Origin of the sequence: Thalassobacillus devorans, from assembly GCF_011761345.1 — a bacterium.
GTDB lineage: Bacteria > Bacillota > Bacilli > Bacillales > Halobacillaceae > Thalassobacillus > Thalassobacillus devorans.
The window spans coordinates 1-40789 of the sequence record NZ_JAASRY010000011.1; the positions used below are offsets into that span (position 1 = coordinate 1).

The 40789-nt window shown below is 41.4% G+C and carries 43 protein-coding genes and 1 riboswitch; of the genes, 13 read left to right on the top strand and 30 right to left on the bottom strand.

Going from position 1 to position 40789, the window contains the following annotated elements; translation table 11 throughout:
- The coding region (locus FHS45_RS19625; RefSeq protein ID WP_243847217.1) for a transposase at positions 1 to 259 on the top strand (259 nt) is incomplete at its 5' end.
- A gap of 26 nt (positions 260 to 285) precedes the next feature.
- On the opposite strand, the gene FHS45_RS19630 is transcribed toward FHS45_RS19625, so the two are convergent.
- The 6 genes from FHS45_RS19630 to FHS45_RS19655 all read right to left on the bottom strand — a co-directional run bounded on the left by FHS45_RS19630 (position 286) and on the right by FHS45_RS19655 (position 5743).
- Complete coding sequence (locus FHS45_RS19630) at positions 286 to 1287, bottom strand: metal ABC transporter solute-binding protein, Zn/Mn family (RefSeq protein WP_062439525.1); 1002 nt, start codon at positions 1285 to 1287, stop codon at positions 286 to 288.
- A gap of 127 nt (positions 1288 to 1414) precedes the next feature.
- A complete protein-coding gene (locus FHS45_RS19635) occupies positions 1415 to 1828 on the bottom strand; it encodes a Fur family transcriptional regulator (protein WP_062439527.1) in 414 nt (137 codons plus the stop codon).
- On the bottom strand, positions 1825 to 2700 hold the full coding sequence (locus FHS45_RS19640; RefSeq protein ID WP_181949515.1) for a metal ABC transporter permease: 876 nt from the start codon (positions 2698 to 2700) through the stop codon (positions 1825 to 1827). Before FHS45_RS19640 ends, FHS45_RS19635 begins: the two co-directional genes overlap by 4 nt.
- On the bottom strand, positions 2675 to 3454 hold the full coding sequence (locus tag FHS45_RS19645) for a metal ABC transporter ATP-binding protein (protein ID WP_062439533.1): 780 nt from the start codon (positions 3452 to 3454) through the stop codon (positions 2675 to 2677). Before FHS45_RS19645 ends, FHS45_RS19640 begins: the two co-directional genes overlap by 26 nt.
- Before the next feature lie 737 nt (positions 3455 to 4191).
- Positions 4192 to 4884, bottom strand: a complete 693-nt coding sequence (locus FHS45_RS19650) for an amino acid ABC transporter permease (protein ID WP_166761443.1) — start codon at positions 4882 to 4884, stop codon at positions 4192 to 4194.
- Between the two features lie 10 nt (positions 4885 to 4894).
- On the bottom strand, positions 4895 to 5743 hold the full coding sequence (locus tag FHS45_RS19655) for a transporter substrate-binding domain-containing protein (RefSeq protein WP_062439541.1): 849 nt from the start codon (positions 5741 to 5743) through the stop codon (positions 4895 to 4897).
- A gap of 272 nt (positions 5744 to 6015) precedes the next feature.
- Between FHS45_RS19655 and FHS45_RS19660 the strand changes: the two genes are divergently transcribed.
- Positions 6016 to 7953: a heavy metal translocating P-type ATPase gene (locus FHS45_RS19660; protein ID WP_062439544.1), complete on the top strand. Its 1938-nt coding sequence runs from the start codon at positions 6016 to 6018 to the stop codon at positions 7951 to 7953.
- 238 nt (positions 7954 to 8191) lie between these two features.
- Here the strand turns inward: FHS45_RS19660 and FHS45_RS19665 are convergent, their stop codons facing one another.
- The 3 genes from FHS45_RS19665 to FHS45_RS19675 are packed head-to-tail and all read right to left on the bottom strand — an operon-like array spanning position 8192 to position 9868.
- On the bottom strand, positions 8192 to 9022 hold the full coding sequence (locus tag FHS45_RS19665) for a YihY/virulence factor BrkB family protein (RefSeq protein WP_062439547.1): 831 nt from the start codon (positions 9020 to 9022) through the stop codon (positions 8192 to 8194).
- A 30-nt stretch (positions 9023 to 9052) separates the two neighbouring features.
- Entirely contained in the window at positions 9053 to 9382 is a 330-nt protein-coding gene (locus FHS45_RS19670; RefSeq protein WP_062439550.1) for a hypothetical protein, read from the bottom strand.
- 6 nt (positions 9383 to 9388) lie between these two features.
- Positions 9389 to 9868, bottom strand: coding sequence for a low molecular weight protein-tyrosine-phosphatase (locus FHS45_RS19675; protein WP_062439553.1), 480 nt, complete (start codon positions 9866 to 9868; stop codon positions 9389 to 9391).
- Between the two features lie 181 nt (positions 9869 to 10049).
- Here FHS45_RS19675 and FHS45_RS19680 point away from each other — a divergent pair, with 181 nt between their 5' ends.
- The gene (locus tag FHS45_RS19680; protein ID WP_062439556.1) at positions 10050 to 11420 is read left to right on the top strand and encodes an alanine/glycine:cation symporter family protein; all 1371 of its coding nucleotides are present in this window, start codon (positions 10050 to 10052) and stop codon (positions 11418 to 11420) included.
- Positions 11421 to 11470: 50 nt separating this feature from the next.
- Here the strand turns inward: FHS45_RS19680 and FHS45_RS19685 are convergent, their stop codons facing one another.
- The 14 genes from FHS45_RS19685 to FHS45_RS19750 all read right to left on the bottom strand — a co-directional run bounded on the left by FHS45_RS19685 (position 11471) and on the right by FHS45_RS19750 (position 27565).
- Complete coding sequence (locus FHS45_RS19685; protein WP_062439559.1) at positions 11471 to 13348, bottom strand: sensor domain-containing protein; 1878 nt, start codon at positions 13346 to 13348, stop codon at positions 11471 to 11473.
- Positions 13349 to 13574: 226 nt separating this feature from the next.
- A complete protein-coding gene (locus tag FHS45_RS19690) occupies positions 13575 to 15386 on the bottom strand; it encodes an IucA/IucC family protein (RefSeq protein ID WP_062439561.1) in 1812 nt (603 codons plus the stop codon).
- Positions 15387 to 15414: 28 nt separating this feature from the next.
- Positions 15415 to 16755, bottom strand: coding sequence for a lysine N(6)-hydroxylase/L-ornithine N(5)-oxygenase family protein (locus tag FHS45_RS19695; RefSeq protein WP_062439564.1), 1341 nt, complete (start codon positions 16753 to 16755; stop codon positions 15415 to 15417).
- Positions 16730 to 17314, bottom strand: a complete 585-nt coding sequence (locus FHS45_RS19700) for a GNAT family N-acetyltransferase (RefSeq protein ID WP_062439569.1) — start codon at positions 17312 to 17314, stop codon at positions 16730 to 16732. The genes FHS45_RS19695 and FHS45_RS19700 overlap by 26 nt, the downstream gene beginning before the upstream one ends.
- On the bottom strand, positions 17304 to 19049 hold the full coding sequence (locus FHS45_RS19705; protein ID WP_082411896.1) for an IucA/IucC family protein: 1746 nt from the start codon (positions 19047 to 19049) through the stop codon (positions 17304 to 17306). Before FHS45_RS19705 ends, FHS45_RS19700 begins: the two co-directional genes overlap by 11 nt.
- Positions 19046 to 20590 (bottom strand): pyridoxal phosphate-dependent decarboxylase family protein, encoded by a 1545-nt coding sequence (locus tag FHS45_RS19710; protein ID WP_208416569.1) that lies wholly within the window; start codon positions 20588 to 20590, stop codon positions 19046 to 19048. Before FHS45_RS19710 ends, FHS45_RS19705 begins: the two co-directional genes overlap by 4 nt.
- A 286-nt stretch (positions 20591 to 20876) precedes the next feature.
- Positions 20877 to 21542, bottom strand: coding sequence for an SOS response-associated peptidase (locus FHS45_RS19715; RefSeq protein ID WP_062439574.1), 666 nt, complete (start codon positions 21540 to 21542; stop codon positions 20877 to 20879).
- Between the two features lie 18 nt (positions 21543 to 21560).
- A complete protein-coding gene (locus tag FHS45_RS19720; RefSeq protein ID WP_062439577.1) occupies positions 21561 to 22232 on the bottom strand; it encodes a TetR/AcrR family transcriptional regulator in 672 nt (223 codons plus the stop codon).
- 26 nt (positions 22233 to 22258) lie between these two features.
- Positions 22259 to 23281 carry an ABC transporter permease gene (locus tag FHS45_RS19725; RefSeq protein ID WP_062439582.1) on the bottom strand — a complete coding sequence of 341 codons (1023 nt, stop codon included), beginning with the start codon at positions 23279 to 23281 and terminating at the stop codon, positions 22259 to 22261.
- Positions 23278 to 24000 carry an ABC transporter ATP-binding protein gene (locus tag FHS45_RS19730; protein WP_062439584.1) on the bottom strand — a complete coding sequence of 241 codons (723 nt, stop codon included), beginning with the start codon at positions 23998 to 24000 and terminating at the stop codon, positions 23278 to 23280. Before FHS45_RS19730 ends, FHS45_RS19725 begins: the two co-directional genes overlap by 4 nt.
- A 197-nt stretch (positions 24001 to 24197) precedes the next feature.
- Entirely contained in the window at positions 24198 to 24569 is a 372-nt protein-coding gene (locus FHS45_RS19735) for a DnaJ family domain-containing protein (protein ID WP_062439587.1), read from the bottom strand.
- A 546-nt stretch (positions 24570 to 25115) separates the two neighbouring features.
- On the bottom strand, positions 25116 to 25937 hold the full coding sequence (locus tag FHS45_RS19740; protein WP_062439591.1) for a CAP domain-containing protein: 822 nt from the start codon (positions 25935 to 25937) through the stop codon (positions 25116 to 25118).
- Between the two features lie 256 nt (positions 25938 to 26193).
- The gene (locus tag FHS45_RS19745) at positions 26194 to 26832 is read right to left on the bottom strand and encodes an MOSC domain-containing protein (RefSeq protein WP_062439596.1); all 639 of its coding nucleotides are present in this window, start codon (positions 26830 to 26832) and stop codon (positions 26194 to 26196) included.
- Positions 26819 to 27565, bottom strand: a complete 747-nt coding sequence (locus tag FHS45_RS19750; RefSeq protein WP_062439599.1) for a YkgJ family cysteine cluster protein — start codon at positions 27563 to 27565, stop codon at positions 26819 to 26821. Before FHS45_RS19750 ends, FHS45_RS19745 begins: the two co-directional genes overlap by 14 nt.
- A 186-nt stretch (positions 27566 to 27751) precedes the next feature.
- Here FHS45_RS19750 and FHS45_RS19755 point away from each other — a divergent pair, with 186 nt between their 5' ends.
- The 4 genes from FHS45_RS19755 (at position 27752) to FHS45_RS19770 (ending at position 30611) form a co-directional block, all read left to right on the top strand.
- A complete protein-coding gene (locus FHS45_RS19755; protein ID WP_082411897.1) occupies positions 27752 to 27883 on the top strand; it encodes a YflJ family protein in 132 nt (43 codons plus the stop codon).
- Positions 27884 to 28032: 149 nt separating this feature from the next.
- Positions 28033 to 29040 carry a rod-share determining protein MreBH gene (gene mreBH, locus FHS45_RS19760; RefSeq protein WP_062439602.1) on the top strand — a complete coding sequence of 336 codons (1008 nt, stop codon included), beginning with the start codon at positions 28033 to 28035 and terminating at the stop codon, positions 29038 to 29040.
- A 139-nt stretch (positions 29041 to 29179) separates the two neighbouring features.
- The gene (locus FHS45_RS19765; protein WP_062439606.1) at positions 29180 to 29485 is read left to right on the top strand and encodes a hypothetical protein; all 306 of its coding nucleotides are present in this window, start codon (positions 29180 to 29182) and stop codon (positions 29483 to 29485) included.
- A gap of 211 nt (positions 29486 to 29696) precedes the next feature.
- Positions 29697 to 30611, top strand: coding sequence for a ketopantoate reductase family protein (locus FHS45_RS19770; RefSeq protein WP_062439609.1), 915 nt, complete (start codon positions 29697 to 29699; stop codon positions 30609 to 30611).
- 40 nt (positions 30612 to 30651) lie between these two features.
- Here the strand turns inward: FHS45_RS19770 and FHS45_RS19775 are convergent, their stop codons facing one another.
- Positions 30652 to 31170, bottom strand: a complete 519-nt coding sequence (locus FHS45_RS19775) for a GNAT family N-acetyltransferase (protein WP_062439612.1) — start codon at positions 31168 to 31170, stop codon at positions 30652 to 30654.
- Between the two features lie 131 nt (positions 31171 to 31301).
- On the opposite strand from FHS45_RS19775, the gene FHS45_RS19780 reads away from it, so the two are divergent.
- The 3 genes from FHS45_RS19780 (at position 31302) to FHS45_RS19790 (ending at position 33023) form a co-directional block, all read left to right on the top strand.
- The gene (locus tag FHS45_RS19780) at positions 31302 to 31940 is read left to right on the top strand and encodes a hypothetical protein (protein WP_062439616.1); all 639 of its coding nucleotides are present in this window, start codon (positions 31302 to 31304) and stop codon (positions 31938 to 31940) included.
- A 64-nt stretch (positions 31941 to 32004) separates the two neighbouring features.
- Positions 32005 to 32235: a hypothetical protein gene (locus tag FHS45_RS19785; RefSeq protein ID WP_062439619.1), complete on the top strand. Its 231-nt coding sequence runs from the start codon at positions 32005 to 32007 to the stop codon at positions 32233 to 32235.
- Between the two features lie 539 nt (positions 32236 to 32774).
- Entirely contained in the window at positions 32775 to 33023 is a 249-nt protein-coding gene (locus FHS45_RS19790) for a hypothetical protein (RefSeq protein ID WP_148349974.1), read from the top strand.
- 159 nt (positions 33024 to 33182) lie between these two features.
- Here the strand turns inward: FHS45_RS19790 and FHS45_RS19795 are convergent, their stop codons facing one another.
- The 4 genes from FHS45_RS19795 to hypD all read right to left on the bottom strand — a co-directional run bounded on the left by FHS45_RS19795 (position 33183) and on the right by hypD (position 35453).
- On the bottom strand, positions 33183 to 33380 hold the full coding sequence (locus tag FHS45_RS19795; protein ID WP_062439627.1) for a YwbE family protein: 198 nt from the start codon (positions 33378 to 33380) through the stop codon (positions 33183 to 33185).
- 196 nt (positions 33381 to 33576) lie between these two features.
- Positions 33577 to 34026 carry a ferritin family protein gene (locus FHS45_RS19800; RefSeq protein ID WP_062439629.1) on the bottom strand — a complete coding sequence of 150 codons (450 nt, stop codon included), beginning with the start codon at positions 34024 to 34026 and terminating at the stop codon, positions 33577 to 33579.
- 74 nt (positions 34027 to 34100) lie between these two features.
- Positions 34101 to 34322 carry a hypothetical protein gene (locus tag FHS45_RS19805; RefSeq protein ID WP_062439631.1) on the bottom strand — a complete coding sequence of 74 codons (222 nt, stop codon included), beginning with the start codon at positions 34320 to 34322 and terminating at the stop codon, positions 34101 to 34103.
- 33 nt (positions 34323 to 34355) lie between these two features.
- The gene (gene hypD / locus FHS45_RS19810; RefSeq protein WP_229717968.1) at positions 34356 to 35453 is read right to left on the bottom strand and encodes a hydrogenase formation protein HypD; all 1098 of its coding nucleotides are present in this window, start codon (positions 35451 to 35453) and stop codon (positions 34356 to 34358) included.
- A gap of 305 nt (positions 35454 to 35758) precedes the next feature.
- Between hypD and FHS45_RS19815 the strand changes: the two genes are divergently transcribed.
- Complete coding sequence (locus FHS45_RS19815; protein ID WP_062439638.1) at positions 35759 to 36748, top strand: acrylyl-CoA reductase family protein; 990 nt, start codon at positions 35759 to 35761, stop codon at positions 36746 to 36748.
- Positions 36749 to 36794: 46 nt separating this feature from the next.
- Here FHS45_RS19815 and FHS45_RS19820 read toward each other — a convergent pair whose 3' ends face one another.
- Positions 36795 to 37838 carry a M14 family metallopeptidase gene (locus FHS45_RS19820; protein WP_062439641.1) on the bottom strand — a complete coding sequence of 348 codons (1044 nt, stop codon included), beginning with the start codon at positions 37836 to 37838 and terminating at the stop codon, positions 36795 to 36797.
- 240 nt (positions 37839 to 38078) lie between these two features.
- Positions 38079 to 38549: a DUF2188 domain-containing protein gene (locus FHS45_RS19825; RefSeq protein WP_062439645.1), complete on the bottom strand. Its 471-nt coding sequence runs from the start codon at positions 38547 to 38549 to the stop codon at positions 38079 to 38081.
- 142 nt (positions 38550 to 38691) lie between these two features.
- Here FHS45_RS19825 and FHS45_RS19830 point away from each other — a divergent pair, with 142 nt between their 5' ends.
- Both FHS45_RS19830 and FHS45_RS19835 read left to right on the top strand, forming a co-directional pair.
- Entirely contained in the window at positions 38692 to 39204 is a 513-nt protein-coding gene (locus FHS45_RS19830; RefSeq protein WP_062439649.1) for a DUF3231 family protein, read from the top strand.
- A gap of 174 nt (positions 39205 to 39378) precedes the next feature.
- Positions 39379 to 39487: riboswitch (SAM riboswitch) on the top strand.
- A 78-nt stretch (positions 39488 to 39565) separates the two neighbouring features.
- Entirely contained in the window at positions 39566 to 40678 is a 1113-nt protein-coding gene (locus FHS45_RS19835; RefSeq protein ID WP_062439651.1) for a methionine biosynthesis PLP-dependent protein, read from the top strand.
- The last annotated feature ends 111 nt before the right edge of the window (positions 40679 to 40789 follow it).

The following is a 40789-nucleotide window of genomic DNA, read 5'->3' on the forward strand; positions in this document are numbered from 1 at the left end:
GTGTGACGAAGGAGCACAAATCTACGCCAAACGAAAAGTTGAGGTGGAAAGTGTGTTCGGTCATATCAAAGGCAATCGGTCGTTCCGGAGATTTTTTCTCCGGGGCCTCGATAAAGTAAATATAGAGTTTGGGCTGGTCGCCATCGCCCACAACTTCCTGAAACAGGCGGAGTGGAACCGCCTGTTTCACCGGGGAAATAAGCTCACAACGAAAAAACCACGAAGAAAAATCAATTTCTTCGTGGTTTTTCCATTTTAAAGAGGACTTATGGGACAGCCCCATTTTTATTGTAGTGCTTTCTTCAAGACCTCGAGATTCCGATACATTAAGCTGAAGTAATCTTCATCATCTTCGATATCATTATCTGTCAAAACTGATAAATTATGAATTCTTAATGCTTCTCCATTAATTTCTTTTTGAACGACTTCGGATACTTTAGGAGTAACATTTTGTTCGAACAATACATACTTTAAGTCATTGTCTTCCGCTACTTTGATGATTTTTTCTAACTGTTTTTGTGATGGCTCTTCCGTTGGACTTAATCCACTGACTGCAATCTGTTCAAGACCATAGGCATGTTCCCAATAACCATAAGCCGCATGGGACACAATGATTTTATTTTTGGATTGTGCTTTTATTTCGTTAGCAAACGAATGATCCAGCTCCTCCAAGTCTGTTTTCAGATTGTTGAAGTTCTCTTCAAAGGTTTCTTCCTCTTCCGGTTTTAATTCAACAAGAAGGTCTTTGATATTAGCTGCCAGCTGGATGGATAGGACAGGATCAAGCCATACGTGAGGGTCTTTGTCGTTATCACCATGACCATGACCATCATCTTCTTCTCCGGCATGACTTTCCTCATCGTCATGCTCATCATGGCCGCCATCTTCTTCATTCTGTTGGTGTTCATGATTCTCCAAATCGATACCTTCACTCGCCTCCAGGATTTTCACGTCCTCTGCTTCAACAGCATTGGAGATCTTTTCTGCATAAGCTTCCAGTCCGGCTCCGCTATAAATGAAACCATCTGCTTCTGCTACTTCTATCATTTGTTTTGTATCGGGTTCAAATGTATGCGAATCCGCACCAGGAGGAAGGATTGACTCCACTTCTACATGATCTCCGCCAATTTTTTCAACAAAATCCATCAACGGATAGACCGTTGTATAAAGTTTAAGTGTTTCTTTAACTTCCTCATCTGAAGCGTCGTTTTGACTCGCTTGCTCTCCACAAGCTCCCAGGAAAACAGTCAATAATAATGATAATAAAAATAAATACCTCTTTTTCATCGCTTACTCTCCCCCTCCGTTACTGAAACGAATTATAGCGTAATCATTACGCTTTGTAAATAGTAATCACTACCATTTAGTTCAAACCTGAATAAAAGCGTACCGTCTCGTACGATACGCTCCGTTGTTAAAGACACCCTGGGCACTTTCCGTAAATCTCGAACTTATGATCATCAACAGCATAACCATCCAGGCTTTGGGCTATTTTATCCATGGGACAAAACTCTACCGCCTTTGTTTTGCCACAACCGGTACATATGAAATGATGATGATGGCCATGCGTGTCACAATGGAAACGGAAATGTTTCTCCCCATCCAGTTCAGTCGATTCAAGCACCTGTTCTTCTGCCAGCAAGTATAAGTTACGGTAGATGGTATCATAGCTTACCCCGGGAAAGTCCTTTTGAATTTCCTTTAAAATCGTCTTGGCAGGAATATATCCTTGATCCTGCTCCGAGAATATCTCAAGTATCCGCTCTCGCTGTTTCGTACGCTTATATCCCTTTTCTTTTAATTTATTAATTGCTTTTTCTATATTCATACCGTTTCACCCTTTAATGATAATTGACCTGAAACCTTCCGATAGGCTATCGCTCCGATTAATATCAAAATGGCAGTCACTACAATTGTTCCGCCCGGCGGTACGCTTAGCTGATAGGAAGTAATTAATCCAACGATTACGGCTAATTCTCCGAAAAAGATAGATAATCCAATCGTTTGTTTAAAACTTTTAGAGATGCGTAATGCTGCAGCAACAGGAAGGGTCATCAATGCTGATACGAGCAATATACCGACAATTTGCATCGCTGAAGCGATAACTAGGGCCACCATAACAATGAACAATAGGTGGATCAATTTTCCATTAACCCCGGACACCGCAGCATGGTCTTCATCAAACGACAGCACAAACAGCTCTTTATAGAACAACAAAACGACGGCAAGTACCAATAATGTAATCACTAACACTGTCGACATATCCGCACGGCTGACAGCAGTGACACTTCCGAATAAATAACTGAATAAGTCGGTGTTAAAGCCATCCGCAAGCGAGATCAATATGACCCCGACACCGATTCCTCCAGATAAGATGATCGGAATCGCGAGTTCCTCATAATGCTTATAAACTTTTCTAAGTTTTTCAATCAGAATGGCGCCTGTAACAGAAAACACCATCCCCATATAAACGGGGTTCCATTCATTGATCGCCGTTACCCGCTTTTCTAATAACAGACTTGCCGCAATTCCTGTTAAAGTAATGTGTGAGAGCGCATCCGCAATCAGCGACAATCGCCGCACAACGATAAAGACACCAAGAAGGGGTGCCACAAATCCGATCATCAAACCGGCTAACGCAGCGTTCTGTAAGAACTCATAGGTGAAAAAGCTTTCAATCACGAGGGTCCACCTCCCCATGGTTGTGGGTCAGCTGCTGGACCGGATGACCGTATAATCGACTGAGATCTTCATTAGAAAATGCCTTATACTCATGAGACTCTCCATGAAAATGAATGGTTTTATTCATACAGAGAACATGGCTCGCATGTTCGGTAATCGTCCCAATATCATGGGAAACCATTAATAATGTAATCCCTTCGTTGCGATTCAATTTGTGCAGCAATTGATAAAAGTCAGCCACATGTTTGGCATCGACTCCAACAGTGGGCTCGTCTAATATCAAAAACTTCGGATCGCTCACCAACGCTCTGGCAATAAATACACGCTGCTGCTGTCCACCAGAAAGTTCACCGATATTATGGTTGAAGTAGTCTTCCATCTCTACTGTCTTTAACGCCTGCATCGCTTTCTCCCGGTCATTCTTATTATAAAAACGAAACAAGCCCGTCTTTGAGATTAGCCCTGTTTTGACTACTTCTAACACGGTAGCCGGAAATCCAGAGTTAAAGCTGTTGGCTTTTTGTGATACAAACCCGATTTCTTCCCAATGTTTAAAGCTGCGGACAGGAGACCCAAACAGCTTGATACTTCCTTTTGTAGGTTTCAACAGGCCAAGCATAAGCTTGATCAATGTGGATTTACCAGAGCCATTCGGGCCGACCAGCCCAAAGAATTGACCCGCCTCGATAGTGAGTGATACATCCTTCACTACCGTCTCTTTTTCATATTTAAAGGATACATTATCCATTTCTAAAACTTTATTATCTGTCATACTAATCCCTCTTTAAATCATAATGATTACGAATTACATTATAACGGCTTACGAACGTATACACAAGTATCTAATCGTAACCATTACAATTACATCTGTTTTCCAGATAAGCTACCTTTTACTGAAGACTCAGTTTCGAGATAAGTTGTTTCCGTTACGTTAGTAACGGTCTGGAGGTTCGGGAAATTACTCGCTTTCCATGGGCGTACGGTGAGCTTCCTCGGGCTAAAGCCCTGCGGGATCTCACCATGTACTACCCTCCCATAGGAGTCTCGCAATTTCCCGGACCTCCTTGCGTTTATGAGAGGAACGGAAACATCGGTATATCTTTAAACAAAGAGTGAGCGACGAGCTACACATAAAAAGTGAGCTGAAAACCGCGTCTTTGTTCAATTATCCATTAAAAGTGAAGTAGAAGACATCTTCAAATATGGCAGGGGGTCGTTGCTCTCATTCTTCGGATGGGGTGGTTGGGAAACTGCGAGACTCCCGCGGGAGAAGGAGCCAGGCGAGACCCCGCAGGGAGTGAAACGACTGAGGAGGCTTGCCGGTTCCCCCGTAGGAAAGCGAGTAGTTTTCCAGCCGCCCCTGACACTTTTATGGTATAGAACCCTAAATATCTCGAAATCAAGTCTTCGACTTTCCGCCCTTTAATTGAATAAGCCTCTTGTGTCAAAAATAACGTTTATAAAAATAAAAAAGAAGCTCTGGCAGGCATTGCCTGGAGAGCTTCTTTTCTATAAATATTTATTGTAGCGCTGTTCTAAATAATCCTGCAAAGCAGAGAATACCATTGTCATCGGCCAATAAATCAATGCTGCCAGGATATACATTGTCATCGTGTCGTAATTTCTTCCTGCTACAATCTGCGCTTTATTGAAAAGTTCAGGTACTGAGATCATTGCAGCCAAGGACGTCGCTTTCATCAAATCCAGGAACACATTCGTCAGTGGCGGTATAGCTATTCTCGTAGCTTGAGGAAGGATAATTCTTCTCATCGTCTGCCAATACGAAAAACCTAAAGCCTGTGCAGATTCCCATTGTCCCCTATCCACACTGCTTAGAGAGGAACGATTAATTTCAGCGATATAAGCAGCCGAATTCAATCCAAACCCTAAAACAGCAGCCATGGTGGCAGTCAATTCAACCCCAACCACCGGAAGGCCAAAATACAGGATAAACAGGAAAACTAAGATAGGTGTACCTCGCATGAAGGATATATACATCCTTGCAGGCCAGCGCAGCACCCGTTTGTCCGATCGCCTCGCCAGAGCAAGAAATAAACCGATCAACAGTCCAAGCAGCATACCAAGGATAGCCACCAATAAAGTCAGCGGTACCCCACTTAATACAAAGGGGAGGTTATCCCAGGCCCGCTGTGCATTGAACAGATCCTCGATCTCTACTCGTTTGATTTCAATGCCGAACATATTCACTCACCTACAAATCTAAGCCTTCGATCTCTCGAATATCCTCGTCTGGTTTCTTTGATGCATCTTTTCCGCCGAAGAATTCTTTCGAAATTTCAGTTAAAGTTCCATCCTCACGCATTTCATTCAATGTTTCATTCACTTTTTGTTGTAATGTACCTGCGTCTTTTGGCATTACGATCGCAGAATTTGTTGGATGAAACTTCAAGTCCGGATGTAACGTAACATCAATGTCCGGCAGTGCTTTTAATGCCAATGATTGCAGGTAATAGTCATTGATAATTAAATCGGTACGCCCATTCTCTACATCGCGCAAATATACATCATTGGTTACATTTCCGTAAGTTTTCACCTCAGCTCCAAAGTGACGTGAAATCTCTGCAAAAACAGTAGTGGCTCCGCCGCCGGCAACTTTACCATCTAAATCTTCAAGCTTTTCAATTCCGGACAAGTCATCTTCCCGCACAATCATCGTCGAATAAGAATACTTATAAGGGTCGCTGAATGCGAACTCCTTCTTTCGCTCTTCTGTCACTTCCATGTCATTGATTGCCATATCGATCCGTCCACTTTTAATGGCTGAAAGTAGACCGTCTACCCCATATTCTTCAAACTTTACCTCGAGGCCAAGACGGTCACCGATTTCACGCATAATTTCTACATCATAGCCTGTTAATTCTTCATCAGATCCTTCAGGATAAAATGAAGCAGGATAAAGGGTACCAGATGTGCCTACCACCACTTCTCCTTGTTCCTCAATTTCTGACCATTTTTCCCCTGTCTGGTCAGAAGAACCGCAAGCCGCTAACGCGAAAGCAGAAACTATCATAAGTATAAAAAAGAGTGCTTTATTTTTCATAACTATTTCTCCCTCCTTAAAATTCACACTTCACCAATATAGCAACGGGAAGGCTAGTTTGCAACAATATAACCCTCCTTTAAAAAAGGATAATTAATCCAACGATTATCACTTGATAATATCCCAAAATGTGCTATGATAATAACAAGTACTAAATTATAATTATTTTAATTTAAAATTAATGCTATCAAGTCCTAATTGATAGATTTTATCATTTATATGGTCAAATGACGTTGATTACTATTCTCAATTATAAAAGAGGAGTTGAGAACATGAGTTCAGAAGCACGTGCACTCAGTCCAAATCAGCCACAAACCCCGCATACGCAAAAATCATATGTTGGGTGGGAAAAGTTTAAAGAGCATATTGAACTTATCGCAGCGGTAGTCAGTGGAATTATCATTCTGACTGCCTGGATTTTTGAAGGATTCATGAGCTATGGAACATTTGTTGTTCTTCATTTATCCGCCTTCGTCATTGGAGGTTTTGCAAAAGCTAAAGAAGGTATTGAGGAAACCATTGAAAATCGGGAACTTAATGTCGAGATGTTGATGATATTCGCGGCAATCGGTTCTGCTATTATCGGCTACTGGACAGAAGGAGCTATCCTGATATTTATCTTTGCATTAAGTGGAGCATTGGAAACTTACACCATGAATAAAAGCCAACGGGAAATTTCATCTTTAATGGATTTACAGCCTGAAGAGGCTTTGCGTATAAAAAATAAAAAAGAAGAAATCGTTTCAGTTAAGGAGTTGCAACTGGGTGACCGCATCCTTATCAAGGCTGGTGAACGTGTTCCTTCTGATGGCACCATTATTAAAGGGCGAACCACCCTGGATGAAAGTGCGATTACTGGAGAATCTGTTCCAGTAACAAAAGAAACCAGTGGAGAAGTATTTGCCGGGACAGTCAATATTAATGGAAGCATTACCGTTGAAATCACGAAACCGTCTGATGAAACGCTTTTTCAGAAAATCATACAGTTGGTACAGTCCGCGCAAAGTGAAAAATCACCATCTCAATTGTTTATCGAACGGTTTGAAGGTACTTATGTCAAAATCGTCTTGATTGTGGTTGCATTAATGATGTTTTTACCTCACTTTCTGTTTGGCTGGAGCTGGACAGATACGATATACAGAGCAATGATCCTATTGGTAGTTGCCTCTCCATGCGCTTTAGTGGCATCTATTATGCCGGCAACGCTGTCAGCTATATCAAACGGTGCCCGAAATGGAGTTCTCTTTAAAGGTGGGGTCCACCTCGAGAATCTTTTCCATTTAAATGCGATTGCTTTTGACAAGACGGGCACACTGACCAAAGGAAAACCGGAAGTCACAGATGTGTTTTTCCGCTCAGAGGAAGAGTCTGGTAGAGTTCTATCGGTACTTGCTTCAATAGAAAGAGAATCCAACCATCCGTTAGCACAGGCTATTGTCAATTACACTGACACCAAACCCGGAATTGAACGTCTGGAAATCAGCAATATGCAGGATCTTGCCGGCAATGGCGTTACCGCACAAGTTGACGGAGTCACATGGAAGATCGGTAAGCCAGGTTTTCTTGGAAAAGAAGCTGCCGAATCCTTCCACGGAAGAATTCTGGAACAATTAGCTAAGCAAGGTAAAACGGTCGTTTTCATTGGAGATGAACAAGGCATCGCAGGAGTTGTCGCTTTAAAGGACACGGTTCGAGAAGAAACCAAAAATGCCATCAAAATTTTACGCCAACACGGAATTTACACTGTTATGCTGACCGGTGATAATGAAACAACCGCAAAAGCGATTGCTGAAGAAGCTGGGCTTGATAACTATGTGGCTGAATGTATGCCGGAGGAGAAAGTGGAAGAGGTAAAGATTCTTCGTAACAATTTTGACAACGTCGGTATGGTCGGTGATGGCATCAATGATGCACCTGCTCTGGCTACCGCAAATGTGGGCATCGCCATGGGGGAGGGCACAGATGTTGCTTTAGAAACGGCTGATATCGTTTTGATGAAAAATGACTTACCGAAAATCGCCAATGCCATTAAACTTTCCGAACGAATGAACAAAATCGTTAAACAAAACGTCGTCTTCTCCATATTGGTCATCATGGTACTTATTATTTCAAACTTCCTGCAGGTTCTGGACCTGCCACTAGGCGTCATTGGTCATGAAGGTAGTACCATACTCGTTATCCTCAATGGCTTGCGACTTCTAAAATCCTAGCATGTATCAAGGTATAAGCCATCAAAAAAGGCTTCCCATTCGGGGAGCCTTTTTTAGTGTTAGTGGTAGTTATTCTGCTTATTCGCGGAGCTGCTTGTTTTGTGTTTAGGAGCATCACTTTTTTGCTTCTTGTTGTTCTTATTATTATGGTTTTGCTTATTATCGCTCATCGCTGCCACTCCTTTTTTTCAATAATCATGCTTATGTTCTGCATGAAGTACAGCGATTATACGCGCTATCAGGAGGAATGGATACCCAATTTTCTCCTCCGCAAAATTGCATTAATTTCTCCTCCTAAGATTATGATGATCCCGGATATATAAAACCAGATCATCAAGACGATAAAGCCGCCGAGGCTGCCATAAGTGGCTGAGTAATTACCCATGCTGGTAACATAAAATGAAAATAATAAGGACACGATCTGCCAGCCAACAGTTGCAAACACCGCGCCAGGAAAAGCATGCTTTATTTTAATGTATTTATTGGGTGCCAGCATATACAGAAACATAAGGACGAGAAAAAAGATGATCGAAGAAATTACCCAGCGTAAGGCATTCCACAACTCAAGGAAACCTTCGGACAATCCAAAAATAGAAAACAGATAGACCCCGACCATTCTTCCAAACACAGGGAGTAAAAATGCGACGGCAATGACACCGATCATCGAAATAGTAAGTACGATAGCAATAATTCTTCCGACAAATGGGGAACGGCTTTCTTCTACATCATAAGCACGGTTGAATGCACGCATAATGGAGTTGACACCATTGGACGCAGACCATAACGTGCCGATGATACCTATAGACAGTAAGCCACTATTCTGACTTGCCATCAATTCTGCCAGATTTTCCTGAATCATCGTGTAGGTTTCCGGAGGAGCATAGGTGTGAATAAAATCCAACAGCCTTTCCTGCGAAAGCCGCATATAGCCTAATAAAGTGACAAGGAATATCATGAAAGGGAATAAAGATAATAAAAAAAAGTAAGATAATTGAGCGGCCATGCCGCTGATGTCATCCTTGTTGAAGCTCGCTCCTACCTCTTTTATAAAACTAAAGAACTCTTTCATGATATCCCTCTCCTAACCATTGGGAGAATGTTATGAAACGTCCCGGTGATCTATCAGTTTCTCGACGTCCTTTTCTACTTCTTTTTCCCATTCGCTCACTTTATCAAGCAGTTCCTCCACTTTATTCAAAACTTCCAGTATATCTTTAGCCCCATCTGCCACACGGTTCGTCAACTGGTTGTATTTAAGGCGTAACTCCCGGATAGCTTCTGAAGGATTTGAAGTATAACTCTTAACAGATACCCCAGCCCGTTTTGTGCTGCTAAAGACATACTCTCTGGTCTCCTTGTCCAACAGCGTAACAGCTCCTCCAATTACGGCACCGATCATGACCCCTTTCCAAAACTTATGCTCATTCATATTTACCTATTCCTCCTTTGATAATTGATAGTCTTTTTTGATTTTATTTAAAAGTTCTCTGCAGCCAGCCGATACAAGTTCATAGACATATTCAAAATTGCCGGTAAAGAATGGATCGGGGACATTTTTCACTTCTGCTTCCGGGATAAAATCAAGCAGTCGAGCTACGGTAACATCTTCTTTTTCTCTAATACCTGCCATATCGGTGACATTCTTTTCATCCATCGCAATCAAGTAATCAAAATCGTCCCAATCGCGCTCTGTAATTTGCCTGGCAGCCATTCCTTCATAAGAAATTTTATATTTATCCAGTATTTCTCTCGTTCCCTCATGTGGAAGGTCACCAACATGCCAGTGACCGACCCCGGCAGAGTCTATAGATATCTTATTATCCAATCCTTCTTTCCTTATTAAATCGCGAAAAATAGCTTCCGCCATCGGCGACCGGCAAATGTTGCCTAAACAAACAAATAGAACTTTAATCATTACTTCTTCTCCCCCAATTCTTCTCTTTTTATCTCATACAAATTTTGTATATATCGACTGCTACCCCCATTTTTACCGATAAAAACTTCTCTTATCGTCTACTATTATACCCGAAATAGCTTGACATTTGCCCTGAGTTTTCGGAATATTTTATATATAAGGAAAAAAGGGGGTACTAATCATGCAAGATGTCTTAAGCAGTATATCCGGCGTTGTATGGGGTCCGGTATTATTGATCCTGCTCGTCGGAACCGGTGTCTATTTGACACTTAGGCTCGGATTTTTGCAATTCAGCGCATTGCCTTACGCGTTGAAGCTTGCATTCAGTCCGGGTAAACAAGATAAAAAATCGAAAGGTGACATTTCCCACTACCAGGCTTTGACTACTGCGATGGCAGCCACTATTGGAACCGGTAATATTGCCGGGGTAGCTACAGCTGTCGTCCTTGGCGGTCCAGGTGCCGTATTCTGGATGTGGATCACCGCTATTTTCGGAATGGCAACAAAGTATGCTGAAGCCATTCTGGCCGTTAAATATCGAATCACAGACAAAAACGGAAACATGTCTGGTGGACCGATGTATTACCTGGACCGGGGTTTAAAAATGAAAGGCCTTGGAAAAACACTCGGTATCTTGTTTGCTATCTTTGGTGCGATAGCTGCTTTCGGTATTGGAAATATGGTGCAATCCAATTCTGTATCCGATGCACTCGATGCCACGTTCTCCATCCCTACCTGGGTAACAGGATTGATTCTTACTGCGCTGGCAGGTTTGGTATTACTTGGCGGAATTAAAAGTATCGGTAAAGTCACTGCATTTTTTGTCCCGATCATGGCGATATTTTATGTCATTGGTGCACTTATTATTATCTTTACTAACTTTCACCTCGTACCTGCAGCATTCGGCACCATCTTCACGGATGCATTCAGCGGGAATGCGGTAGCTGGCGGCCTGTTAGGTACTGCCATCCGCTATGGTGTCGCACGAGGGGTCTTCTCCAACGAAGCTGGCTTAGGTTCTGCTCCGATCGCAGCTGCTGCTGCCAAGACCGACTATCCTGGCCGCCAGGCATTGGTTTCGATGACTCAAGTTTTAATCGATACGATCATCGTCTGTACGATGACTGGTCTGACAATCGTTATGGCAGGTCAATATGGTAATGGCGACCTGGAAGGAGCTGATTTAACTACTGCCTCATTCTCCATTTTCTTAGGTGATATTGGTGGTTATATTGTTTCCCTCGGCCTTGTATTCTTCGCTTTCTCCACCATCGTAGGTTGGTCTTACTATGGAGAGAAATGTTTTGGTTACCTGACAAAAGACCGCGCTTTACCACTTTATAAAATCGCATTCGTCTTATTCGTGTTTGTAGGCGCTGTCCAGGAACTGGGCATCGTATGGACCTTTGCTGACATAATGAACGGGTTGATGGCATTCCCTAACTTGATCGGGCTCTTGCTTCTATCCGGCGTGGTAGCATCAGAAACTAAGCGCTTCTTGAAAGTAGCCAAGGAAGAAAAACGTCAGGAGAAACAATCCTCTTATTCTTAATTAGAACAAAATTTAATGGCAAAATAAAGCAGCGCCTACATGGCGTTGCTTTATTTATTCGTATGAAAAGTATAATGATTACGCTGTGTTAAAAAATTCTCGAATTCTTCCGGTGGAAGCGGCTTACTAAAGTGATAGCCCTGATAATGATCACAGCCATTCTCTTTAAGGAAGCCTAAAACCATAGGCTTTTCCACGCCCTCTCCAATAACCTCTAACTTGAACGTATGCGCAAGCTGAATCATCGCCTTCACAATTTCTGCACCACTTGGGTTCGTGCTGACATCTTTTATGAAGGATTGGTCAATTTTTAAGTAATTAATCGGGAACTGGCGTAAGTACCCAAGCGAGGAGTAACCAGTGCCAAAATCATCAATCGACAAAGCGATTCCCTGCCTTTTCAGCTCCTGCATCGTTTGGATGCATGCATCTGTATTTTGCATGATACTGTTTTCCGTTATCTCTATTTCTAAAAACCGAGCAGGCATCCCTGTTTCCTCTAATATTTTCTCTACACGGCTTGCAAAATCATGCCGCTGAATTTCTTCTGCTGAGACATTGACAGCCACACGTTCCGGGGCATATCCTTTTTCCATCCATTCTTTGTTCTGGCGACATGCTTCAAAAAGCACCCATTCCCCCAGCTTTAGAATCAATCCAGTCTCCTCAGCAATCGGAATAAATTTCCCTGGGGAAATGAATCCTTGGACAGGGTGCTTCCACCGAACGAGAGCTTCCATACCACTGATCACCCCGGAACGGACGTCAATTTTCGGCTGATAATACAGCAGCAGCTCCTTATTACGGATGGCTGCACGCAATTCGCCTTCTAAAGAAACCAATTCATTGTAGGACTTATTCATGGAGTCTGAATAAAAGAGCAGACTCTGCCGTCCTTTCAGTTTGCAATAATGCATGGCAATATCCGCATTTCCAATCAATTTTCCAGCCGTAGTACCACCGCCTGAATAACCAGCGATGCCAATACTTGTGGTGAGAAATAATTCTTTCCCTTTTATACGCAATGGTTTGCTTACTTGTTCCAAAATAGAGTTACCTAATTTACGCGCATCTTTTTCTGAGCTTGCCTGATCGGTGATAACAACAAATTCATCACTACCAAGTCGGTACAGCTTCCCTTTTTCGCTGATCACTTCACGGATTCGCCTTCCAATCAGCTGGATGACTTCATCACCAGCCGTGTGACCAAGGGCATCATTAATATATTTGAAACGATCCAGGTCACATAAAAGGATATAGAAAGGTGTGCCCTTCTGCTTATCAGTGGATGTTAACCTTTCTTCCAAGTCTTTCTGTAATTTCCGCCGGTTAGGCAAGTCCGTCAATGGATCGTGATAGGCCATATGCCTGACTCGCATCTCAGCCTCTGCATGCACAGTTATATCAACAGAAGAACCGATGATTTCCACCACTTCTCCCTCGTGCTGGATAGGAGCTAACGTGGAGTAAAGGAAAGTGTCCTTTAATTTATGTTTATATGTAACGTTTTCTCCAGCAAATGCTTTGTCGTATTTTTTTGTTAAGTACCCGGCTTTTTCCAACCCGAAAATCTCATCCATTTCTTTTCCTTCTACAAAAGCTGTGGTAAGCCCTAAGGATCTGGCCAGCTTTCCTTCATACATGGTAAAGTAATAATTTCCATTTTTATTTTTTCTAACTTTAAATACCATATTCATTAATGCTGCCACGGTTCGTTGAAAATCATTTTCCACTTCAATAGCCAGAGTTTCTTCCATCACTTTGCTTTCTGTAAATGCTAAGTCATCGTAGAAAGTGAGATAATTATGAAGCAGTTTATCAAGTTCCTTAAGTGTTTGTCGTTCTTTTCCACCTTGAAGCTGTAGTTTGAGAGTTTCCATTAATCGATTTATTTCTGCATGTACAAATGAGGTATCCAAATTATCCATGGAATCCACCTTTACCAAATATCGTTAAAATTCGACAAGCTTCACTTAATTTTAAACTATCTTACCCATTATAAAAAGACTAATCATTTCCTGCATTCATGTTAATCACTAGCTAATTTTCCCTGAAAATTAATATTTTCTTAGCTGAAATTTCATTTTTTCACGCGGGTGACAAGTAAGAAAAATTAAGACAGACCTATAGAAATAGGCCTGTCTGATGAAGGTTTTATGAAAAGTGTACTTCTCCGGCAAAACGGGCAAGCGGATTTGTAACTTTCCCTGATTCGGAAGCATGAGGGCGATCATCACCATCTTCATAACCATAGTCAACCATACGATTACGGTTTAACGTAAGTTTGGTTAATTCAGGTTTAAAGAAATCAAAGAGTTTAAAACGATCTTTCAAATGTAGGTGGTTGTCCTGATATTGCTTGATGGAATCCGCAAGACACTCCCAAAATTTATATTCGGTTACGGCTTCCTTTCGATCAAGAATGTCAGCCATGTACCTTAAGTGACATACAAACAACCCTGTGAAGATAAATTGGGTAAGTCCTTCAGGCGGCTCACTCCTCAGTACATCTTTCAGTTCTTGTGATAGTTCAGATAACTCTTCAAATGGTTGATCACTGATATTTACGTCATCCACAAAATCTTTGACTGCCAACCGGTGTGGCTTGAAATCTTTCATTACCAATATCGTATTTTGCCCATGAGGTGAAAATACTGTTCCGTATTGATATAAGTAGTGGAGAAGCGGCTCCATGACTACTCGGAAAAATTCCTTCAGCCACTCGTCAGGGGTTATCCCCGAAGCTTCGATCAAGCTTAAGACAAATGGTTTGCCATCGTTATCTTCATGTAATAATGCAGCCAGGGTGATCGCTTTTTCTCCATCATCGAGATACGTGTAAATACTTTCCCGCCAAATGACGCCAAGCATTTCCAGATATTGATAGGGGGAGTTATCAAGCTTTGGATAGAGGTTGTGATCTACGTTGATACTTGCTATTTCCCCCGGCAGGATCACCCGGCAAGTTTCTTTTAAAAAGTCATCCTTCTCATAAATTCCTTTGATGAACTCCGTAATTTTTGGTGCAATCAGGGTACGCTCCGCAGGCAAGCCGCGATAGACAAGGGTATTCAATATACTCATTGGCACCTTCACATGATGTTTTTCTTTATGGCTTTGATTTACAAAGGTCCGAATCGACTGTTGAGGAAGGTAATTGTCTTCACCTTTTCCTAGTGGTATGATCATCTGCCTGGATAACTCTTCAGCGAATTGCTGGATGATCACATTTTTCCACTGCCATTCATGAACAGGAAGGTAGAAATATTCCTGTTCATCAACTCCCCATTCTTGCAGCACTTTTTCAAACTGTTTCTTTTCATCAAGGGAAAGCTCGTCATGTAAAAGCTTATGATAATTGATTTTTTCAGTCGACTGAAAGGAAGCGCGTTCCTTATGCACGGCGATCCAGTATAATTTAGTTTCTTTTTGCATTTCTGGCGCGTAATCACAATAATCGTCGTAGCCGAAACCGATTCTCCCTTTATTATAAGTAATCCATGGGTGGCCGCTCATGTGTCCCTCTAACAACGCATAATCTTCCTTAATCAGCTCATCGGATGTTTTCGAAGCTTTTCCAAGCAGATGCATATCAGCCACAAGGGTATTGTTCAATTCTTTGATTAAATGACCGGCTGTTTCAGAAGACATTCCTATAATAGGCTGGATATCAAGTAAAAATTGGATGGCATGATCAGCTGGGCGCTCTGTTCCATCTTCTTTTACACAAATAGTTCCAGCTTTTACCTTCAACCCTCCAAATAGATCCTTTCTAGCAAGAAAAGTATATTGTTTATATTCAGAGATCGGCAGCATGTATTCATCCCACTTCCCATGCTGCTTCTTAATTTCTGGTTCAAGCATATCTTCGTACGTATACTCCTCGATCATTTTGGTTAACAGCTGGTAATTCGCTTCCTCCCAGTGTTCTTTCTTAAAGTATTTCTTTATATATGGTAATTGCATGAATGAAATCCCTTCTTTCCCTGTAAATTTATTGACTAAAAGCAGGCTGTCTCCGAGTGCCAAACGACTGATAAACATTTACTTGGCTGACTGGATAGACGTCTCTGCCAGCCAAGAAGTTAATGATAACCGCATTTCGGTGGGCGCCCAATCCAAGATCTGGAGCACCGACTCCATGCGTATGAATTTCTCCATTTTGAATGAAGATATGATTATTGTAGATTCCGTCCATTGATAGCTTATAATCTTCACTCACACTAAACCGCCCTTGGCTATCCCAGATAATAAGGTCATGAATTGGCATCAGAAATTCTGGAAAGGTTGGCTTGTAGCCTGTCCCTAATATCACCACATCAGTTTCCACTAAAAATTCTTCTTCACTTACCAGCTGGCACCCATAAAGTCTCCATTGCTCCCCAACAGGCTTGATCTGTTTAATAGCCGACATAGCTTGTAAGTGGATGTCAGGCTCTTCTTCTCCAACACTTCGCTGATATAAAAGTTCATATATATCGGAGATAGTATCTGCGCTGATTCCTTTATATAACAAATCCTGTTCACCCAACAATTTGTCTTTTTTCTCCTGAGCTAATTGATAGAAAAAAGAAGTATAATCAGGTGAAAAATGTTCAAGTCCAAGTTTTGAATATTCCATTGGGAAGAAACCTTTCGAGCGGGTGTACCAATCCAACGAATATCCATGGTCTGGCTGGTCTTCCAGCAAATCAAGAAATACCTCCGCTGCACTTTGTCCAGAGCCAATGACCGCTACTTTTTCAGCCCCTTTACAAATATTTTTCTTATATAAATAATCTGCTGTATGAAACACCTTTTCCCCCAGGGCTTCCTGTAATTGTTCAGGAACAGCAGGTACCGTTCCAATTCCCATCAGAATATGTCGGCCATAGTAGCAATCTTCTTCCTTCGTACGAACATCTTCCACCACTATTTCATACACGTCTTCTCCATCAAGAGTTTGAAGCTCCACTTGTTTCACATTGGCATGAAACTGGCAATTATCCAGTTGCTCCGTCACCCATCTGCAATAATGGTTGTATTCCTTCCTCGGAATGTGGAAATCTTCCCGGAAATAAAAGCGATACAACCTATTCTTTTCCTGCAAGTAATTTAGGAAGCTATAACGATTTGTTACATCTGCCATACTTACAAGGTCAGCTAAAAAAGGAACTTGTAATGTAGTCCCTTCAATCATCATCCCGGGGTGCCAGTCAAATTGTGGTTTCTTCTCAAAGAACAAAGCATCTATTTCGGGTACCTCTTCTGCCAGCGCTGCAAAGCCAAGGTTGAATGGACCGATTCCGATGCCAATCACGTCGTAAATGTTAGACTTCTTGATAGAATCCTGCATGAGACCACCTCTTTTCAAATGTCTCCCTGTGACAAAACATCAATAACCCCGTTTTATCTGGTAGTTCTATTGGATGAACAGCTTCAAACCCGCACTTTTCAAAGACATGGATCATCTTTTCATTTCGTATATCCGGTTCGGCAACCACTTTCTTTGTTTCGGGCCGCTTGAATTGAAAACCTACCATCGCCCGTAACAGAGGGAGAGCGTATCCCCTCCCTAGATATTGTGGGTCCCCGATCAACAGATGGATCCCTTGATCAAAGGGTTCAGCTTCGTAGCATTTTTCTACGACATCCTCCTTGACCCAATAAGCCTCCCAATAGCTCATCGGATGACCATCAATCTCTCCTATATATAACGTTTGGTGACGGTCATCCAGTGCGTCTTTCAAATGTCTGCTGAACTTTGAGAACGGCAGATTAAGTTGCCAAAAAGGGATGACGTGCTGTTGATGCATCCATAAAAATACGTCGGTCAAATCCCTATCATAGTCTAATTTACGGAAGGAAATATTCTTCTCAACATCATTGTCAAAGGTAACGAAATCAGGATTCATGAGAAATTCCCACCTTTTTTGCTATAGGGTTTTTTACTGATGTATAAACCGATTGCGTTTCCAGCGAGCCTACAAGTTCATCCATATCATGAAAACGAGTTAGCAAGTTTGCCTTACAAGGGAGTTTGTCATTTTCTAATAGACTGTCAAGCAATTGCTTAGACTCCGTGGTATGTTTCTTATGTTCCTCTAAACGTTCACGCAGCAGCTGGATTAAATTTTCTTCGGGAACTAACCCATTGGTTCCAAATCCATTAATGACACCAAACAAATGGTTGAAGACAAAATAATAACGAAGCCTTTCCTCCGCAATACTATCTGCACAGATGGTATCGCTCTTTTCATTCAGGCCAGGTAAAAGAGCCTTCAGATGGTCAGCTTTCTTTTCCCGAAAGTAGTAGCCCTGGTTATCACGGTAGTAAAAACGCTCAGGATAACCGTCCTTCAATTGAACTATGGAATTCTGCTGATGAGCCTCCAGAGCAATGCCATAGTTTTCATAGAGCCATAGAATCGGATCAAGAGTGATGGATAGATAACGTTCGAACCAGTCTTCACTTACCTGTTGAATAGATTTGCCTTCTTGTTCAGCCAAGCCGGTAATAATACTATAAAGTCGTGTCTGTTCCCCATAAGGGTGGTCTTGCCCCAGCCCTGCTGCTAATATTACATTGGCATCATCGCCGTAAAACGGATTCTCACGCACGATGCAATCCAGCCGTAAATCGTTTTCTCCCGGGATATCTACACTGATATAAGCAGGGTCTGAAATCACATTGAAATTTGGAAACTGTCGATTCAAATCCTCCCCTAAAGTTGTCTGTAATAGTCGTGACACTTCAACTCCTCTATCCAATTCTTTCTGCTGGTTCATTCTAAGGGAATTCGTGATTTTTATCGGGACCGAAAACTTGTACATATATTTTGACTGTGGACTATATACCGTTCGGAATGAGGAGGTAGCTGTAAACTTAGGTCCCATCGGTCCAAAATACCTTAATGTCCCCTCATCCAACATATGCTGTACGGATGATTTTTTCAGCAGTTCTCTTGCCTGCAAAGGATGAGCAGGAATCCATGCTCCTTCACCTTCAGTCTTGATCACCTCTTCGGCCAAGTTTTCTTTGATCATTTCTTCAGCAGAAGCCTTCAAGGAAGAGTCTTGATTTACGTATCCCTCTGCAGCCCAGAAGTAATGCAATTGGAACTCTCCCTTCATTTCCGGGGCAAACCAACTATCTTCTTCTTCCGTGATGCCTTGCTTGCTCTTAGGTGTAGGATGAAGCAAATGACCAAAAATCAATGATTGTTCTGCTTCAATAAAATTGAATTGACGACTGCTCAAGTAGTGGGAGTCAGCTAATCTATGTTCGAGGTATTTTTTTATGTTTTTACAGCTCAGAATCACCCGCATAATCAGTTCATCCTCAGCTTCTTCCTGATTATATTCCAGTGCTAATTCTTTGGTAATCAGGGAAGCTAATGTGACATAATCGATCGGCTTTGTTTCTTTTCCTGTATGATAATAAATAGGAAAATCAAACAGGTGCCTTTCTGTTTCAGACCAATACTTCACACCGATGATCAGGTCGATTCCCTGATTAGATAATGGACAGGTGATAGTCTTTGCTGAGCCTACAACAGTCCCTTCTTTGTAATGACCTGTTTCTCTCAGGTAGCAATTCAAAAAGCTTTGCATGGTAGCGTTCTCGGCAATTTCTTTTATATTTTTCACACGGGAAACCTCCATTTCTCTAATTCCAATTCTCCAAACTCATGGATATCAGCTAAAATTTCCTTCAAATCTTCAAGCTTCGTCCGGGGATTCAGAAGTGTAAATTTCAAACATACTTCACCTTTTATTGTTGTTTTAGCGAGAACAGCTTTACCCGTATAAAGTAAATGCTTCTGGATATTCCGGTTGACCTGATTTAAATCTACTGTGTCAGATACAGACGGTACAAATCGGAAAACAATTGTATTTAACTCCGGATCAACATTGATGACCTTCATGTTTACCATCCCATCGATATAGCAGGCAGCAGAGCTTGCCAAAAACAACGTATGATCGATCATATCACCGTATTGCTTTGTCCCTACCATTCTTAAGGAGAAAAACAGCTTCAATGCATCAAACCTTCTTGTTGTTTGAACAGACTTATTAACCAGGTTAACGATACCTATTTCTTCATCCTCTTCAGGATTCAAATAATCGGCATGGTGCTGAAGATAACGAAATTCTTCTCCGTTTTTAAGGAGGAACGCACCACAGCTGATTGGCTGATAGAATAATTTGTGAAAATCAACAGTAATGGAATCCGCTTTTTCTATCCCTCTCAATTTACTTCTATGCTGATGACTCAAGATCAAAGCCCCTCCGAATGCTGCATCCACATGAAGCCATAGCCCATGCTTTTTTGCTATTGCTGCCATATCAGAAAGAGGATCGATACTACCAAAATCAGTCGTCCCGCATGTGGCCACCAATGCAAATGGCAACAATTGCTCCTTGTCCAATTCTTCTAGTTTCCTGTTTAAATCAGCGGTGCACAGGCGATGGTTTTTATCTGTGCGGATAGATACTACCGATTCCTCTCCCAGCCCTAGTTGAGAAGCGGATTTTTTGACAGTAAAATGTGCATCTTCGGAACAAAGTATTCGCATGCGCTGAAATTGCTTAGGAAGGCCTTGTTTCTGTACATCGACTCCAAATATCTTTTTACAAAAAGAATCACGGGCAATGAGTAAACCGGTATAATTGGACTGCGTACCCCCGCTTGTAAAAACCCCATCCGCTTCAGAATCATAACCGAACCTATGAAGCAGCCACTGGATCATTTCCTGTTCTAAATATGTTGCTGCCGGGCTCTGATCCCAGGAATCCATCGAAGGATTAAAAGCATTTATAACCATTTCGGCCGCCAATGCAGACACAAGTGGCGGGCAGTGGAGGTGTGCAACAGATTTTTGATGGGCAATATGAATATTACTCATCAAAAGGGTATCGTTTATGTCTTTCAATAAGCTTTCAATTGATTCTCCCTCGTAGCTGAAAACAGATAGTTTGTTCAACTCCTGATATAAGCTTGAGGGGCTTTTTCCTGAGTATGGGTCTTCGAGTTTATTCATCACTTCGGCAAGCTTCTCTGACACCTGCTGTACTATATGTTGATAACTTTCGGTACTTTCTCCATGAAGAAAAAAGTTGTCATACTGTCTACTTGATTGGTTTATTGGTCTATTTTCAACTGATTCTGCCTTAAATGCGAAGTTCAAAATCTATCCTTCCTTTCCTGGCTCTTAATTTAATGATGGGTCTGCCCCTTACTTGCCTACCTCCTTAAATGAAAATCATTTTCAATTAAGTGCATATACACATACTAATTGAGAATGATAATCATAGTCAATAGTAATTGAGATCCATTATCAATTACACCCATTACATTCTCAATCTAGGTATATATTCAGTAAAATTAACCAGTATTTAGTGAGTGTTCAAGAAAGAGGCATAAAAAAGCTTAGAGCACTATACTCTAAGCTTCGGTTTAACAATATTTATAGTTCAAGCCAGGGATTGGATGCACTGCGGTCCTTCATTTTTGGGAGAATTAACGAAGTCGCTTACATCGTAAGCATCTAGATCTTCCATCTGCAGCTGCTCAATGAAATCCGCCGCTTCATCAGCCCCCCATTTGACGGGTTCAATCCATTCATCCTGCTTTTCTTTAGGCAGAATGACCGGCATTCTATCATGTATCGGATTCATAAAATCATTGGCTTCCTTAGTAAGAATTGTACATGTAAACATCTCTTCCTCATCTTTAGTCCATTTATCCCATAGGCCGGCAAACGCGAATAGCTTCCTGTCATTTAAAGTTATCCGTTTTGCCTGCTTGCCGTTATCGGTACGCTGCCATTCATAAAAGCTATCCGCAACTATGAGACATCGTTTTTTCCCCATAAGCGACTTAAAACTTGGTTTTTCGTGAGCTGTCTCACTTCGGGCATTAATCATTTTATATCCGATCTTCGGATCTTTCGCCCAAAACGGCACGAGTCCCCATTTTAAATATCCTGCTCGCTTTTCTTTACCATCATGAATGATGGCAAGCACCTTCTGCCCTGGAGCGATATTATATCTTGGTTCATAATTCGTTATTTTGTATTCGAGTCCGAATTCCTTTAAAATTTCAACTTCTTCTGCTAATAATGTGTAACGGCCACACATAGAAAAACCTCCATTCCTTTATAAACGCTCCTCATTACCCTTTGACAAACCATTCATCAAAAAATGAATAGTACGATTTATCTCTGCTTCATCGTTCCAGTCTGCCTTAGGCATAACGATAAACCTTGTGATCAAGAAGCCAAGAATCGTTGTTATCGTAAATCTGATAATTGCTTCTGATGGATAATTAACCAACTGTCCCCTAGCCTGAAAATGCTTGATTGTTTCATCAAAACGTGGAAATACCTCTTTTTTAAAAACATCCTGGTAGGACTGTTGAATTTCCGTATGAAAAGCCATCTCTTGAAGCAGTATTTTTATTAATGGCACATTTTTTTGTGCAAATTCGAAGCGATTCCTAATGATTTTGCGCAATAGTTCTTCATAATCTGCAGTTTTTTCGTTGAATACCTGATTGACAAAATGTGTCGCAAAAAAGGGGACCGCAAACTTTGTAATAACCGGTTTAACAATAGTAATAAGCAGTTCTTTCTTTGTTTTATAATGACGAAAAATGGTCCCCTCGGCTACCCCAGCCTTTTTAGCAATTTCACTCGTAGACGTAGAGGCATAACCTCTTTCCGCAAAAATTTCGATTGCAGCTTCAAGAATCTTCGCCTGTTTTGGAGTCAATTCGGCATCTTTTCCGCCCGCTTCTATCATTTGATTCAGATAATCTTTTTCATCCACCAAAGCTTCCTCCTCTTTCGGTTAAATTATAGCTTTCGATGCCGTTTCAATGCCAATATATTTAATAGGATAAATAATACAGAAAAACCGATGAGAATATAGACTTCATCTAAGAAACCATGAATCCCTTCCCCGCGTATCATGATATCTCTCAAAGCCTCACCGCCGTAGGTGAGCGGCATCACTTTACCAATTGCCCTCAGCCATGGCTGCATCGTATCTAAATTGAAAATCCCTGAGAAAAATACCTGGGGCACGATTACGAGGGGAATGAATTGCATCATCTGAAACTCATTATTAGCATATGCTGATAGCAGTGTACCTAAACTCAGTGCTGCCATTGCCAGCAAAAAAGTGATAAGCATTACATACCAAAACTCTCCTGTCATATATATGTTCAACACATAGATCGAGAAAGCGGCAATTATGATTGATTGGATTACAGTGAAAACTCCGAACCCCCCCAAATAACCAGTAACTATTTCCCATCGTTTAAGCGGGGTTGCCAACAATCGTTCCAACGTTCCTTGTGTTCGTTCTCTCAAGAACGAAACACCTCCTACTATAAATACAAAAAAGAAAACAAAAAAGCCAATTAATACAGGGCCGACGTTATCAAATAAGTTCAAGTTTTCTGATCCATGCAAAAACTCCACCTTTGTTTGTGGCACAGGTTTATCAGAACTTTCTTTCATCGTTTGCTGAAGCACTTTTTGAACGGCACTGTTAGCATTGGGATCACTTCCTTCAAGTAATACTTTAAATCCCGCTTCATCCCAAGTAAGCATCGCATCTAACTCTTCATCCTTCAATGCTTTCTCTGCTTCCTCCATGGCCATAACATGTATTTCTGCTTCTTGTCCTTCCAGAATTTCAATGATTGGCTCCGGAATATCAACCACTGCAATATCCGGGCTATAACTATCCCCATCAAGCACCAGCCACATTAATGTCAAAATAAACAAAGGAGCTACTATCATGAGTGCCATACTTCTTTTATCTCGGCGAAATTGATGTAGTATCCTTTTGATAATTGCCATTACTTTCATTGCCCCACACCCCCATAATGCAGAAATGCTTCTTCTATCGTTGCTGCATTAATATCTTTCTTCAATGAGTGTGGTGTCCCCTGTGCAATAACATGCCCATTCCGTAATAACGCGAGTTGATCGCATTTTTCCGCTTCATCCATTACATGCGTGGTCAGAATGATGGTCGTACCCTCGTCCTTCAGAGCATTCAATTCTTCCCAAATTGATTTGCGCAAAACGGGATCTATTCCGACGGTCGGTTCATCAAGAATCAGTATCTCGGGTTTATGCAATAATGCTGCGGCTAGTGATACCCTCCTTTTCATACCACCTGAAAATTTATCTACTGGTTTATCGATGTCATCGGACAGACCTAATACTTCGAGAACCTCCCTTATTCTTTGCTGTCGTTCAGCTTTAGAAAGTCCGTATACGGAAGCAAAAAAATCTAAATTCTCTCTTCCAGATAATTCCGAATATAAAGCATCAGATTGGGCCATAAAACCAATATGCTTCATTTGCTTCAAAGAAGGCATAGTTTTTTCCAGGACAACAGCGTTTCCACTTATGGGTTTCAAAATACCGACAATAATTTTCACTAATGTTGTCTTACCGGAACCGGACGGGCCAAGTAAACCAAAAACTTCCCCCTTACCAACTGACAGTTGAATATCTTTTAAAACAGTCTCCTTCCCAAAAGAATGAGAGATATCATTAACCTTAATAACAGCTTCCATGTATACACTTCCTTTCTACACTATAAAATATGAGTGAGTACTTACTTTTATAATAACATAATAATAGTGAGTACTCACTCACCATTAAAACGCTAATTAAAATTAAAAAAAGAAGCTCAGCATTATTAATTCCGAACTTCTTTTAAAACTATATGCCTTGCTATTAAAGCTGGTATTACATTATTAAATTACTGGTATTAAAACCCCATTTTTCGGTTAATTTGTCCACGATAGCGTCGGAATACACCAGAATTCTTCAACTTCCTTTGTTCCATTATCAACTGGAAACGAAGCTGTTTTTCACTTAACTGCTGCATATACCTCGCTTTTTCTTCTGGCTCTCTGCAGCAGTCGACCAATTCCTCTAACGACACGATCTCTTTTTTCAGCTGCATTTCTTCTGGTATCATATTGGCGTTTTTTAAGATTTTATAGCTGTTCCTTAAGTCGGCTGGTACATGTTCCATATCATCTTTCGGAAGCGGCTTCCCCTTTCCAGGAAGGTTGTCAAAATCACCACTCCGAATCGATTGCTTGATCTTCTCTTCTACAATTGACGTGAAATCCATGTATTTTTCCCCCTTTTTAAAAGGAAATCTTTTAGATATTATACCATGCTCGCTTTTACTTTTTTTCCAAGAGGCTTATTCAACAATAGGGGGCCGAAAAGTCGACTTGATTTCGAGATGATCGTGAGAGTTTTGGGGCGTTGGGGAAGGATTCGCTTTCCGCGGGGAAGACGGCAAGCCTCCTCGAGCTAAAGCTCTGCGGGGTCTTGCCAGTCTATCCTTTCCCGCAGGAGTCTCACCCTTCCCCCACGCCTCTTGCCATATAAGACACTCGAAATCGTGTTTAAAAAGTCCAGCCCTATTTTGTGATTAGAATCCTATTACAATAGTAAATTGACCGTATATTTCTGATGGAAGTTTCGAGAAACTAACGAAAGTATGGTGGCTGGAAAAGCGATCCGTTTTCTCAGCCACCATAATCGCTACCTAACGTCTCGAAACTGAGTCTTCAGCAATTGGGAGTTTATATGTAAACTCAACGTTGGGATTTAATTGGGCTTCTCATAAAAAAAGCCCGGCTCAAGGCCGGACTCCATAGCTGCTATATTATTTTCCAATAAACATTTGTGTCCATACATTGCCATTCTCTACATGGCCAACACCGATGTGAGTGAAGTTAGGGTTCATGATGTTCTTACGGTGTCCTTCACTGTTCATCCAGCCATTGACAACTTCTTCTGGGCTGCGTTGTCCTTTGGCGATGTTTTCACCAGCTGTACGGTAATCAATGCCATATGCTTTCATCATATCGAATGGAGAACCATGTGTCGGGCTATTATGAGAGAAATATCCGTTAGTAGCCATATCTTGTGACTTGTCACGGGCAACTTTACTTAGCTCAGCGTCAGCTTCAAGTGGCTCAAGACCTTGCTTTTGACGTTCCTGGTTTGTCAATTCTACTACTTGTTGTTCGAATTGACTCAACTCGCTGTTTTGCTCAGCAGCTGGCTGTTCAGCTGGAGCTTCTTGTGTTTGTTCTTGTTGTTGTGGTGCAGGAGCCTGCTGCTCTTCCGCCGGCTGTTCTGGAGCTTCTTGCTGCTCAGCAGGTTGTTCCGGAGCAGGGGCTGGAGCTTGTTCTTGCTCAGCTGGCTCCTCTTGCTTAGGTTCTTCTTGCTTAGGCTGCTCTTTTGGTTGTTCTTTCTGCGGGGATTGCAGTTGATCCCATTGAATGTTGTATTTATTCATTACATCTTGCAACAATTTATTTACATCATCCTGGGAGAAAGAACCTCCATAGGATTGAATTTTATAGAATGCTTTAATAGAAGGTGCCTGTTGCTCGCCTCCAGCATGTGCGTCTGCTGTAAAAGCACCACCTAGAAGCAATGCAGTTGATAATGCGAATGCAGTACTTACTTTCTTGAACATGCGTTGATCCTCTCCTTTGGTGTTTTTTGTACATTATCATCATAGCATCGCTTTTCTGTAACATTATAACCAAAGTTTTCCATTGACTAATTATGTAAGCGGTATCAACAAAAGAACCCTATTAAAGCAGTAACATCGAATAAATTATTTAGATAATTCTCTGGAAAAATACAAATAGACTGCTAGAATTTTCATAAAAAAAGCCGTTGACAGGCGTCAAAACGGCTTTTTTATGTTACGCTATGTTACTGTTTTGTTACAATTTGCGCTCTAAAGAAGCCCGCAGTCCAGCAGCCAAGGCTGGTGTCTCTAATATTCTGGAGATTTTTTCTTTATTTTCACGATCATGGAAAAGAACATCATTCACATCAGATACAGTAATGTACAATGGGTCCCTTTCCTTCAAGATTAATCTGTCTTCTGGATTTACAAGTCCTTCTTTAACTACCCGCAAGTAGAAACCCGAAAATCCTTTTTCAATCATTTGGGTGGGGAAATCAGTTAGCCCGTACTTTCTGGCAATGATATAACAAGGCTTCCGTGGCTCGGAAACTTCAAGTTCTGCATCCCCAAGCAGGTATCTGTCTCCTATGGCAGATTCCCGTTCATCCACACCATCAACCGTCAGATTTTCTCCGAATGATGGAAAGGTAAATGTTTGTTTATAATGCTCTTCCCAATGTTTGTAGTGTTGGGCGGGATAAAGACAGACCGCTTTGTCCGGCCCTCCATGGTTTTTCTGATCCGCCTGGTAATCCCCTTCAAAATTCAGCCTGCTTAACCAAATCGGCTCTTCTACTATATTCTTCTTTATTGCTGTTTTCAGTGGTCCTTTTTCTGTATCTAATATGACAGGCTTTCCGACACTGATAGCTTGTACCTTATACTCCTTCACCCTCTAACTCACTCCTTCGCTTGATCCAGGCAGGTAAATAATCATAACTCCATACATCACTTGGGTAGTCAACAAACAACTCTTCCCCATTTTCATACAAGGCCTGCATGATTTCATTTAAAGCACCCATATAATATTCATACAAAAATTCATAGCTGAAAGGTTCATCTGGCATATGATTCTCAGCACAGACTTTAGGATTGGCGTAGTTGAGATAGGTTCGGCAAGGGATCGGACGTATTTCGTAAGCCATGCACGTTTTTGTCTCAGGATCAAGCATAGGACATGGCAAATCCAGCCGCTTATAATTCAGCTTCGTTTCTGAATCCTGAATGTCCATATTCAACGCGGTATCAAGTTTCACCTGGTGTTCGTCAAAATAGGAGTCCCAGTGCTGATATATTTTTTCTTTCCGCTCTTCAGGAAAATTCTCAATTTCTTTCAACATGATTTTCGCTTCCATTTGGGTCACGATAATCGGAAAATAGCAGCAAAACGCACACCCCTTGAAGCAGCTAGCCTTCATACCAGCATAGTCTTCCATTCGCTCTATTTCATGGTCAACCTCGCTCAATAAACGCTTAAAACCATTTAAGATGACTGAATTTGTATCCATTTCACTATCAAGCAGTTCTTCTATGATGTTATCGAAAAATGCCGGGTCGACCTGATAGTTTTGGTTCAGCCGTTCACATTTATCGATTATGTCCTGGTGTTTCAGATATTCCGTCATGAAAATGCTCCTTTTTCAGCTACAATTGATTTCTTCCATTATACATCCATATTTATATTCAGAACCACCTATGAAATTTTTCTCTTGAATTTCTTTAAAAACCTTTCATCCCTATTTTTGAGATGTTACAATGGCACACGCATTCGAAAAAAGCAGATGACCAATAACACAGAAAGGATGATAGGGATGCACGTAGGAAGCAAAGGCTGGTACGTAGAAAAGTTGAAAGAACATGGGGTTAATACAATCGAAGGAAGAAAAGTGGAAAAGTTTAAAAAGCACATTCTTGCAAACCTATTAGCCGAAAAAGAAGATTAAGTTTATACTAGGGCAGAGGGATTTTTTTCTCTGCCCTTTTTTTAATTATAATAGTATTGATGGATTTCCTATCATCTACCCCCGAAAATAGTAAAAATTGGTCGAATTAATATTAGAAGAAATCTGTCATCATTGGAGGTACTTTCTACATGTTTGCAACTGCTGAAATTGGTATTGATTTAGGAACTGCTAATATATTAATCTACTCGAAGTCCAAAGGTATCATTTTAAATGAGCCTTCCGTGGTAGCTTATAATACGGATACAAAAGAAGTCGTCGCTGTAGGGAAAGAAGCAAAAGAAATGGTCGGAAAGACACCGAAGAATGTAATTCCGGTCCGTCCTTTGAAAGATGGTGTCATTGCTGATTACGATATGACCGCTCAAATGCTGAAAGAACTATTGAAGAAAGCAAGTAAACAGGCAGGTACTTCCATGCGGAAGCCGACCGTTGTTGTTTGTACACCATCCGGTTCTACTTCTGTCGAACGTCGTGCTATTCACAACGCGGTTAAAAGCTATGGAGCCAAAAATGTCCACTTGATCGAAGAGCCGATTGCTGCCGCTATCGGCGCTGACCTTCCAGTCGAAGAACCGGTCGCTAACGTTATCGTAGACATCGGCGGGGGAACAAGTGAAGTAGCCATCATTTCGTTCGGTGGCGTTGTTTCCTGTCGTTCTATCCGTACGGGCGGTGACAAAATGGACGAAGAAATCATCCAATACGTCCGCAAAGAATACAACATTCTTATCGGTGAAAGAACTGCAGAACAAATCAAAATGGAAATCGGTCATGCGTTGATCGACCATAAAGAAGAAAAAATGGAAGTCCGCGGCCGTGATATGGTAACCGGATTGCCAAAAACGATCGAGCTGGGTTCTAAAGAAGTACAAGGAGCATTACGCGAATCCCTTGAACAAATTCTAGAGACAATTCGTGCTACCCTTGAAGACTGCCCGCCGGAACTAAGCGGTGATATCGTTGATCACGGTGTTATTTTGACTGGTGGCGGAGCTCTATTAAAAGGTATGCAGGAATGGCTTTCTGAAGTGATTGTCGTACCCGTACATCTGGCACCAAATCCATTGGAGTCAGTAGCTATCGGAACAGGGCGCTCCATTAAAATGATTCAAAAACTACAAAAAGCCGCTAAATAATAGGCAGGCGAAAAACAACTATCAAAGCAGAGCAGCAATTGCTCTGCTTTTTTGTGTATAGAATGGTTTATACATCCTATAGAACAGGAAAGCTGATAAAATAGGACTAGTAATTTTTTTAGAATAGGGGTGAAAACGAATGGTCTCAACAACATTAAAATGGGTGACAGGTATATTAGAAGGTCTGCTTGCTATCCCTATTGCAGGCGGGTTGTTTATTTTAGGATCAGGCTGGCAGCCATTGTTGTTTATGTTTGTCCTCCACTTGATTACTTTAGTTTTTTCTGTAAAAGACAGTCGATTCAGCGCAGGCAGTGTCCTTGGACTGATTACTAGTGTCGTCGGTGTCATTCCGGGTGTTGGATGGTTCATGCATACCATTACAGCAATCGTATTGATCATTGACGCATCCATATCTTCTAAGGCGATGAACCGGGCAAAATAAATAGTTAAGGCAGGCTCGTTCCACTATTCGGAATGAGCCTGCCTTATATAAGGGTAAGGTTAACGAGACATCCCTCACATAAACCAGACTGCAGGACCTTACTGTACATTTTAAGGATCTTATTAGACCACCTTAGCACGGTTGGTAGTTTTTCTATGATAATCGACGAGCTTCGTGCTAAGATAAGGATAAAGATTTCGGAGGTGTAAAAATGAAGATTCTAGTAATCGGTGCAGGTGCCTTGGGAGCCTACTTTGGCGGTCGCTTGCACGAATCCGGTCATGAAGTTTCATTCTTAGTACGTGAACGGCGGGCAAACCAACTGAAACAAAATGGAATTGAGATACATAGCCCGCATGGAAATTATAAAATAGAAGAGCCTGCTATTATCCGAAACGCAAATGAAGCGGAAGATATTGACCTTGTCTTTCTATCAGTGAAAGGTTACCATCTTCCCGGTACAATTGATACGTTGAAAACACTCGTTGACAAAGGGGCAAAGGTACTCCCGGTTTTAAATGGAGTGGAACATATTTCTGTCTTGCAAAAAGAATTAGGAGAGGAATCTGTGATCGGAGGTCTTTCCTTCATCATAGCTACCCTTGATGAAAACGGACATGTCATCCACTCTTCTCAAATACATGACTTGATCTTTGGGGCACTCCATCAATCCCAGCAAGAAGTAGTAGATGAACTGGGAATTGCCTGTGAACAAGCAAAGTTCGATGGAAAGCTAAGTAATAGTATTTTAAAGGAAGTTTGGAAAAAATACATGTTCATCACAGCATTTTCCGGCATTACGACTGCAGTCAACCTGCCAATCGGCGAGATTCGCAAGCATCCGGAAACCTTCCATATCGCCCGTAAAATCCTTGAAGATATGCAGCAATTGGCCAATAGCCATGGGTTAGAACTTACCGATGCACATGTAGACAAAGCTTTCGAAAGCATGGAGAACTTAGGCGAAGAAGCGACTTCTTCCATGCACCAGGATCGTCGAAAAGGACTGACTTTAGAAGTCGAACATCTGCATGGCGGTGCTTTGCGTCTTGGTGACACGGTCGGTTTGAAACTGCCTTATATCGAAGCCATATACGGCATCATCAAACCATTTGAAAATCCCTGAACGTAAAAGGAAGCCCGTAGTTTCGGGCTTCCTTTCCTGTTTATATGCTTATCCATTTTTCATAGCAATTATAACGCTGACAGTCTTTCGGCCTGTGGGTAAACTCCACATATCCCCGCAGTTGAAAATCATTGTGCAGGTATAATCGGTTGGAAACAGGATTGCCATCAAAGGCATCAAGCCGGATGCTTGTGTATCCACGCTGCCTCGCATATTCCTCACACCACTCAATTAATTGGCGTCCATACCCTTTTCCCTGATGCGGTGGAGAAATGCACAAGCCATGAAGTACGAGTGGTTTTCCAATAACATCACGCCATTCTACCGTTTCCCATTCAGGAGTTTCTGCTTCATTTAGAATGACTGCACCCATGATATTCCCGCCTTCTAACATCACATATAAATCATTCTGGTTAAGCGCTTCCTCTACAAACGCCTGGCCAGGATAATTTTCATCCCATTGAAGAATCGATTGAGCTGTCAAAACTTCACCACAAGCCTGATACAGAGTAAAAATCTCTTCCCCCTGATGCTTTTCCGCCAATTTGATGTCCGTCATGTCTCTTCCCCTTTTTCATTGGTTAAATATGATAAACTGATAAAGAGTATGATTTTACCAGTAAATCTATGTTTCTATAATTTTAGCATAATTCTGATGAATAAAAGTAAAAATTTCGAGGATGGACAACCATGGGTTTTTTCACAGATCGAACCAAAAAACAAACAACATATGAAATTTTCATGCTACTCCTGGCTACGCTTTCCGTAGCTACGATTTGGAAAAAGACAGGCTACGACAGCTACATCGTCTGGACGACATGGGCCATCTTTTTCCTGGACTTTCTATACCGCTTATTTAATAGCAAAAGTAAATGGGGATTCATCAAAGAACATCCCTTCATAGTTATAGCAGCGATACCATTGGATGCCGTGTTTCAATTTGCCCGGTTTGCAAGAATCCTCCACTTGTTGAGACTCAAGTCGATTACCAAGTTTTATACGAAACCAATTATTCGATATTTAAAAGGGCAGCACTTGTCGCTGGTTGCCGGATTAACTGCGATTGCCATTTTCCTTGCCATAATCCCGCTGTATCAATTCGAATCAGGAGTGGAAAGCTATTGGGAGGCAATGCTCGGTGCCCTTACTGCCATTACCTTTTTTGGCAGGACAGCCTTTGAGCCATCCACTGGAATCGGTCAAACGATTGTAGTAATCCTCACGATTTTCGGCGTAATCTTACACGGTCTTATCATCAGTACCGCTTTCGATATGCTTTATCATTCTAAATGGGTGCAATCTTTTGTAAAGAAATTGAAAAATAGATAACGTTTAGGATTTTATAGAAAGAGGTATATTGCACATATAACGCTGAAAGAATGAGGTGAAAAGGATGGCTGAAAACCAAAAGAAAAAAGACCGCCAGCAAAAGGGTATGGCTAGAAGGAATCAGCCTGAACAAATCGAGTCAGATAACGAAAGCTTGTTGGACAAGCATGAAGATGAACAACTGACTGATCCCATTCCTATGGATGATTTGAATAAAGAAATGAAGGAAGAAAAGAAAAAAGATAAAACAAAGAAAGATTCAGGTTCACAAGAAAAATATCGCCAGGACTATTAGAAAAACTTGGCTTATCGCCAAGTTCTTCAGGCAAAAGAAGACTAAGAATATAAAATTTGTCGCATTAGTTTGGGAGTTTGATTCAAAAACATTTTGTTGACAGGATGCTTATTTTCCTGTAGTATTGTCGTTTGTAGCTATATAGCGAATGGAACGTTGAAATGTAAAGATACGTTAAGAGTGTAGTATGATCGAACTCTTGACGGACAAAACTGGCATTCTGTGCTAAGTTTTTGAAAGACTTATTCACACTGGATCGGCTTCGGAGCCGTAAGGATGCAAGAGAGGTAGGGCTTGCGTCGTCTAAGTTAGAAAACTACCAAACGGAATTTGAACCGCGGCATAATAAAGAGACACACATTAGAAAAACTTGGCTTGTCGCCAAGTACTTATGGCGAAAGCCTTAGTATTTTCTTATACTTTAATCCTTCAAAGTTAAACTTTTTTAAAGTATAAAACAACGTGTGCAACATAATAAAGCATTTCCAAACGTTTAAAACTACAAAGCGGGTCTGACTGATGTCGGATCCGCTTTTCCAATGGGTTCAAACTTTCATATCAAAACGAATGCTTTGATTTTTCAATTCCTGAAAAATCAGCGTATCTTCCATATATTCCAGTCTGGTAAAGGGATGGAACCTTTCAAGCATAGTGATTTGTTCTTTGATGTAATCGAAGGGACCGATCCCTTTGTATTGATTGTTTATGTAAATTTGGCAGCGGTTTTGATTCAGGTAATGAAGTCGAAAGCACCGGCCATTCACAAACGCTACATAGGTACCATCTAAAAGTCTGATCATTATCCCCATCCTCACTCGTTCTTAATAATGAACTTAAATTTATTATATCCCTTACAAATTAATAAATAAAGCGTTTTTGTTCTTTTTAGAGAATTAAAAAACACAAAAAATGCCCCAACATTCATATTGCTTGAGGCATTTCTTTTACTACAATATTTCTTTCACCCTGCCCACCTGACCGTCTTGAAGGCGGACTTTTATTCCATGGGGATGCTGGGCTGATTTTGTTAGAATATCTTTTACTACTCCCCTGGTGGTCTTCCCAGTCCTTTGATCCTGCTTTAATACGATATCTACTTCGGCTCCCTGCTGAATATCTTTACGGTATTGCCCGCTTTTACTCATTTGTTTTCACATACCTTCCTATCAATATCTTCTTCTATTGTGAAGGTATTTGTTCTTGTGCGCAACTTAAAAAGGCCTTTCTATCCGGTTTGATCGCATTCCTCTATTTTTGAGCGTAAATTGAAAAATATGATTCTAACCGTGAAAATAAGACCAAACATTAAATTAATGTTCTTTAATTAAGCGGACCGCCGCTTTAGCGTCTTTTAGTCATAAAATACAGGAACCAGACGCCATGGTTCTGTTCATCGGATGCTGCCCGGCGGAATGTCTGCTGGATAAAAGGATCGGTAGATTGCTCGGCAATGTCCTGATAAAAATCAACCGTATCCTGTTCATCTTTGAAAGCTGCTTCTATTCCCCTCCGATAATTAGTCGGGCAGTCCTCAATCTGCTGTGGGTTCGGCTGTCTTCCCGTTAAACTTCTGTATATACGACTAAATTGCCGCAGGTGTTTTTCTTCATCCCTTCGGATTTCCCTGATTTGTCGTTTTTCTTCGTTTGTCGGTGCAAGCTCAATCAATTTAGCATAACACTGGACCGCCGTGTACTCCCCGTTGATGGCCTGAGCAATATTGCTGATCAGCTGCTGCTGATTTTGCCGATCCATCGGCTGGTAATACGGATAATAATAAGAATAATACATGATACCCTCTCCTTTTTATAATACATGAATTCATGATATCCCTTACCTTTTTCCATTAACATCCAGATTAATAACTAAGTTTCATCGGTGAGGTAATTCAGTTCAATCTGTCTTAGCTGACCAATCAATTGCTCTGTAGAACGTTCTGCTTCTTCCAAATCCAACCGGCACTTCATACCTTTATTCTCTATCAAAATTTGTTTCCAATAACAGATATTCATATGGGTATAGGCGACCGACTCCTGCAACTTCCTAAATGCCAGCCGGGCCTCTTGATGATTTAGGTTCTCTGACACATCCTACACACTCCTTTTAATGGTGCTGATGTTTTACAGGTATTCTCGCTCATATTGATAGTAGCTCGAACAGATACCTTCTGAGGAAACCATACAGGGACCCAAGGGACTTTCCGGTGTACAGGCAATGGCGAACAGCTTACAGTTAAATGGTACTTCTTTCGCTTTCACTATATCTCCGCATCGACAGTCTTTCACATTCCTCGACATTGGTTTATCGGTCACAATATTTTTTCGTACATCAAATTTTTCAAATTCCGCATGGATGGTCAGTCCGCTGTCTGGCAGCTTACCGAAACCTCTCCATGATGGTGAATGTACCTCGAAAACTTCTTCTACAAGCTTCTTCGCTTGTCCATTGCCAAATTCCCTAACATGTCGAGGATAATTATTTTGAATAACATGCGAGGATTTATCAATCTCTTTCAGTAATAAAACAACTGATGATAGCAGATCGATTGGCTCGAATCCACTGATAACGGTGGGTACTCGAAACCTTTCTAACCGCTGCCAGCCATGGCGTCCAATTATTACGGAAACATGCCCCGGCAGCACTAAACCATCCAGTTGATGTTCCTTATCCATTAGCAAAGAAGAGACTGCTGGAGGTGTCAGCTTGTTTGCAGGGTAAACAAAATAATTTTTAGTCCCTTGTGCTTTCGCTTTTTTCATCGTCTGTGCAATACTCGGGGCGGTGGTTTCAAATCCGATACCTAAAAAGACAACCCTTTTGTCTGGATTCTCTTCAGCTATTTCAAGCGCTTGTGATGGTGATTGGACAATACTTATGTCTGAACCTTCTAACTTTTGCTGATAAAGGTTGGAATGAGTGCCAGGCACCTTCATCATATTTGCAAAGGTCGTGACGATGACATTTTCACATTTGGTATAAGCAATCATCTGATCAATATCACATTGATCGGTCACAGAAACCGGACATCCCAGACCGCTAACCAGGTTGATATATGGAGCAAGCAGATCCCTTACCCCAGTTTTAGAAAAAGCTTCCGTATGAGTTCCGCATACTTCCAATAAATTAATTTTCCTGCCCAATGCTTCCCTTTTTTCTTTTAAAAGAGGCTCAGCTTTTCTGAAAAGTCGCTTGAATACGGGACCATTTCGATAGGACATCAGGTTCATCCTTACAGCTCCTCTCCATAAATCAAACGAGTAAACCACCTGTGCTTAATCTATTAGCTGGATCACTTCCGATTCATATAAGCCTATGACGCCATCAATTTATTTCCTCTCTTTCCATGGGATTTGAAGTATTCTCTACATCTTCAGCCATAGTAGATTCTATGTAAATCTATTGATTATTATCACTCGTGCGCCTTTTGGCTGATTTTCTTCTTTTGACTGAAAATTCAGTGTATAAAAAATGTATGCAGGGTAAACAAATGCTAGACTATTAGACAAGGAAAGGGGAATGAAAAATGACATTTAAAGCATTTCGAGTCAACCAGGATGGAGAGGAATTTTCAAGAGGGATAGAAAAATTAGAGCTAGACGATTTGACGGAAGGCGATGTTGTAATCAAGGTGCACTATTCCAGTGTCAACTACAAAGATGCGATGGCAAGCGTGAAAAACAGTAAAATTGCGCAGAAGTATCCGTTGACACCAGGGATTGACCTGGCAGGAGAAGTAGTTGAATCGAATTCCGAACAATTTCGTGAAGGAGACAAGGTAGTTGCTACCAGCTACGACATCGGGGTCTCCAAAGATGGTGGCTACAGTGAATATGCACGGATTCCTTCCGAATGGATCGTCGAACTGCCGGAAGGAATGACATTGGAAGAGTCGATGATATATGGAACAGCCGGATTCACTGCTGCCTTATCGATTCACCGTTTGGAAGAAGCGGGTATAAGACCGGATGACGGGCAAATTCTTGTTACCGGAGCAACTGGCGGCGTTGGCAGCATGGCCATCGCAATGCTTGCCAGACTTGGATATAGCGTAGTGGCCAGTACCGGAAAAGAGAGTGAACACGACTACTTAAAAGAGCTGGGGGCAAAAGAGGTCATTTCCCGTGAGGATGTCTATGATGGTGGAAAAATTAAACCGTTAGACAAACAGAATTGGGCCGGGGCCGTCGACCCGACGGGTGGAAACAACCTGGCAGCCATTTTAGGTAAACTTCAGTACAGCGGCGCTGTTGCAGTAAGCGGTCTGACTGCCGGTACTGATGTACCAGCTACCGTCTTCCCATTCATCTTGCGAGGCATCAGCCTGCTCGGAGTTGATTCCGTCCAATGCCCAATGACGATTCGCAGACAGATTTGGAATCGGATGGCGACAGATCTTAAGCCGGAAGAACATTTTGGTAATATGAAAAATGAAGTGACGCTGGAAGAATTGCCAGAGACTTTAAATACATTGTTAGAAGGAAAAGCACGCGGAAGGAATATCGTGAAGCTGTAACAGGAAAAAGGAGGAGCTGATTGATTCTCAGCTCCTCCTTTATTAATTACTCTTCACCGTGATAATAACTTCCAGTCAATGTATCCCAGAAAGAAGTATCGGCATTTTCTATTGACCCATCAGCAATTGCTTTTAATGTTGCTTTCATCGTTACGACACCCTGTTTAATCAGGTAGCCATTACTCTTTTGACCAAGGACATAGTCTTCGCGGTAATGGTCAGCCATACCTCTCATTTCAAAAAGCAAAGTAGAAATTCCATACTCATTTGCTAATCCATTCCGGCTGATTGTATTGGCATTGCCGCCCGGATACTTGGACAAAGTACCATAACCTTTTGATTCTACAGCATCATAGACAACTGCACCAAGTTGCTTGGACCCCTCCAATACTTCCAGGTCGACATCTTCATTCGTCGGATAAAGAATTGAACCGGACACAAGCGGGCCGTCTTCCCCTTTTGTCACCTGTGTACCCTGGTGATGGAGGTCAATCATATAGTCTGGCATATACTTTGCAAGTACATTTTCATGAAGTGCCTTTGTTTCTGGCTGCTCACGATCAACGTGATCCCGATTAAGGTCTACTTCATTTGCGTTATAGCGTGTATGTGTTCCTGATACATAATCATCCAACGAGAAGTTGACATCGCCTTCCGCACCATCAACATTGAGACGAGGTGCAATCAAGACATTTACGTTATCTAATATGTTCTGTACTTCTTTACTGTTTGTGCTTAAGTATTGAATCATCTTTAAAGCTGCTTCTGTTGTCAACGTTTCATTCCCATGCTGCTGGGTCAAGAATAAAATAGTCGGATTTTCTTCATTCTCCCCAAACTTGGCAAGGTATAAATCGCGGTCTTTTACAGACTGCCCATATACTTCTAATGTCAGGTTTTCAGACTGTTGATCGATTCTCTCCAGGAGATTAACCATTTCACTATACGAGTGCAAGCGTTCGTTCTGAATAGTTTCATTTCCATTGTAATTCGGACCGTTCGCGCTAACAGAATCCACACCTGTACCTAAGGCGATACCTGAACTTAACAACACACCAGATAAAGCGATATTCAATGCTTTTCTTTTCACAAACATGCATCCTTTCGTCATTTTATTCGGGTTCTCTTTGAGCTTTCTAGACAGTTTTAGAGGAATCCTGTCAAAAAAATGCAACTCAGGAAAAACGCCCTAACAAAAGGATACATCCGACCTATACGTCCCCCCTCTGCTATTACAAAAGTTTCAATTAGAAAAACATGGCTTGTCGCAGAGTGTTTTGCTAAAAATAAAATAAAAACAGACCTTTTGATGAAGGTCTGTTTTTATTACTTACTTGTTGCTGTTTTCATAATTGTGTTCTTTTTGAACATCTCCGTTTTTCTTATGAATGACAGCTTTGGTGCCTTTATTTTCAGCAATTTCTTTTGCACGATCAATCGCTTCATCTTTGTTGTCAAACACCTGGTCGGGCTTTTTGGCTCCTTTCGCCTGGACAGCCCAGCCGTCATCATGGGCTACAACATGTTCTCCACGGTCCAATAATTCCGGCCGGTTGTCATATTGTTTATCTTCTTCATCCCGTTCTTTCAATTCTTTATCATCGACATCTTTCATGTCATTAATTTCTTTTTGCGAAGCATTGTCATACCATTCCTTCGCCTGACTCGTGGCAATTGGAATAGCACGGTTTTCATCATAGCCTTCATCAATCATAGCATTTGCTATATCGATCGCTTTATTCCTGACTGCGCTATTTAAATTCTTCAAGGAACTTGGATAATCATTTTTATCCCACGGCATTACGTCCACCTCCTGAATCATTTGTATATTATGTTCCGCATTGATGAACTTAATAAACATCACCTGCCTGTTTTAGGCAGGTATAGGTTGCCCAGTCAATATGAATACTAGCTATGTACCACAATAAAAAGGAGTGTTTCTAATGGGTATTTTAACAGGCGATCCTAAAGAACAGCCTCTCCATTATGGGGAAGTGTTCGGAATGTGGTCCTATTTAGCTGTGGCTAAAGGAAATTACACACGTTACCAGACGTTTATGAACCATGCAGGTGATAAAGAATTAAAGAAATTGCTTGAAGAATTGATTGAAGGAATCAAACATGAATCAGAAAGCATTGAAGAAATTCTGAAAACGAACGGGATAGCATTACCTCCTTCCGCTCCAGAAAGATCCAATGCTACATTAGAGGATATCCCAGTAGGCGCACGTTTCAACGATCCGGAAGTCAGCGCGCAGGTTTCCGCAGATTTATCACTAGGATTGGTCGCCTGCAGTCAGGTCATCGGACAATGTACGCGTGAAGACGTTGCCATGATGTTCGGGCAGTTCCATATGAACAAAGCCCAGGCTGCCGCTAAAGCGCTTCGTTTGAATAAAGAAAAGGGCTGGCTGGTAACACCTCCCATGCATACAAAAGTACCTGAACCAGTTTAATCCCTGGACCAGACCATCAAAATATGGTCTGGTTTTTTCTTTTAAATATATCTATAGTTAATAGGCATATGAAAATTTTATTGTATAGAGGCAAATTTTTATGAAAAAGTGATTGCATCATTAGCAATTTTCCTGTATGTTGGTAATTAACTCATTTCAATTGAATATTCACAATTCTTATGAAGAGAAGCTGAGGGAACTGGACCTATGAAGCTTCAGCAACCTGCCTTTACGGTGAGGTGCTACATCCAGCAAATGGTTTGGTCCATTTGGAAAATAAGAAGGAGTGGCTAATTGACGGTATAATCAGCTCTTCTTCTGAAGAGCTGATTTTTTATTTTACAATAAAGGAGACGGAATGATGGGCACTTATCACCTTGATACAACACTCGCACAAACAGGAAACCGAAGCGAAACGACAACAGGAGCAGTAAATCCTCCTGTGTATTTTTCTACAGCCTACCGGCATGAAGGAATTGGAAAATCAAGCGGGTATGATTATTCCCGAACAGGCAATCCGACGCGTGATTTGTTGGAGCAGACAATCGCTGATCTGGAATCTGGCGCAGGAGGTGTGGCTTTTAGTTCAGGAATGGCTGCCATTCAGGCAACTTTTTCCATATTTGAACCTGGGGATGAGTTCATTGTTACGAAGGATGTTTATGGTGGATCCTATCGTATTTTCGAAACTCATTTCAAAAAGTTCGGCCTCAACTTTCACTATGTGAACAGCTCTGATCCAGCAGAATTTGAACAAGTCATTACAACTAGAACGAAAGGACTGTTCATTGAATCTCCAACCAACCCTTTGATGAAACAGATCGATATCACGGCACTGGCCAAGGTTGCTGAAAAGCACAATCTTTTATTAATCGTGGATAATACATTCTACACACCATACCTCCAGCGTCCGCTTGAGCAGGGAGCGGATATCGTGCTCCATAGCGGGACTAAATATTTGGGCGGACATAATGATGTACTAGCCGGATTGGTAGTAGCTCGGGATGCCAAGCTTTTAGAAGAACTACGTTTGGAACAAAATTCATCAGGAGCGGTATTATCTCCATTCGACAGCTGGTTATTGATGCGAGGTATGAAGACGTTAGGATTGAGAATGCGACAGCATGAGGAAAATGCCAAACAACTGGTCGAATTCCTGGAACAAAGTCCTTTTATTGCTGACGTTTTATATCCTGGCAAAGGCGGTATGGTTTCCTTTCGTGTTCAGGACGAAGCAGCCGTCCCCCATCTCCTCGAGCAATTGAAACTGATTACTTTTGCGGAGAGCCTGGGAGGAACAGAAACGTTCATCACTTATCCAGCTACCCAGACACATTATGATATACCGGAAGAGATTCGCAGCAGCTATGGAGTTTGTAACAGGCTCCTGCGCATGTCTGTAGGAATCGAAAATGTTGAGGATTTAACTCAGGATCTACAGCAGGCATTAGAAAACTCTCACCAGCATGTCTGATTTTCCACCTAAAAATGAGGCTGTCCCAAAAGTCCTCTTTAAAATGAAAAAACCACGAAGAAATTGTTTTTCTTCGTGGTTTTTTCATTGTGAGCTTATTTCCTCCCCGAA

Coding starts and splice junctions, on each gene's coding strand:
- FHS45_RS19725 (WP_062439582.1), bottom strand. CDS start 23,281: ATGAAAGTAATGGCAATTATCAAAAGGATACTACATCAATTTCGCCGA.
- FHS45_RS19680 (WP_062439556.1), top strand. CDS start 10,050: ATGCAAGATGTCTTAAGCAGTATATCCGGCGTTGTATGGGGTCCGGTA.
- FHS45_RS19670 (WP_062439550.1), bottom strand. CDS start 9,382: ATGAATGAGCATAAGTTTTGGAAAGGGGTCATGATCGGTGCCGTAATT.
- FHS45_RS19830 (WP_062439649.1), top strand. CDS start 38,692: ATGGGTATTTTAACAGGCGATCCTAAAGAACAGCCTCTCCATTATGGG.
- FHS45_RS19650 (WP_166761443.1), bottom strand. CDS start 4,884: ATGTTCGGCATTGAAATCAAACGAGTAGAGATCGAGGATCTGTTCAAT.
- FHS45_RS19835 (WP_062439651.1), top strand. CDS start 39,566: ATGGGCACTTATCACCTTGATACAACACTCGCACAAACAGGAAACCGA.
- FHS45_RS19770 (WP_062439609.1), top strand. CDS start 29,697: ATGAAGATTCTAGTAATCGGTGCAGGTGCCTTGGGAGCCTACTTTGGC.
- FHS45_RS19825 (WP_062439645.1), bottom strand. CDS start 38,549: ATGCCGTGGGATAAAAATGATTATCCAAGTTCCTTGAAGAATTTAAAT.
- FHS45_RS19730 (WP_062439584.1), bottom strand. CDS start 24,000: ATGGAAGCTGTTATTAAGGTTAATGATATCTCTCATTCTTTTGGGAAG.
- FHS45_RS19775 (WP_062439612.1), bottom strand. CDS start 31,170: ATGACGGACATCAAATTGGCGGAAAAGCATCAGGGGGAAGAGATTTTT.
- mreBH (WP_062439602.1), top strand. CDS start 28,033: ATGTTTGCAACTGCTGAAATTGGTATTGATTTAGGAACTGCTAATATA.
- FHS45_RS19645 (WP_062439533.1), bottom strand. CDS start 3,454: ATGACAGATAATAAAGTTTTAGAAATGGATAATGTATCCTTTAAATAT.
- FHS45_RS19735 (WP_062439587.1), bottom strand. CDS start 24,569: ATGGATTTCACGTCAATTGTAGAAGAGAAGATCAAGCAATCGATTCGG.
- FHS45_RS19780 (WP_062439616.1), top strand. CDS start 31,302: ATGGGTTTTTTCACAGATCGAACCAAAAAACAAACAACATATGAAATT.
- FHS45_RS19815 (WP_062439638.1), top strand. CDS start 35,759: ATGACATTTAAAGCATTTCGAGTCAACCAGGATGGAGAGGAATTTTCA.
- FHS45_RS19685 (WP_062439559.1), bottom strand. CDS start 13,348: ATGGATAATTTGGATACCTCATTTGTACATGCAGAAATAAATCGATTA.
- FHS45_RS19795 (WP_062439627.1), bottom strand. CDS start 33,380: ATGAGTAAAAGCGGGCAATACCGTAAAGATATTCAGCAGGGAGCCGAA.
- FHS45_RS19640 (WP_181949515.1), bottom strand. CDS start 2,700: ATGGGGAGGTGGACCCTCGTGATTGAAAGCTTTTTCACCTATGAGTTC.
- FHS45_RS19660 (WP_062439544.1), top strand. CDS start 6,016: ATGAGTTCAGAAGCACGTGCACTCAGTCCAAATCAGCCACAAACCCCG.
- FHS45_RS19750 (WP_062439599.1), bottom strand. CDS start 27,565: ATGACGGAATATCTGAAACACCAGGACATAATCGATAAATGTGAACGG.
- FHS45_RS19785 (WP_062439619.1), top strand. CDS start 32,005: ATGGCTGAAAACCAAAAGAAAAAAGACCGCCAGCAAAAGGGTATGGCT.
- FHS45_RS19790 (WP_148349974.1), top strand. CDS start 32,775: ATGGGTTCAAACTTTCATATCAAAACGAATGCTTTGATTTTTCAATTC.
- FHS45_RS19655 (WP_062439541.1), bottom strand. CDS start 5,743: ATGAAAAATAAAGCACTCTTTTTTATACTTATGATAGTTTCTGCTTTC.
- FHS45_RS19755 (WP_082411897.1), top strand. CDS start 27,752: ATGCACGTAGGAAGCAAAGGCTGGTACGTAGAAAAGTTGAAAGAACAT.
- hypD (WP_229717968.1), bottom strand. CDS start 35,453: ATGTCCTATCGAAATGGTCCCGTATTCAAGCGACTTTTCAGAAAAGCT.
- FHS45_RS19665 (WP_062439547.1), bottom strand. CDS start 9,022: ATGAAAGAGTTCTTTAGTTTTATAAAAGAGGTAGGAGCGAGCTTCAAC.
- FHS45_RS19800 (WP_062439629.1), bottom strand. CDS start 34,026: ATGTATTATTCTTATTATTATCCGTATTACCAGCCGATGGATCGGCAA.
- FHS45_RS19635 (WP_062439527.1), bottom strand. CDS start 1,828: ATGAATATAGAAAAAGCAATTAATAAATTAAAAGAAAAGGGATATAAG.
- FHS45_RS19690 (WP_062439561.1), bottom strand. CDS start 15,386: ATGCAATTACCATATATAAAGAAATACTTTAAGAAAGAACACTGGGAG.
- FHS45_RS19695 (WP_062439564.1), bottom strand. CDS start 16,755: ATGCAGGATTCTATCAAGAAGTCTAACATTTACGACGTGATTGGCATC.
- FHS45_RS19715 (WP_062439574.1), bottom strand. CDS start 21,542: ATGTGTGGCCGTTACACATTATTAGCAGAAGAAGTTGAAATTTTAAAG.
- FHS45_RS19675 (WP_062439553.1), bottom strand. CDS start 9,868: ATGATTAAAGTTCTATTTGTTTGTTTAGGCAACATTTGCCGGTCGCCG.
- FHS45_RS19765 (WP_062439606.1), top strand. CDS start 29,180: ATGGTCTCAACAACATTAAAATGGGTGACAGGTATATTAGAAGGTCTG.
- FHS45_RS19630 (WP_062439525.1), bottom strand. CDS start 1,287: ATGAAAAAGAGGTATTTATTTTTATTATCATTATTATTGACTGTTTTC.
- FHS45_RS19740 (WP_062439591.1), bottom strand. CDS start 25,937: ATGTTCAAGAAAGTAAGTACTGCATTCGCATTATCAACTGCATTGCTT.
- FHS45_RS19700 (WP_062439569.1), bottom strand. CDS start 17,314: ATGAATCCTGATTTCGTTACCTTTGACAATGATGTTGAGAAGAATATT.